The 55,360-nt window shown below is 68.2% G+C and carries 55 protein-coding genes and 6 pseudogenes (1 of these 61 cut by a window edge); 29 read left to right on the top strand and 32 right to left on the bottom strand.

The features are described from left to right. The 4 genes and pseudogenes from ACH4YL_RS37190 to ACH4YL_RS37175 form a co-directional block, all read left to right on the top strand. Nucleotides 1-593: the 3' end of a GDSL-type esterase/lipase family protein gene (locus tag ACH4YL_RS37190; protein WP_398511964.1), read on the top strand. 907 nt of this gene lie to the left of the window's left edge; 593 of the gene's 1,500 nt are visible here — the last part of the coding sequence; the start codon falls outside the window, past its left edge; the stop codon is at nt 591-593. A gap of 1,155 nt (nt 594-1,748) precedes the next feature. Further along, nucleotides 1,749-2,102 (top strand): hypothetical protein, encoded by a 354-nt coding sequence (locus ACH4YL_RS37185; RefSeq protein WP_266486143.1) that lies wholly within the window; start codon nt 1,749-1,751, stop codon nt 2,100-2,102. 298 nt (nt 2,103-2,400) lie between these two features. Next, the gene (locus tag ACH4YL_RS37180; protein WP_398511945.1) at nt 2,401-3,927 is read left to right on the top strand and encodes an NF041680 family putative transposase; all 1,527 of its coding nucleotides are present in this window, start codon (nt 2,401-2,403) and stop codon (nt 3,925-3,927) included. A 160-nt stretch (nt 3,928-4,087) separates the two neighbouring features. Then, a pseudogene (locus ACH4YL_RS37175) lies at nt 4,088-4,958 on the top strand (IS5 family transposase). Between the two features lie 133 nt (nt 4,959-5,091). On the opposite strand, the gene ACH4YL_RS37170 reads toward ACH4YL_RS37175, so the two are convergent. Together ACH4YL_RS37170 and ACH4YL_RS37165 are read right to left on the bottom strand one after the other, a co-directional pair. After that, nucleotides 5,092-5,841, bottom strand: a complete 750-nt coding sequence (locus ACH4YL_RS37170; protein ID WP_398511944.1) for a hypothetical protein — start codon at nt 5,839-5,841, stop codon at nt 5,092-5,094. A gap of 918 nt (nt 5,842-6,759) precedes the next feature. After that, nucleotides 6,760-7,577, bottom strand: a protein-coding gene (locus ACH4YL_RS37165; RefSeq protein ID WP_398511943.1) for an IS5 family transposase whose coding sequence is annotated in 2 segments (ribosomal slippage) — nt 6,760-7,220 and nt 7,220-7,577 — 819 coding nt in all. Because the reading frame shifts where the segments join, the coding sequence is not laid out codon by codon here. A gap of 472 nt (nt 7,578-8,049) precedes the next feature. Here ACH4YL_RS37165 and ACH4YL_RS37160 point away from each other — a divergent pair. Then, on the top strand, nt 8,050-9,129 hold the full coding sequence (locus tag ACH4YL_RS37160) for a hypothetical protein (protein ID WP_398511942.1): 1,080 nt from the start codon (nt 8,050-8,052) through the stop codon (nt 9,127-9,129). Between the two features lie 265 nt (nt 9,130-9,394). On the opposite strand, the gene ACH4YL_RS37155 is transcribed toward ACH4YL_RS37160, so the two are convergent. Together ACH4YL_RS37155 and pstS are read right to left on the bottom strand one after the other, a co-directional pair. After that, complete coding sequence (locus ACH4YL_RS37155; RefSeq protein ID WP_398511941.1) at nt 9,395-9,562, bottom strand: hypothetical protein; 168 nt, start codon at nt 9,560-9,562, stop codon at nt 9,395-9,397. Between the two features lie 316 nt (nt 9,563-9,878). Beyond that, nucleotides 9,879-10,766, bottom strand: a pseudogene (pstS, locus tag ACH4YL_RS37150) (phosphate ABC transporter substrate-binding protein PstS); the annotation flags it as partial. Here pstS and ACH4YL_RS37145 point away from each other — a divergent pair. Further along, nucleotides 10,719-10,838 (top strand): annotated as a pseudogene (locus ACH4YL_RS37145) (WD40 repeat domain-containing protein); the annotation flags it as partial. The pseudogenes pstS and ACH4YL_RS37145 overlap by 48 nt on opposite strands. Nucleotides 10,839-10,847: 9 nt before the next feature. Then, nucleotides 10,848-11,489, top strand: coding sequence for a WD40 repeat domain-containing protein (locus ACH4YL_RS37140; RefSeq protein WP_398511963.1), 642 nt, complete (start codon nt 10,848-10,850; stop codon nt 11,487-11,489). Between the two features lie 412 nt (nt 11,490-11,901). Here ACH4YL_RS37140 and ACH4YL_RS37135 read toward each other — a convergent pair whose 3' ends face one another. Further along, nucleotides 11,902-12,279 carry a VOC family protein gene (locus ACH4YL_RS37135; protein ID WP_398511940.1) on the bottom strand — a complete coding sequence of 126 codons (378 nt, stop codon included), beginning with the start codon at nt 12,277-12,279 and terminating at the stop codon, nt 11,902-11,904. A gap of 313 nt (nt 12,280-12,592) precedes the next feature. Further along, nucleotides 12,593-13,186 (bottom strand): TIGR03086 family metal-binding protein, encoded by a 594-nt coding sequence (locus tag ACH4YL_RS37130; protein WP_398511939.1) that lies wholly within the window; start codon nt 13,184-13,186, stop codon nt 12,593-12,595. 108 nt (nt 13,187-13,294) lie between these two features. Between ACH4YL_RS37130 and ACH4YL_RS37125 the strand changes: the two genes are divergently transcribed. After that, nucleotides 13,295-14,737: a PLP-dependent aminotransferase family protein gene (locus ACH4YL_RS37125; protein ID WP_398511938.1), complete on the top strand. Its 1,443-nt coding sequence runs from the start codon at nt 13,295-13,297 to the stop codon at nt 14,735-14,737. On the opposite strand, the gene ACH4YL_RS37120 is transcribed toward ACH4YL_RS37125, so the two are convergent. From ACH4YL_RS37120 to ACH4YL_RS37095, 6 genes are all read right to left on the bottom strand, one after another. Beyond that, nucleotides 14,734-14,901, bottom strand: coding sequence for a hypothetical protein (locus ACH4YL_RS37120; protein WP_398511937.1), 168 nt, complete (start codon nt 14,899-14,901; stop codon nt 14,734-14,736). The genes ACH4YL_RS37125 and ACH4YL_RS37120 overlap by 4 nt on opposite strands. Nucleotides 14,902-15,048: 147 nt before the next feature. After that, on the bottom strand, nt 15,049-15,192 hold the full coding sequence (locus tag ACH4YL_RS37115; RefSeq protein ID WP_398511936.1) for a hypothetical protein: 144 nt from the start codon (nt 15,190-15,192) through the stop codon (nt 15,049-15,051). Nucleotides 15,193-15,793: 601 nt separating this feature from the next. Beyond that, entirely contained in the window at nt 15,794-15,973 is a 180-nt protein-coding gene (locus ACH4YL_RS37110) for a hypothetical protein (RefSeq protein WP_398511935.1), read from the bottom strand. Nucleotides 15,974-16,118: 145 nt separating this feature from the next. After that, nucleotides 16,119-16,922: a hypothetical protein gene (locus ACH4YL_RS37105; RefSeq protein WP_398511934.1), complete on the bottom strand. Its 804-nt coding sequence runs from the start codon at nt 16,920-16,922 to the stop codon at nt 16,119-16,121. After that, nucleotides 16,909-17,634 carry a sigma-70 family RNA polymerase sigma factor gene (locus tag ACH4YL_RS37100; protein ID WP_398511933.1) on the bottom strand — a complete coding sequence of 242 codons (726 nt, stop codon included), beginning with the start codon at nt 17,632-17,634 and terminating at the stop codon, nt 16,909-16,911. The genes ACH4YL_RS37105 and ACH4YL_RS37100 overlap by 14 nt, the downstream gene beginning before the upstream one ends. 827 nt (nt 17,635-18,461) lie before the next feature. Next, nucleotides 18,462-19,127: a TetR/AcrR family transcriptional regulator gene (locus ACH4YL_RS37095; protein ID WP_398511932.1), complete on the bottom strand. Its 666-nt coding sequence runs from the start codon at nt 19,125-19,127 to the stop codon at nt 18,462-18,464. Nucleotides 19,128-19,211: 84 nt separating this feature from the next. Here ACH4YL_RS37095 and ACH4YL_RS37090 point away from each other — a divergent pair, with 84 nt between their 5' ends. Next, nucleotides 19,212-19,949 carry an SDR family NAD(P)-dependent oxidoreductase gene (locus ACH4YL_RS37090; RefSeq protein ID WP_398511931.1) on the top strand — a complete coding sequence of 246 codons (738 nt, stop codon included), beginning with the start codon at nt 19,212-19,214 and terminating at the stop codon, nt 19,947-19,949. Between the two features lie 386 nt (nt 19,950-20,335). Here ACH4YL_RS37090 and ACH4YL_RS37085 read toward each other — a convergent pair whose 3' ends face one another. From ACH4YL_RS37085 to ACH4YL_RS37075, 3 genes are all read right to left on the bottom strand, one after another. Continuing rightward, a complete protein-coding gene (locus tag ACH4YL_RS37085; RefSeq protein WP_398511930.1) occupies nt 20,336-20,530 on the bottom strand; it encodes a DUF397 domain-containing protein in 195 nt (64 codons plus the stop codon). 29 nt (nt 20,531-20,559) lie between these two features. Beyond that, the gene (locus ACH4YL_RS37080; RefSeq protein WP_398511962.1) at nt 20,560-21,429 is read right to left on the bottom strand and encodes a helix-turn-helix domain-containing protein; all 870 of its coding nucleotides are present in this window, start codon (nt 21,427-21,429) and stop codon (nt 20,560-20,562) included. A gap of 604 nt (nt 21,430-22,033) precedes the next feature. Further along, the gene (locus ACH4YL_RS37075; protein ID WP_398511929.1) at nt 22,034-22,471 is read right to left on the bottom strand and encodes a GNAT family N-acetyltransferase; all 438 of its coding nucleotides are present in this window, start codon (nt 22,469-22,471) and stop codon (nt 22,034-22,036) included. Here ACH4YL_RS37075 and ACH4YL_RS37070 point away from each other — a divergent pair. The 3 genes from ACH4YL_RS37070 (at nt 22,458) to ACH4YL_RS37060 (ending at nt 26,081) form a co-directional block, all read left to right on the top strand. After that, nucleotides 22,458-22,997 (top strand): endonuclease/exonuclease/phosphatase family protein, encoded by a 540-nt coding sequence (locus tag ACH4YL_RS37070; protein WP_398511928.1) that lies wholly within the window; start codon nt 22,458-22,460, stop codon nt 22,995-22,997. The genes ACH4YL_RS37075 and ACH4YL_RS37070 overlap by 14 nt on opposite strands. Nucleotides 22,998-23,265: 268 nt before the next feature. After that, complete coding sequence (locus tag ACH4YL_RS37065; protein ID WP_398511927.1) at nt 23,266-23,850, top strand: hypothetical protein; 585 nt, start codon at nt 23,266-23,268, stop codon at nt 23,848-23,850. Between the two features lie 92 nt (nt 23,851-23,942). Beyond that, a complete protein-coding gene (locus ACH4YL_RS37060) occupies nt 23,943-26,081 on the top strand; it encodes a tetratricopeptide repeat protein (protein ID WP_398511926.1) in 2,139 nt (712 codons plus the stop codon). 11 nt (nt 26,082-26,092) lie between these two features. Here the strand turns inward: ACH4YL_RS37060 and ACH4YL_RS37055 are convergent. After that, nucleotides 26,093-26,401, bottom strand: a pseudogene (locus ACH4YL_RS37055) (IS30 family transposase); the annotation flags it as partial. A gap of 242 nt (nt 26,402-26,643) precedes the next feature. Here ACH4YL_RS37055 and ACH4YL_RS37050 point away from each other — a divergent pair. After that, entirely contained in the window at nt 26,644-26,844 is a 201-nt protein-coding gene (locus ACH4YL_RS37050) for a hypothetical protein (protein ID WP_398511925.1), read from the top strand. Nucleotides 26,845-27,061: 217 nt separating this feature from the next. Next, nucleotides 27,062-28,162: an amidohydrolase family protein gene (locus ACH4YL_RS37045; protein WP_398511924.1), complete on the top strand. Its 1,101-nt coding sequence runs from the start codon at nt 27,062-27,064 to the stop codon at nt 28,160-28,162. 6 nt (nt 28,163-28,168) lie between these two features. On the opposite strand, the gene ACH4YL_RS37040 is transcribed toward ACH4YL_RS37045, so the two are convergent. Further along, nucleotides 28,169-28,959 (bottom strand): IS5 family transposase gene (locus ACH4YL_RS37040; protein ID WP_398511961.1). Its coding sequence is split into 2 segments (ribosomal slippage): nt 28,169-28,629 and nt 28,629-28,959, totalling 792 coding nucleotides; the frame shifts between segments, so codons are not numbered across the junction. An 88-nt stretch (nt 28,960-29,047) separates the two neighbouring features. Next, entirely contained in the window at nt 29,048-29,953 is a 906-nt protein-coding gene (locus ACH4YL_RS37035) for an IS982 family transposase (protein ID WP_398511923.1), read from the bottom strand. A 54-nt stretch (nt 29,954-30,007) separates the two neighbouring features. On the opposite strand from ACH4YL_RS37035, the gene ACH4YL_RS37030 reads away from it, so the two are divergent. Continuing rightward, nucleotides 30,008-30,523, top strand: coding sequence for a putative immunity protein (locus ACH4YL_RS37030; RefSeq protein ID WP_398511960.1), 516 nt, complete (start codon nt 30,008-30,010; stop codon nt 30,521-30,523). A gap of 487 nt (nt 30,524-31,010) precedes the next feature. Here ACH4YL_RS37030 and ACH4YL_RS37025 read toward each other — a convergent pair. The 3 genes from ACH4YL_RS37025 to ACH4YL_RS37015 form a co-directional block, all read right to left on the bottom strand. Continuing rightward, nucleotides 31,011-31,828 (bottom strand): IS5 family transposase gene (locus tag ACH4YL_RS37025; RefSeq protein ID WP_398511922.1). Its coding sequence is split into 2 segments (ribosomal slippage): nt 31,011-31,477 and nt 31,477-31,828, totalling 819 coding nucleotides; the frame shifts between segments, so codons are not numbered across the junction. 51 nt (nt 31,829-31,879) lie between these two features. Next, nucleotides 31,880-32,527, bottom strand: coding sequence for a TIGR03943 family putative permease subunit (locus ACH4YL_RS37020; protein ID WP_398511921.1), 648 nt, complete (start codon nt 32,525-32,527; stop codon nt 31,880-31,882). Continuing rightward, a complete protein-coding gene (locus ACH4YL_RS37015; RefSeq protein WP_398511920.1) occupies nt 32,524-33,525 on the bottom strand; it encodes a permease in 1,002 nt (333 codons plus the stop codon). The genes ACH4YL_RS37020 and ACH4YL_RS37015 overlap by 4 nt, the downstream gene beginning before the upstream one ends. Nucleotides 33,526-33,810: 285 nt before the next feature. Between ACH4YL_RS37015 and ACH4YL_RS37010 the strand changes: the two genes are divergently transcribed. Next, on the top strand, nt 33,811-34,854 hold the full coding sequence (locus ACH4YL_RS37010; RefSeq protein ID WP_398511919.1) for a cation diffusion facilitator family transporter: 1,044 nt from the start codon (nt 33,811-33,813) through the stop codon (nt 34,852-34,854). Between the two features lie 45 nt (nt 34,855-34,899). Here ACH4YL_RS37010 and ACH4YL_RS37005 read toward each other — a convergent pair whose 3' ends face one another. The 4 genes from ACH4YL_RS37005 to ACH4YL_RS36990 form a co-directional block, all read right to left on the bottom strand. After that, complete coding sequence (locus tag ACH4YL_RS37005; protein WP_398511918.1) at nt 34,900-35,541, bottom strand: TetR/AcrR family transcriptional regulator; 642 nt, start codon at nt 35,539-35,541, stop codon at nt 34,900-34,902. Beyond that, nucleotides 35,531-36,268 (bottom strand): ABC transporter permease, encoded by a 738-nt coding sequence (locus ACH4YL_RS37000; protein WP_398511917.1) that lies wholly within the window; start codon nt 36,266-36,268, stop codon nt 35,531-35,533. The genes ACH4YL_RS37005 and ACH4YL_RS37000 overlap by 11 nt, the downstream gene beginning before the upstream one ends. Beyond that, complete coding sequence (locus tag ACH4YL_RS36995; protein WP_398511916.1) at nt 36,265-36,996, bottom strand: ABC transporter ATP-binding protein; 732 nt, start codon at nt 36,994-36,996, stop codon at nt 36,265-36,267. Before ACH4YL_RS36995 ends, ACH4YL_RS37000 begins: the two co-directional genes overlap by 4 nt. A gap of 215 nt (nt 36,997-37,211) precedes the next feature. Further along, the gene (locus ACH4YL_RS36990) at nt 37,212-37,688 is read right to left on the bottom strand and encodes a universal stress protein (protein WP_398511915.1); all 477 of its coding nucleotides are present in this window, start codon (nt 37,686-37,688) and stop codon (nt 37,212-37,214) included. A gap of 268 nt (nt 37,689-37,956) precedes the next feature. Here ACH4YL_RS36990 and ACH4YL_RS36985 point away from each other — a divergent pair, with 268 nt between their 5' ends. The 3 genes from ACH4YL_RS36985 to ACH4YL_RS36975 are packed head-to-tail and all read left to right on the top strand — an operon-like array spanning nt 37,957 to nt 40,435. Beyond that, nucleotides 37,957-38,298, top strand: a complete 342-nt coding sequence (locus tag ACH4YL_RS36985) for an ArsR/SmtB family transcription factor (RefSeq protein WP_398511914.1) — start codon at nt 37,957-37,959, stop codon at nt 38,296-38,298. Nucleotides 38,299-38,300: 2 nt separating this feature from the next. Beyond that, on the top strand, nt 38,301-40,028 hold the full coding sequence (locus ACH4YL_RS36980) for a SulP family inorganic anion transporter (RefSeq protein WP_398511959.1): 1,728 nt from the start codon (nt 38,301-38,303) through the stop codon (nt 40,026-40,028). After that, nucleotides 40,025-40,435 carry a pyridoxamine 5'-phosphate oxidase family protein gene (locus ACH4YL_RS36975; RefSeq protein ID WP_398511913.1) on the top strand — a complete coding sequence of 137 codons (411 nt, stop codon included), beginning with the start codon at nt 40,025-40,027 and terminating at the stop codon, nt 40,433-40,435. The genes ACH4YL_RS36980 and ACH4YL_RS36975 overlap by 4 nt, the downstream gene beginning before the upstream one ends. Before the next feature lie 177 nt (nt 40,436-40,612). Here ACH4YL_RS36975 and ACH4YL_RS36970 read toward each other — a convergent pair whose 3' ends face one another. Beyond that, entirely contained in the window at nt 40,613-40,855 is a 243-nt protein-coding gene (locus ACH4YL_RS36970; RefSeq protein ID WP_398511912.1) for a hypothetical protein, read from the bottom strand. Nucleotides 40,856-41,365: 510 nt separating this feature from the next. Here ACH4YL_RS36970 and ACH4YL_RS36965 point away from each other — a divergent pair. The 3 genes from ACH4YL_RS36965 (at nt 41,366) to ACH4YL_RS36955 (ending at nt 42,402) form a co-directional block, all read left to right on the top strand. Beyond that, nucleotides 41,366-41,716 carry an ArsR/SmtB family transcription factor gene (locus ACH4YL_RS36965; protein ID WP_398511958.1) on the top strand — a complete coding sequence of 117 codons (351 nt, stop codon included), beginning with the start codon at nt 41,366-41,368 and terminating at the stop codon, nt 41,714-41,716. 205 nt (nt 41,717-41,921) lie between these two features. Further along, complete coding sequence (locus tag ACH4YL_RS36960; protein ID WP_398511911.1) at nt 41,922-42,167, top strand: hypothetical protein; 246 nt, start codon at nt 41,922-41,924, stop codon at nt 42,165-42,167. 88 nt (nt 42,168-42,255) lie between these two features. Further along, nucleotides 42,256-42,402: a hypothetical protein gene (locus tag ACH4YL_RS36955; RefSeq protein WP_398511957.1), complete on the top strand. Its 147-nt coding sequence runs from the start codon at nt 42,256-42,258 to the stop codon at nt 42,400-42,402. Here ACH4YL_RS36955 and ACH4YL_RS36950 read toward each other — a convergent pair. Continuing rightward, nucleotides 42,333-42,569, bottom strand: a complete 237-nt coding sequence (locus ACH4YL_RS36950; RefSeq protein ID WP_398511965.1) for a hypothetical protein — start codon at nt 42,567-42,569, stop codon at nt 42,333-42,335. The two genes, ACH4YL_RS36955 and ACH4YL_RS36950, sit on opposite strands and share 70 nt — an antisense overlap. Before the next feature lie 76 nt (nt 42,570-42,645). On the opposite strand from ACH4YL_RS36950, the pseudogene ACH4YL_RS36945 reads away from it, so the two are divergent. The 4 genes and pseudogenes from ACH4YL_RS36945 to ACH4YL_RS36930 form a co-directional block, all read left to right on the top strand. Next, nucleotides 42,646-43,307: pseudogene (locus ACH4YL_RS36945) on the top strand (proton-conducting transporter membrane subunit); the annotation flags it as partial. An 82-nt stretch (nt 43,308-43,389) separates the two neighbouring features. Beyond that, nucleotides 43,390-43,641: a substrate-binding domain-containing protein gene (locus tag ACH4YL_RS36940; RefSeq protein WP_398511956.1), complete on the top strand. Its 252-nt coding sequence runs from the start codon at nt 43,390-43,392 to the stop codon at nt 43,639-43,641. Between the two features lie 1,202 nt (nt 43,642-44,843). Further along, nucleotides 44,844-45,740 carry a PP2C family protein-serine/threonine phosphatase gene (locus ACH4YL_RS36935; protein ID WP_398511910.1) on the top strand — a complete coding sequence of 299 codons (897 nt, stop codon included), beginning with the start codon at nt 44,844-44,846 and terminating at the stop codon, nt 45,738-45,740. Further along, nucleotides 45,737-46,128 (top strand): annotated as a pseudogene (locus ACH4YL_RS36930) (IS21 family transposase); the annotation flags it as partial. The gene ACH4YL_RS36935 and the pseudogene ACH4YL_RS36930, both read left to right, overlap by 4 nt. A 503-nt stretch (nt 46,129-46,631) precedes the next feature. Here the strand turns inward: ACH4YL_RS36930 and ACH4YL_RS36925 are convergent. From ACH4YL_RS36925 to ACH4YL_RS36910, 4 genes are all read right to left on the bottom strand, one after another. Next, nucleotides 46,632-47,549, bottom strand: a complete 918-nt coding sequence (locus ACH4YL_RS36925; RefSeq protein ID WP_398511909.1) for a nuclease — start codon at nt 47,547-47,549, stop codon at nt 46,632-46,634. A gap of 37 nt (nt 47,550-47,586) precedes the next feature. After that, the gene (locus tag ACH4YL_RS36920) at nt 47,587-47,742 is read right to left on the bottom strand and encodes a hypothetical protein (RefSeq protein ID WP_398511908.1); all 156 of its coding nucleotides are present in this window, start codon (nt 47,740-47,742) and stop codon (nt 47,587-47,589) included. Nucleotides 47,743-48,108: 366 nt separating this feature from the next. Beyond that, nucleotides 48,109-49,293 carry a hypothetical protein gene (locus tag ACH4YL_RS36915; protein WP_398511907.1) on the bottom strand — a complete coding sequence of 395 codons (1,185 nt, stop codon included), beginning with the start codon at nt 49,291-49,293 and terminating at the stop codon, nt 48,109-48,111. Continuing rightward, entirely contained in the window at nt 49,290-49,703 is a 414-nt protein-coding gene (locus ACH4YL_RS36910; RefSeq protein ID WP_398511906.1) for a hypothetical protein, read from the bottom strand. Before ACH4YL_RS36910 ends, ACH4YL_RS36915 begins: the two co-directional genes overlap by 4 nt. 594 nt (nt 49,704-50,297) lie before the next feature. On the opposite strand from ACH4YL_RS36910, the gene ACH4YL_RS36905 reads away from it, so the two are divergent. Together ACH4YL_RS36905 and ACH4YL_RS36900 are read left to right on the top strand one after the other, a co-directional pair. Further along, nucleotides 50,298-51,929 (top strand): hypothetical protein, encoded by a 1,632-nt coding sequence (locus ACH4YL_RS36905; RefSeq protein ID WP_398511905.1) that lies wholly within the window; start codon nt 50,298-50,300, stop codon nt 51,927-51,929. After that, nucleotides 51,929-52,327 (top strand): hypothetical protein, encoded by a 399-nt coding sequence (locus ACH4YL_RS36900; protein WP_398511904.1) that lies wholly within the window; start codon nt 51,929-51,931, stop codon nt 52,325-52,327. The genes ACH4YL_RS36905 and ACH4YL_RS36900 overlap by 1 nt, the downstream gene beginning before the upstream one ends. Nucleotides 52,328-52,447: 120 nt before the next feature. On the opposite strand, the gene ACH4YL_RS36895 is transcribed toward ACH4YL_RS36900, so the two are convergent. Continuing rightward, the gene (locus ACH4YL_RS36895) at nt 52,448-53,008 is read right to left on the bottom strand and encodes a hypothetical protein (protein WP_398511903.1); all 561 of its coding nucleotides are present in this window, start codon (nt 53,006-53,008) and stop codon (nt 52,448-52,450) included. A gap of 514 nt (nt 53,009-53,522) precedes the next feature. Here ACH4YL_RS36895 and ACH4YL_RS36890 point away from each other — a divergent pair. Continuing rightward, complete coding sequence (locus tag ACH4YL_RS36890) at nt 53,523-55,247, top strand: hypothetical protein (protein ID WP_398511902.1); 1,725 nt, start codon at nt 53,523-53,525, stop codon at nt 55,245-55,247. The last annotated feature ends 113 nt before the right edge of the window (nt 55,248-55,360 follow it).

Genomic DNA, 55,360 nt, shown 5'->3' with positions numbered 1-55,360 from the left:
ACGTCACCGGTGACGGCCGCGACGAGTACCTGTACGTCAGCCCGGAGGGCGCCGTGACGGCCTGGCTCAACGACGGCCGGCAGGGCGACGACGACCAACTCCCGTACTTCGGGCGCAACCTGGGCGTCATCGCCCCCGGAGTCCGCGGGGCCACCCGCGAGCAGATCCGCTTCGCCGACATCAACGGCGACCGCCGCGCCGACTTCCTGCGCGTCACGGAGACCGGGGCCGTCGACGCCTACGTCAACACCCCCGACAGCGACGGCACCATCCACTGGAAGGAGTGGCTGAACTGGGCCGGGGGCGTCCAGGGCGGTTCCCGCGACAAGCTGCGGCTCGCCGACGTCAACGGCGACCGCAAGGACGACTACCTCATCGTCGGCAGCACCGGGGCCGTCCACGCCTACATCAACAACGGGGGCGGCGGCGCGGGCAGCTTCATCAAGGAGCTGTACTTCGTCAACGAGACCGGCTACCCCGGTGACAAGACGACGTTCCGCGACGTCGACGGCGACGGCAAGGCCGATTACGTCGTCATCTACGACGGCGGGGCGATCCGCGCCTGGCACAACCGCGGCGGCAACACCGGCTGACCGCCGTCAAGGGTCGCTGGTACCCCCGGGCCCGGACGCGCCACCGCGTCCGGGCCCGGGGCCGTCTGAGCTGTCGGGTCGGGTCGGGGCCGTCGCAGCGGTCAGCCCGGCTCACGACATGGCTTTGTAGGGACACATCGGAGCAATCCGGTGGATATTCGCTGCAACCGGTACGGTCCCCCTGATCACAGCAGGCGAAACGCGCAGGTCTTCGCCAACCCCCGCAACGGCACGGCCGGCACGCTGAGGGCGAAGGACCGGCCGTACCGGCTCCGGATGACGTTCTGGGCCTACGGCGCGGTCGAGCTGGACGCGGTCCCGTACCTGCCCGGCGGGGCGACCCATGCGCAGACCCTCGCGGCGGCGGCCGGGTCCCCACGTCGGCTGCCAGTCGGGCGACTGCGTAGTTGCGAGCGGCCGGGCCGAACTTGCGGCAGGTCACCAGCTCCTCGCGCCATCCGGCGAACACCGCCAGCGCACCGGCCCGGCCGGTCCGCGTCGAAGGCTTGGCGCCGCGAAGCATCTTGCCGAAATAGACGTCGGCGTCGGCCGGCTCCATCTCGGAAGTCGGTGAAGTAGGCGGAGGGCCGCCGCTCGATGACGGCGGCCTGCTGGGTCGGGTACAGCTGTGCGAACTTGCTACCCAAGGCAGGGATGCGGGCTCGAACGGCGTCAACCCGGGCCAGGGCAAGCACCGAGGCCATCGCGGGCTCCAGGAACCCGGAGGCGTCGGTGGGGTCGCTATCGGGTCCTTACGGGCTACGGCTCCGGTGTGCCCTTGGATCCGCCGTTCGAGGTAGAGGAAGCGGGCAGGGACGCCTGGCCCGGCACTTTCAACCCCGGGGACCCTCGCTTCTGCATGATCGTCGTTTACGCGGCCGGCCGGCGCTGGGACCTCGCCGTGCCGAAAGTCGATCTCCAACTCGTGCGCGCAGCACTCGCTGCGGCGAACCGGCCCGACATCCCGCCCGAGTAGGTTCCGTATCGCCGTAGGGCGCCACCGCGTCAAGCGGGCGTAGCGCCCAAGTGCTGTTCGGAAACGGGCTTTGAGCTTGTTCTTTATGGTCTGCCTGGTCACAACAGTAGGCTGCCGGGCACCGAGATGTCGGAGGTCGGCAGGAGACCCCGCACCGGCCGGAATGAGTCGAGGAGCCGATGCAGCGACGGCGGGCAGTCTCTCCCGAGAAGCGGTACGAGCAGCTGGTCGCGCAGTTCGCGGAGCTGGACGGGGTGACCATCCCTGGCGATGAGCCGGGACGGGAGGGAAAGTTCGGCGCTGCTGCGCTCAAGGTCGGCGGGAAGATTTTCGCGATGCTCGCGCAGGGCCGTCTGGTGGTGAAGCTCCCGCGGGCCCGGGTCGACCAGCTGGTGGATGCCGGTGAGGGCGAGCGCTTCGACCCGGGGCACGGGCGGCTCATGCGCGAGTGGCTCAGCCTGGACCCCGGCTCGGAGCTCAGCTGGGACGCACTGGCTCGTGAGGCCCTGGACTTCGTCAACCCTACCCACTGAGCCGCACAAGGACGGCTTCCCAACTCAGGCGACCCGCAGGCCGCCGATCTGGCGGCAGCGCGTAGCGATCGTGGGCTCTCAGCTTGTTCTTATCAAGGACGGACCTGCCTACGGCGGTCATTGACGCCGGACGCTCCACACAGCAACCGTGGTCTCTAAGCTTGTTCCTTATGGTCTGACCTCGAACGATGCCTCGAACGCACTCGCTCGTATGAGGATTCTGGGGACGTGAACACGGCCTTCGTCTGATCCTGTGCTCCGACCAGAGGCACTTGATCAGTACAAAGGCCGTGGGGGAATGAGTCTGCTGCAACCTGACGTTCGGCGGGAAGCGTTCGCGGTGGCGTCACACTTCCGGGACGACTTCTTCGACTGCCTGCCCATGCGCGGGGACACGCTGTTCGAGCTGACCGACGCGTTGCTGTGCGCGGACGGCCCGGTGACCACGCCGGTGGACCTCACAATGACGGCCGAGCACCGGCGCGGGCACGGCGCGATGTACGACGCGCTCAACTGCGGGAACGTGGATGTGCCGCAGTTGCGGCAGGTGCTGGCCGGGCTGCCGCAGCCCGAGGCCGCCGACGGGCGTCTGGTCCTGGCGGTGGACGTCACCCACTGGCTTCGGCCGGACGCACCGACCAGCCCGGACCGCTTGTTCTGCCACGTCTACGGCCGCAGCGGCCGGTCCTCGGACCAGTTCGTGCCCGGTTGGCCCTACTCGTTCGTCGCTGTGCTGGAGTCGGGCCGGACCTCGTGGTGCCAGATCCTGGACGCGCTGCGGCTGGGGCCGGCCGACGACGTCGCCGAGGTCACCGCTGCCCAGGTCCGCCGGGTGGTCGAAGACCTCATCGACATGAGCCGTTGGCAAGCGGGTGATCGCGACATCCTGGTCGTCTTCGATGCCGGCTACGACGCTCCGCGCATGGCCCATCTACTGGAAGGACTGCCGGTGGAAGTCCTGGGGCGGATGCGCACGGACCGAGCGATGCGCAAGCCCGTCCCGGTCCCCTGGATCTCGCCGCCGCAAGGCGGGCGCCCGCCGAAGCACGGCAAGGAATTCCGCTTCGCCAAGCCCGACACCTGGGGCGAGCCTGATGCCGCGACGGTGCAGCTCACCGACCGCTACGGCACCGCTCGCGCGATGGCCTGGGATCGCATCCATCCTCGTCTGACCACCCGCTCCGCGTGGATCGACCACACCGGCGAACTCCCCGTCATCGAAGGCACGTTGATCCGTCTGGAGGTCGACCGCCTGCCCGGCGGACACGATCCACTCCCCGTCTGGCTGTGGTCGTCGGCAACCGGTCTGTCGGACGAGGGCGTCGACCTGCGCTGGCAGGCGTTCCTGCGCAGATTCGACCTGGAACACACTTTCCGGATGATCAAGCAGACGCTGGGCTGGACCCGCCCAAAGCTCCGAACCCCCGAGGCGGCGGACCGCTGGACCTGGCTGGTCATCGCGGCCCACACCCAACTTCGCCTCGCCCGGCCGCTGGCCGCTGACCTCCGCCGCCCCTGGGAGAAGCCGGCCGAGCCCGGCCGACTCACCCCCGCCCGTGTCCGCCGGGGGTTCAGGAACCTCCGCCCGAACTTGCCCTGCCCGGCCCGTGCACCGAAACCCAACCGGCCCGGTCCCGGCAGACCGCTCGGCTCGAAGAACCGTCACCCCGCCACCCACTACGACGTGGGTAAAACGGTCAGGCGGCCCGAGACCATCGCCGAACGTGACCAGGTCAGACCATTAAAGAACAAGTTGAGAGGTCGTTTTCATCTTGAGTGCGGTGCTCTAGGTCATTTGTGCAGCGTCGCGGTGTGCTGCTGGTGAGTCTGTGGAGGCGGTTCTTCTTAGTGAGGCTGGTGGTGTGACGGCTGGGGTGGAGGTGTGCTTGCGCCTGTCTCATTCGAGGGCGCCCCGGTCTGTCCCGTGCTTCGACGCGGCAGGAACGCCTGGGCGCACGCCCCCCGGGCGGCGGTATGCCCGGGTCATGACGGAACGTCGCGCGTATCCGAGTGATCTGTCCGACGCCCGCTGGGAGTTGATCGAGCCGGTGCTGTCCGCCTGGCGTTTCGAACGCCGAGGCCGGGCCCTGGACTTTCGGTCGGCCGCCACGGCATGACCTGCGCGAGATCATGAACGCGATCCTGTACGTGGACCGCACCGGATGCCAATGGGCCTATCTCCCGCACGACTTCCCACCGCATCAGATGTGTACGGCTACTTCGCCAGGTGGCAAAAGGGACGGTGTTTTCGCCTAACTCAACGGTCTGCTGAGGGAGTTGGTGCGCCAGCAGGAAGGCCGCGGTGCCGCCCCGTCCGCCTGCGTGATCGACGCGCAGAGCGTCAAGACCTCCACCAGTGTCCCCGCGAGGAGTCAGGGCATCGACGCGGGCAAGAAGATCGTAGGCCGCAAGCGCAGCATCATCACCGACACCCTCGGCTTGCTGCTGGCGGTACTGGTCACCGCGGCCGGCGTCCAGGACTCCACGGCCGGCCGCACCCTGCTGGAACAGGCTGCCGCCGATCACCCTGGCCTGCGCAAGGTCTGGGTCGACGGCGGCTACCGCAAGCACTTCGTCGAGCACGCCGCCACCCTCGGCATCGACCTCGAAATCGTCCAACGCACCCCCGGGACCAGGGGATTCGCCCCGATCCCGAAGCGGTGGGCGGTGGAGCGGACCTACGGCTGGCTGATGCTGCACCGCCGCCTGGCCCGCGACTACGAAACCCACCCACACCGTTCCGAAGCCATGATCCACGTCGCTATGACCGCCCTGATGGCCCGCCGTCTCACCGGAGAGAGCACCATCTCCTGGCGAGACCCGACACCAGCACACCAAAGCCGCATTCAGGGATGAAACAACAGGATGAAACGACCTCTTAGGTGAGCTCCTACAGCACGCCGAGGGGCCTTGTCCTCCCACTGGTCGACGACTTCTGGGCAGCCGATGACCAGGCCCCCACCGTGTTCGACAGCTCCGACCGTCACCCTCACAGTGAAGAGATGCCACGGTCCGCCCCGCCGGCGATCAGGCCCGGCAGCAACGGGCCCGCCAGTTCGCTCCGCGCATCGGTCGTCGGCTCACCCGGGGTGATGGGTGTGGGGCTGCCCGTCGGCGAGGCGCTGGCGTCGGCACTTGTCGTAGGGCTCGGGGCCGGAGTCGGCGGCGGCAAGGGCGCCTGGCTCGGGCGGCCGGAGGACGGGCCGGGGGTCGGCCTGGCCTTGACCGGCGGCGGACTGGCGGGGGCCGGGGACGCCTGTGGGGCGGGTGATTCCCGCTGCGTGGACGTCGTGTCGGGACGCCGAGTGACACCGCCGTTCCGGTTGCGGGCCGTTCCTCTGCCCGGGTGTGTGGCCGGACGTTCCGGTGCAGGCGAGGCAGTCGGCGGTTTCCTGGTGTCGTGGGCCTGGGGCTCGTCCGGGGTTGCCAGCTTCGGGTTCGGTGCCGCTTGTGGGAGCCCTGCGGAGTAGTGAGGCACCAGCGATGCGGAGGCCAGGCCGCCGAGCACGGCGAAAGTGGCCGCGGCAAGAGTCCGAACGCCGTGCTGCTTCCAGCGAGGCGAGCCGTGGCGTCGGTCCTCGGGCACGTCGGCGGCGACTGAGGCGCGCGGGACCGAGGGGGTATGGGAGGAGGGAACACCGCGGGGCTCGGCCGAGTCCCGCCCCTCACCGAAGAGGACCTCCATCGCCGCCGTGTCGACCTCCGGAGCGCCGCTACCCCAGTCGCTGAGCGGTGCCATGCCGTTGTCGTAGGCCCCGCATTCCGGGCACGTCACCGCGCCGTTGAGGGTGCGGCGGCAAGGTACGCAGTAGTCCATGGGATCGACCGCTCAGTGGGACAGTCGCCGGAAGGAAGCCCGGTTCCCCGACCCGGCCGGGCAACCGGCCTGAGTCGCAAGGCGGCGCTGGGCATTGTGCAGCAGGATCCTTGGCATGTGCGAACCTCATTCACTCGCCGGTCTGCAGGTTGGGCACCTGTCGTCGAGGTCTACGGGTCGCGGCGTGTCAGTTGTTCAATCCGCGGCTGAAAAGTGGGACAGGTAACTCCGCGAGGACTTTCGTCGCTCGGCGGATCCCCGACTCTGCTGCCCAATCGCACTCAACGCGCCATGTTGCACAAGAAGCTGAGCGCCAGAGTGGCCAACTGAAGGGGTCTGACTGCGCTTTCATTTGCGCCGTGAGGCGCTGTTGGTTCGAGTGGAGGTGGAAGACCTGCACCAACTCCCTTTCGCAGCAGTGGGGTTGAAGCTGAGGGCAGCCTGATCCGGGTGATGCCGGGGAGGGTGAGAGCGGCCCTGACAACGCCGGGTCGTGTCCAGTACTGCCAGATGGGGCGGGTCCGGCAAGCGTGGTGGAGAGGAGTACGCGAGGAACCGGCGTTTTACGTCTCTCAATCGGACACCGGCTCGAACCTGGTGGATCAGGGCCGGAAGCGGTGCGTATGCAGGTCATCCCTTCGGGTGGTCTGCCAACTTCCGGAGATGCCCCGCCGAATGGCGGAGCTCCGGGTCCTCGGGGCCGGGTACTGGAGATGCAGACCAAGCTTCACCGTTGGACGGTGGCCGATTCCGGCCGCCGGTTCGATGACCTGTTCAACTTCGTGAGATCGCGGTGCACGGTCGAAGTTCTGGAGAGGGTGAAGAGCTCGCTTAGAGGTCCTAACAAAGGCGTTGGACGTGTCGGTGGGTGATGAGGCAGGTGGCGAGGCCGAGGAAGGCTTCATGAATGTCGTCGCGTCGTTCCCAGCGGATCCGCAGTCGGCGGAAGCCGTGCAGCCAGGCGATGGTGCGTTCGACTACCCAACGGAAGACGCCCAGGCCAGAGCCGTGTGGTTGTCCTCGTTCGGCGATCACGGGACGGATGCCGCGCTGCCACAGCAGTCGGCGGTACTTGTCGTGGTCGTAACCGCGGTCCGCGAGGAGTGCGTCGGGTCGGCGTCTGGGCCTGCCGACGGCACCGGCGACAGCAGGGATCTTGTCGAGCAGGGGCAGGAGTTGGGTGACGTCGTTGCGGTTGCCGCCGGTCAGAGACACCGCGAGCGGGATGCCCTGACCGTCGGTGAGGACGTGGTGCTTGCTGCCCGGCCGTGCGCGGTCGACCGGGCTGGGACCGCTTTTGGGCCCCGCCGAGCGGCCCTGACGTGGGAGGAGTCGATCACCGCCCGTGACCAGTCCAGCTTCTTCGCGGCCCGTAGCTTCTTGAGCAGCACCAGGTGCAGTTGGTCCCACACGCCGGCTTCGTTCCACGCGGCCAGGCGCCGCCAGCAGGTCATGCCCGAGCCGAAGCCCAGCTCCTGAGGCAGGTACTCCCACTGGATGCCGGTGTGCAGCACGAACAGGATCCCGGACAAGGCTTGCCGGTCCGGTATCCGCGGCCTGCCCTCGACCAGCTTCGGACCCGGCTCGGGCAACAACGGCTCGATGAGCGACCACAGTTCGTCCGAGACGATCCACGGCCGCGACTCCCTCTTCCCCACGACAAGACCAACGAGCAACCAGACCGACAGTCACACGAACGACAGCTTCTGTTAGGACCTCTTAGAGCCTCAGGCACCTGGACCGCAGCTACACCACCTGGGGCAGGCATGAGGGGCGGGGTGCCTGGCGTCGACCTGGCCCGTCGTCCGGGGCTGGATCGCCGCGCCACCGGACCGAAGACGGCCAGACGCCGGCGTGCCGTGCGACCGCTTCCTCCTGGGCTTCTTAGCGCCAACCACGGTTCCGTTGATCCGACCGCCGCCGGTTGCATCGGATACGCACGCCGACGCAGTTGTCGCAGATGCCGGAGTCGTTCGAACCGCTGGGCATCACCTTGAGCCACCAATCGGGGTGAGTTTCGCGCCGTTGACAACGGCTTCGGCGTTTCACGGGCGTTCGAGATGGCTGGCCGCCTTTAGTGCACTTGTGATGGCACATCTCTATTCCCGACCACGATCTGCGCGTTGCCTCATGGCTGGCGTTCTGGGCGGCGTGGCGCTGGCGCTCGGTATGCTGACGGCCCTAGCGACCGCGGCAGCCGACGGGGGACTCTCGATCACGGGACCGGAGTCGGCGAAGGTCGAGCTGGACGATCACGGCAAACGCGACCACCTCCACGGACCTCTGCCGCTCGTGATCTCCAATTCCGGACCGGCGAGCGTCACACCGGTGATTGCGGCGTATCTCGATGCCACGGGCGGTGAGAACGACCAGGTCTGCACTCGGACCGGTGCCGTCATGGCCTTGCAGACCGGCCAGGCGAAGGCCCTCGGCGTCAACGAGGCCAGAGCCGTGGTCATTGACCTGGTGGTACCCGAGGAATGCGTGGGCCGAGAGGGCACCCTCGTCCTTTCGGCGTCGAACACCCCTCCGGCGACGACGAGGTTCACTCTCACCCGGGGAGCCGAACGCGAGCCGGAGTACACCGCCGCGCTCATGGCTGCCGCCGCTCTCGCTCTCATCGTCTGTTTCCTGATGATCGTGCCGGCCAATTTCTTCGGCAAGCCGCAGAAGGGCTGGGAGGAGAAGCCGCTGGACATCGACTCCCCGTGGTCGGTCAAGGACAGCTGGCTGACGAACATCACCGCGCTGGGAGCGCTTCTTGGCACGGTGCTGAGCACTACCGGCTTCCTGGCGGACTGGCTACCGGGCGTTTCCCTTAGTCAGTTCCTAGGGATGAATCTCCTCTACGGCGGGGTGATCCTCTTCGCCCCCATCGTCTACTCCGCATCGTGCTACTGGGGCTGGCCGGAGCAGGAGGACGAGAAGGGGAACGTTTCCAGGCGCTTCAAGCCCGTCGCCCACGGTTGGGGCCTCGTGGTTGCCGCCTACGCCACGCTGTTCGGTGTCTTCGGCCAGCTCGCGACCATCGTGGTGCTGATCGTCTCGGCAGCCGCGGACCAGGGGACCAAGTGGACCCTGTACGTACTCGTCGCCGTGGCGGCCGCCTTCGTCGGCCTGTACTCACTGCGATTCGTGCGGGGAGTGCTCGCACCACGTCCAGAAGATGGGATCACACCCTCCGCAGGGCAACGGTCCGCAGTGCTCTGACTGCCGACGCCGGGCCTTCCTCGCAAGCCGGGCCACTCCTCCTGGTCGTTCGCCCTCACAGGGCTCGGGGCGCTCCGCCTGGACCAGCGACTGGGCCGGAATCCCAGCTCGGACGCCATGGGACAACTGGTTTCGGCCGTTAGCTGGGGCGAATCGGTCATGACGCCAGGGCTGTCGTGTGCCCGTCCGGGAGAACGACCCCAGAGGGCCGGGCGGCCCCGGGCATCCTAGAAGGCGACGTGATAGTCCAAACGCGCCTTCCCCTTCACGCGGAGGTGAGCTCCGCCCTCGGGGCATCGGGGGCGGGTGCGGGCGCGGTGACGGCGACAGCTGGTGTAGCGACCGCTGCTTCGGGTGCGGGCACGGCGACGGGGGTGGCGATTGCGGCGACGATGGCGAGGACGGCGGTGGCGCGCAGGGTCCACTTCAGCATGGTGAGGCTCCGATCTCGGCGTGTGATGGCATGCGCCTTGATCGTCGCCACCTATCCGGTGTCCGGGCATCGTCCGAAGGTCGCGACCGCATCCGCCCCACGGGGGAGGGGGGTCGCCGCGCGGTGCCTCCCGTCCTCGTGAGCATCGACGCTGGGCAGGTCGGACCGCCTCCCGAACTCGTGAACAACCACTGTCACGAGCTGGTGAACAAAACCAACGGGGCTCAGTCCGCGGGGCGTGGGGGCGATCCTGGATCGCGTGCAGCGCGACTGCTATCTGTCCGCGCCAGTTGGTGTGGGGCATTGGGGCGCGGGGTCAGGCGAGCGTCGCGATGACCGCCCGGACCTTCTCTGCAAGATGGGCGGGGAGCGGGACGTAGCCCTGCTTCAGCGGAGAGGCTTGGCCGCTTTCGCTGACGGTGTAGTGCAAGAAAGCCTTGAGGGTCTTCAGGCTGGTGGGCTTGTTTCCCTTGTCGCAGACGATTGCGTAGGTGACGAGGCTGATTGGGTAGGCGCCCTCGGCTTTGGTGGTGTAGTCCAGGGCCAGGGCCAGGTCCTTGCCGGTGCCCTTGATCTGGGCGGCGGCGATGGCCTTGGAGGCGTTCTCGGACGTGGCCTCGACCGGGGCGGCAGCGCCCGTCGCGATGCTCACGGTCGGGATGGACTGCGAGGTCGCGTAGGAGAGCTCGAAGTAACCGATCGAGCCGGCGACCTGCTTGACCTGCGCGGCGACACCGGAGGAACCGGACGCGGCCTGGCCACCCGGGGCCGGCCACTTCTTCTCGGCCTCGTAGGGCCACTCGGCCCTGGCGGTGGAGCCCAGGTACTTGCCGAGGTTCTGCGTGGTGCCGGAGTCCTCGGAGCGGTGGAAGGCCTGGATCGCCGTGTCGGGCAGCGTGACGCCCTTGTTCAGCGCGGCGATCGCCGGGTCGTTCCACTTCTTGATGTCGCCCTTGAAGATCTTGGCGACGGTCGGAGCGTCCAGCACCAGCTTCTCGACGCCGGGGACGTTGTAACCGATCGCGATCGGGCTCGCGGACATTGGCAGGTTGATGGCACTGCCTCCGTCGCAGACCTCCTTGGACTGCTCGGCCTCTTCCGGCTTCAGGGCAGCGTCGGAGCTGGCGAAGGCCACGTCCTCGCCGCGGAGGAAGTCCTGGATGCCGTTGCCCGAGCCGACGGCGGAGTAGGTGATCGTGGTGCCCGGGACCGGGACGTCGCCTTCAGCCCGGACGGCACGCTACTGGCCACCGCGAGCGAGGACACGACGGTCAAATTGTGGTCCGTGCGCACCGGAAAGCCGGTCGGCGAGCCGCTCACCGGACACGAAGAGGCCGTGAACGGCGTGGCGTTCAGCCGCGACGGCACGCTGCTCGCCGGCGCGGGCACGAACCAGACCGCGGTGATCTGGGACGTGGCCGCGCGAAGGCAGTACGGCACGCCCTTGCGCCGCCACACCGGCGAGGTTCAGGACGTCGTCTTCAGCCCCGACGGCACGCACCTCGCCACCGCCAGCTCGGACCACACCACGCGGCTGTGGGACGTCGCCTCCCGCAAGCAGCGCGGCAGGCCGCTCACCGGAAACGGGGACGCGGTCAACGACGTGGCCTTCAGCCCGGACGGGCGCGAACTCGTCACGGCTGGCGCCGACGGCTCCGTACGCAGGTGGAACGCCGAAACAGGCCGCCAGACCGGCCCCGGCCTGACCGGACATCAGGGGCAGGTCTGCGCAGTCGCCTTCAGCCCTGACGGCCGACTCCTCGCCTCCGCCGGTGCCGACGGCGTGGCGCGTACATGGAGGCCGGACTTCACTCAATGGGCCGACTACGGCTGCCGACTGGTCAACCGGAATCTGACGCGGGCCGAATGGGAGCAGTACGCCTCGGGTGTCGCCTACGAAAGCGTCTGCCGTCACCTGTCACGCTGACTCCGATCTCTTTCGCTTGCCGCGGTACACGTCGGCCCTGAATCCGGCGGAAGGGCGTGTGGTCGAACCTCACTAGGTTTTCAACTACTACCGTGAGGTGCGTTCGGTCAGATGATCTGGGGCATGAGGGTTGGCGCGCGCGGTGACCCGCTGCCGCCGACAATGGCGGGGCGGCGGAATTCTGCTCGGTCGGTGCAGGACAGTGGTGAAGGCGTCAGCGGACCCGGCAACGGTCATCGCGATGCAGCAGGGCGAGCACGCTGAGCGCTCGTCATGCCGAACGCGTGGTAGGAGGATGGCGCACCGCCCGGGCCGTGCGCGACGGTGGGGCCAACCCGCCCGCATGGGGCGCGTCGTGGGATTGTGAACGTGGGACCGGCCGGGGCCTCCCACGGCAGGTCGATCGTACTGATCACTCGGGTGGGGTGGCCTCGCCCTGCCAGAAGTTCCACTGGTATCCCCAGGGATCGGTGATGGTGAAGGTCCGGGGCCCATAGGGCTGGTCCGTCGGGGGCTCCACCTCGGTGTCGGCTGCGGCACGAACCCGCTCAAAGTATGCATCGACGTCGTCGACATGCACGATGAGGATGGCGTTTTTCCCGTCGTCGCTCGTGCCGCCACCGCTGACTCCGATCTTCGTCGGTCCGGCATAGATGTCGGCTTCGAATGTCCGCCCAGAGTCGTCGCGCCAGCGGACCGCGCCGGTGAAGCCCAAGACTCGCTCCATCCACTCCAGCGCGGCGTCCGCGTCGTCGTACCGCAGGTAGGGGGAGACGCCTTCGATCGCCATCTGTTGCTCCTTCGGGTATGGGAACCGGCTGCACCCTATGACTAGCGGCCTTGCAGGCCTGAACATATGCGTGCGTGTGGAGGCGTTGCTTGTACGAATACCAAGCGGGGTGGGTAGGGAAGGCCGTTGCGCTAGTGGTGAGCGCAGGGACCGATGGCGCTTCGGGCAACTCGCGTAGCGGCCGCAGGGGACGTGCCGACGGCGGTGGGGGTCGCATTCGACGGTCCTGCCGCCCTCACCAGCTACGACCAGCTCTGCCGTGCCCCACGGCCGAATGACCCAATCTTGTCATGGAGGCATCAGACACGGCTGCTCAGCATGGCCCCGGCGTCCAGGACGGATCGCGGCCGAGCAGTGCGAGCAGCCGGTGGTCCGGCGACGCGTCGTCGGGGACGGCGATCCGCCGGCGGAACGCGGCACCGGCGCCACGGCCCTCGTCCGGGACCTGGGCGGCGACGCGCAGCGCGGCGGTGGTGAGTTCGGCGGCGGGCTCCCAGGGGGCGCCGATCGCCACCGCAACGTCCCAGGCGTGCACCACGTAGTCGAGCAGATGGAAGCCGATCGCGATCCGGCCGGGGACACCGAAGCCCTTGCCCACCTCCGGCAGCGCGAACCGCCGCTCCGGCACGTCGTCTTCCGCGAACGCCGCGGCCACCTCGTCCGCCGACGCCTCGTACGTTCCGGCCGGATCGTCGCCGAGGTCACCGTCGCGCCATACCGCCCACGGCTCGCCCACGCCGCGGGCGGAGGCAGCGAACCCCTCGTTCTGACTGACCAGATGGCGGAGCAGGCCGTACACGGTCCAGTCCGCGCACGGCGTCGCCAGCCTCAAGTGATCGGCCTTCACCCGGGAGACCACTTCCCCAGTGAGCAGCAGCGCTTGGCGGTCCAGCCGTCGTATGTCCATGGCCGGAGCGTAAGCTCACTCAGAGGCTCAGCTCCAGAGCCAATAACCCGCCAAGTGATTGAGCCAATAGGCAAGCCGAAAGCCAAGAGGCAGCAGCCGAGAGCCACGATGGACGTTCACGTCACGCTCGACGGGCACCGCGACCTGTCCGGCCAGATCTACCGCCAGCTGCGCACCGCGATCCACGACGGGCTGCTGCGGCCCGGCGATCCGCTGCCCCCGACCCGGCAGCTGGCCCACCGCCTCGCGGTGGCCCGCAACACCGTCGGCGTCGCCTACGAACGCTTGGTCGCCGAGGGCTACGCGGACAGTCGGGTCGGCTCCGGGACCTACGTGCAGGCGACAGGTCTGCCCTCCCGCGACGCCGCGACAACCACCGGTACCACCGACTCCGGACTGCGCCCGCGCGCCGTATGGGCGGGCCTGTCCCCGTGGGCGGGCCCAGAGACCTCCGGACCGACCACGGCGGCCCACGACTTCCGGGTGGGCTTGCCGGATGCCCGGCTCTTCCCGTACGACGCTTGGCGTTCCCTGGTCGCCCGGGAACTGCGCCTCTCGGCAGCCGGAGCGGCCGGATACGGCGATCCGGCCGGTCACGCCGGGCTGCGGGCCGCGCTGGCCCGGCACATCGGAGTCTCCCGCGCCGTCCGGACCGGCCCGGACGATGTGCTGGTGACCACCGGCACGCAGCAGGCCCTTGACCTCATCGGGCGGGTGCTGCTCGAACCGGGCGACCGGGTGGCCGTTGAAGACCCCGGCTACCCGCCGGCCCGGCTGCTGTTCCGGTCACAGGGCGCTGAGGTCACAGGCATACCGGTGGACGCCGAGGGCCTGGTGGTGGACGCCATCCCGCCGGACACCCGCGCCGTGTACGTCACCCCCGCCCACCAGTTCCCGCTCGGCATGCCGATGTCCCTGCGGCGCAGAACGGCGCTGCTGTGGTGGGCGCGGCGGCACGGTGCGGCGGTGATCGAGGACGACTACGACAGCGAATTCCGGTTCGGCGGGCGGCCGGTCGAGACGCTTCAGAGCCTCGACCAGGCTGGACACGTCATCTACGTGGGGTCGTTCTCCAAGGTGATGTCACCCTCTCTGCGCATCGGTTTCCTGGTGGCGCCCGCCCCGCTGCGCACGGCGCTCCGCGCCGCCAAGTACACCACCGACTGGCATACGCCGGTCCCGACGCAGGCGGCGCTCGCCCGCTTCGTCGACGACGGGCTGCTCGCCCGGCACATCCGCCGGATGCGGCACACGTACGCGGCCCGGCACGAGATCCTCACCCGGGCGCTCAACAGCCACTTCGCGGACCTGGCCGAGCCGGTGCCGTCCTCCGCGGGCCTGCACGTGACCGCATTCACCCGAGGCGACCTCGCCGACCCCGCCACCCTCGCGGACCGAGCCGGCCGGGCCCGGGCGTCAGGCGTGGCGGTCTACACCCTGGCGGAGGTCGCCAGAAACCGCTCCGCACGCCCGGGTTTCGTCTTCGGCTACGGGTCGATCAACGCCCCGGACATCGAGCCGGGCCTGCACCGCCTGCTGCGGCCCGCCTAGTGTCCTGGTCCGGAGATCCTGTCGCAGTAGCGGCAGATGCGGTCGATGATCTGGTCGGCTGTCTTGGTCCACGTGAACGGCCGGGCGGTGTCGTTCCAGGTCTTGATCCAGTCCTCGAGCGCGGTCTTGAGTTCGTTGAGTGAGCAGAAGACGCCGCGTTCCATACAGCGCCGTTCCAGCTCGGCGAACCAGCGTTCGACCTGGTTGATCCAGGACGAGTGCGTCGGGGGTGAAGTGCAGCTCGAAGCGGGGATGTTCCAGCAACCAGCGATGCACCACCGGTGCCTTGTGGGCGGAGGGGTTGTCGCAGATCACGTGGACCGCCAGGCCAGGCCGGGCTGGGTCTGGCGGTCGATCTCGCCCACGAGGTCACGGAAGTCGACCGCGCGGTGCTGGCCGGGACTTTTCCCGATCACCTTGCCGGTAGCGGTGTTCAGCGCGGCGAACAGGTCCACGGTGCCGTGCCGGATGTAGTCGAAGCTGCGCCGCTCCGGCGTGCCCGGGACCGACGGCGGTGCCGCGGGTGCGCGTGGATCCTCGCCCGGTCCTCGCCGGTTCGGGCCTGCGCAGGTGTGCGCCGCTCGGGGCGCCGGGCGACAGCGCAGATCGCCACCCGCCGGACGGCACTGCAGCCGTGCCGCCGCCGCGGTGGCACCCGGGATGCTGCGGGAGCGGCGGACCCGGGTGCCCGCGGGTCCCGCCGCATGCCCAGCCTCGCCGCCAGACCGAGGCGCCGCCGGTCACCCTCGCAGCCGCCTGAAGATCAGCGCACTGCCATCGCCGTTCGGAACGGCGACCATCGACGCTGAACGGCAAGCAGACTCCACACCCCATGCCATAGCCCTGCCACCTGCGAAAAGAGGTTCAGACACAGCTTCTGAGCCAGCTTGCCCCGGGTGGTGAGAGTCTCGGGGTGGTCCGGGCCCAGCACCCGCCGGTTGGCCAGCAGATAGTCCAACCCCTCCGCGGCGCTGGCCGCAACCCCGGTGTAGCCCCGCCAGTGGCGAGGTTGTTCCGGGTGGTGAGAGTCGTCCTCGCCCGGGGCTTCGGCAGCTGTCACATGCGGCTTTGCAGCCAGTAGGTGGCCACGCTGACCGCGCCGGTGCCCAGGCCGTAGCATGCGCCGCGGAGCAGGAGGCCGATGGCTGCTCGTCTGCGTTTGCGGATCCCTTGCACGAGGCGGTTGGTGGCTGCGCGGGTCCTGCCCGTGGAGTGGTGGTCGGGGTTGTCGTGCATGACGTTCCCTTTCTTCGACGAGCGTCGGTGGAAGCCGCTCTCGCTGGGGCCCGGGGATACGCGGGGCGGCCCGCGCAGCGCCGCATGCCCGGGGGCGGTCCGCTGTGTCTGGACTCGGCCTCCAGGAGTTCCTCGTGCTGTGTTTTCACACGGATGTGCGTCGGCGGGGGTGCGGTAGCCGCAGGGGCAGTTCGGGGGTGGTGGCCGGCTGTGGTGGGGCGGGGTATGAGGAGCTGATGGCGCACGCGGCCAGGATGAGGCTGATGTGGTCGGCGAAATCTCTGCCGGGCGGGGCGAGTTCGACGTCGGGGTTGTCGACGTAGCCGGCGGCTACGGCGCTGGGAACGTACTCCATGACCGCTTCGACGACTTCGGCCCGCGGCCGCTCGGCCCGGTCCGCCAGAAGGCGCAGGACCCGCAGCACGGTCGGGGTGCTGGTGTCGGGGTGGGGGACAAGGTCGGTCTCGCACAAGACCTGTGTGACCGCATCGGGGGTGCGGGCAGTGTCGAGTTGGATCTGCTCGCGCCACCATGCGGCCGCCTCTGTTTCCCCGAGCCCGAGGTGGTGCAGGTAGAGGCAGTAGTAGGCGGTGGTGTCCCCGGCGCCGGCGGCGTATTGCCACCAGAACCGGGCGCTGTCCTCGGCATCGGTGAGGTGGAGGATGCATCCCAGTACTCGGGCGCCGGGCGGCTCGGGCAGCTGCTCGGTGAGCCAGTCCCGCAGCGAAGTGGCCGCCGTGTGCTCCACCACCGTCTCGCACAAGGTCTGCAGATCGTCCGCGGCGCTGTCGCCGGCCGGGCTTTGCCGCAGCCAGTCCGCGGCCGGCCACAACAGATCGGCGTCCAGCAGGGAGAAGACATGGGCGTCCTGGCACGGGACGACGTCATGGGGGACGTCGGGCTCGGCCTGGAGCAGGGCGCGGGCGAGGAGTTCGTCAATCGGAGTCACAGGAATGTCCCTCCCTGGGGCCGTACTGGGGGTGGAGGACGTTGGTCAGATGGCGCCGGGCATGCATGTCGGCTGAGCGCACGGAGGCGATGGGCACGCCCAGGACATCGGCCACGGCGATGTCGTCCATGCCGCGTAGGTACCTGAGGACCATGACATCGAGCTGGAGGGCGGGCAGCCGGCTCAGCACCTTGAACAGCGTCAGGGACTCCTCGATCTGGTCGAACCGTGCCGTGAGCGCACCGGCGCGGTTAAGGGCCACCGTGCTGAAGGCGGCGGGCGCCAGCTCGGGGCAGCCGTCGATGTGAGGGGTGCGGGCCATGACGCCTGCGCGCAGCACGGTCCAGGCGAACTTCTGCACGTCTGCGCTGGCAAGCGCCTCATCCCACCTCAGCCACAGCACGTCGAACGTTTCGGCGACCACGCGGTCGACGCTCTCGCGGCAGCGCAGGAAGACGCGGGCGTAGGAGGTGTAGCCGGGGCGGTTGAGCTCGCTGAACCCGCGGTGGTCCAGCGGAGGGAGGGCGGGCCCGGTGGACAGGACGACCCGCTGGATACACCCGTTGATCCAGTCCGGTTTCTTGTGCGCTTCGACCGCGGCCGCCGTCCACAGTCTGCGCATCGGCCAGGTCGGGATGCCCAGCAGGTGCAGCAGGCTGGAGGTGATCTCCCACCGCGGGTACAGACCGGTGCCGCGCAGCAGCTCGGACACCTTGGACTTCGACCAACCGCCCCGCAGGGCCAGGTCGCTGATGGTCAGTCCACTGGCCAGGAACCTCGTGCGCAGCGGCTCAAGCCAGGCTCGGTGGGCCGCCCCGACGCCGTCGGCGATCGGGCCCAGCTTGCGGCCCGGCTTACTGGGCGGAACCCCCGGCTGTCGGCCCGGCAGGGAACGCGGAGTCGTCCGGTGCGCCTCCCGTCCCGGCCTCCGGCCGACCTGAGGGCGGCGGACCGCCGCAGCGCGGCCCTGCGGACGCTCACCGCATGCGGCGCGCCCGGTTCGAGAGCGGCAACCGTCGCGGCGGCGGGTCCAACGAAGCCTGGCGCAGGCGTGGTTGGAACCCCGCTACGGGGGACGACCGCCCGTAGCGCGGCGGCGGTCGGAGGGTGCTTGCTGAACATCGAGACCTTTCCCACGGCGTTCGTCCGGAAGGGCCCTCTCGGCGGTGCCGACGCGTCAGCGAGGAGCCGGACGACAGCATGGAGGCCAGCCGGGCGAGGCCGCCATCTGATGAGCGGATCGCGGAACAATGGGGGCCGTCGCGAAAGCTCGGGGCCCCGTCTCGATCGCCCGCGCGAACAGATGACGCCCAATCCATGCTTTTGGGGCTGAAGTTCCGGGATTTGCTGCGGCGGGACGGCCCGCACCCCGCCAATGGGGAAGGACAGGCGCCACTGGCGTCAGACCTTCCCGTCCGGAAGGCCACGGCCCCGTGCCGAGATCGAGGGGCCACACCGCTCTCGCCCGGCTTCTACGGCCGGGCGAGAGCAGCCCGTACTAGCGACCAGGTCGGACCGGGCTAGGCCGTGTCCGGCGGATCATGTGGCCGTGATGGCACCAAGTTGGTTTTTGCGGGCCGGACTGCGCCCGGTTGCGAGGCGTTTCTGCCCCTCGGGCGTGGGCAGGACCGCGAGTGCGGTGTCTGCAATGTTCCGCAGCGTCTCCGGGGCCAGGCCGGCTTTGCCTACCGCCTCGATACCGCGGACCACCGTCAGCAGCAGTGCCGCCAACCGCTGCGGATCCGCAGCGGTGTCGATGTCGCCGTGGCGCTGGGCGGCGCTGATCTCCGTCCGCAGCAGGGTCAGCAGTGTCGTCATGGTCTCGGCCGACTGTCCGGCGACCGTCGGATCGTGCTGGGCCAGTTCCGCCGCGCCCTTGGCCAACAGGCACCCGCGGCGCTCGGTGTCGGAGGCGGTGTTCTCCGCCATTAGATGCACGTATCCCGACAGCCGGGCCAATGCCTCTGCGTCCGGGCCGCCTGTCAGCCGCCCTTCGGCCACCTCGACGACTGCGGTGCACCAGTCGCCGAACACGCGGTGGAACAGCTTGCCCTTGTCGCCGAATGCGCCGTACAGGCTGCCCTTGCCCAGGCCGGTCGCCTGGGCGATGTCGTCCATCCGGGTTCCTGCATAGCCGGTCGACCAGAACTGTTCCCGGGCCCGCTCCAGGACTTGGCGTTCGTCGAATGCGCGTGGTCTCGGCATGGTCTCACCCTACTCATTCTTGACTCGATCGTCCATTACTGCCTACGTTATGGACGATCGATTCCACAACTGAAGGAGTTCGACATGCCAGGCGTACTGCAGCAGAAGGTGGCCGTGATCACCGGAGGGACCAGCGGGATCGGTCTTGCCATCGCCCACCGCTTCGTCCGGGAGGGCGCACGGGTCTTCGTGACCGGCCGGGACATCGACCGCCTCGAAGCGGCAGTCAAGGAGATGGGCCCTGCGGCCACCGGCGTACGATCCGACGTCTCGGTCCTGGCCGACCTGGACGCGCTCTACGCGCGAGTTGGCGAGGAGGCCGGACGCATCGACGTGCTGGTGGCCAACGCGGGAATCGTCGCGGACGCCGCGCTCGGCGGCCACACCGAGGCGAATGTCGACCTGACGCTCGCCGTCAACGTCAAGGGCCCACTGTTCACCGTTCAGAAGGCGCTTCCGCTTCTTGCGGAGAACGCCTCCATCCTGGTCGTCGGCTCGAGCAACAGCGTACGGCCCAATGAGCAACTCGAGGTCTACAGCGCCTCGAAGGCGGCGGTGAGCAACCTCGTGCACAACTGGGCCCGGCAGTCGCGGGAGCGCCGATTCCGGGTCAACGTGCTCAGCCCGGGACCCACGCGGACCCCTGGCCTGCTGGGCGCCGCGGGGCCGGACGTCGACCAGTTCGCCGAGGCCGTCGTGCCACTGGGGCGGCTGGCCGACGCCGAGGAAATCGCCGAGGCCGCTCTCTTCCTGGCTTCGGACGCCTCGTCGTTCGTCACGGGCGCCGAACTCTTCGCCGACGGCGGCTACACCCGGGCCTGAACGACGGCCGGTGGTGCGCATCCGGTTCCCGCGCTCGACCAACTCCCGCTACCCGAGCGTGTCGCCGGCATCATCTACGACAAGGAGCTTGCTGAACAGCTCTTCCAGAATGTCGCAGACCGCCCCAAGCACGGTCCCTGGTCGGTACCGCGGCTCGTCTGCCCTTTTCTGTGCCGTGCCTCGCGTCGAGGAGTGGAGCGCGCGGCGGTGGGCTGTCATCGGACACGCCCTCCCCATCGATGCGGTGGTGACGCAGACCTGATGATGCGTACGCTTGCGCGGTGGTCTATTGACTGTCAGCGCCGTGCGTCAAAGTGAGGCAATGACGTGATGTGGCCCTCCCCAATTGCCGTGGGGAGGGCCACATCACGTGGTGTCCAGCAATGTCAGCGGTCGACGACTTCTGATCGGGCCAGCTCGACGAACGAGGACCAGGCCGAGGACGAAACGACGAACGCGGGTCCCTGCTTGTCCTTGGAGTCGCGGACACCGACGTTGCCGGTCACGGCCGCGACTTCAACACAGGAACCTCCCTGACTGTCGCTGTAGGAGGACTTGAACCAGGCGGATTCTTCGGCCACGTCGGGGGCCGTCAGGTGAGTGTTAATGGCTACTCGATCTCTCGTGCTAGTTGGTGGAGGAATTCGGCTGTCGCCGAGGGCCCCAGAGCTTCGTCTCGCATGCTGTTGAACCTCTGGTTGTACTTCCAGACATCGCCGGGTCTGTCAGTGACCGTGATCGTGCCTGGAATGTCAGATTGGGCGATCGAGTCCACCGGGGCCTCGAAGTCGAGCACGGCGAAGTTGATGTCGGCCCGGAATGCGGCCCGCTTCTGCGGGAGGATCTGCACGGTGACGTTGTCGCGAGCTGCCAGGCGTGCGATCTCTTCGTACTGCTCCAGCATCACGTCGACGCCACCCAGATTCCGGCGCAGGGCCGACTCGTCGAGGATGACCCGCAGCGTCATCGGGCTCTCCTCGCGGGTCACGAGCAGCTTGCGCTCCATCCTCAGGCGGACGTTGTTCTCGACGAACGCGGTGGTTGTCTCCTCGACGGGCTTGGCCACCATGAATTGGGCTCGGGCATAGTTCTCCGTCTGGAGCAGCCCGAACACATACATCGGCTGCCAGGCGCGCATCTCTCGGGCGTCCGCTTCCAGCCCGGCGTACATCGGCATGCCCGACGGCATGACGTCCCGGTAGGGAAGCCAGGGATCGCGGCTGAGCGAGTCCCGATGCAGCGTGAGAAGGGCTTCCCGGTCGTCGATGTCGGCCACGCCGTACCGGTCGAGCAGCTTCTCCAAGTCTTCCACCCTCGGGAGGCTGTTGTGCCCCGTCTCGACCCTGCCAAGTTTCGTGTCGCTGAACCCGAGCCCGGAAGCCGCCTCAGTAATTGTCAGCTCGGCCTTCTCGCGCAGGCGTCGGAGTTCCTTGCCGAGTTCCCACCTGCGGAACGTCGGCCCCCTTCGTGCTGCCGCCAGTGTGTCCTTCCTGAAGCTCTGTGGGTCCTTGCTCTGCGCGTGCGCTGAGTCTCCCACCCTCAGTCCCCCCTCCGGCAACCCCCTGCCGGTGCAGCGGCATGTGCCAATGCTCCTGCACTCGCAGATTCGATTGCAGGTTAACTCGAAGATGCGCGAGGCTAGTTGGGCCGGTCCGGACCAACGCTCGAGAGCGCCGCCACGGGATGTCGGAAGTCTCAGCAATCACGACCACGCTCGCAGCCGGTCCCCACCCCGCCGGACCGGCAGGGGCGTTACGGACCGCGCATCACGGTCCCTCCCATAGGAGCGCCGCAGCCTGGGAACGCCACGCGAGGCCGGGAGATGTGTCGTGATCACGACCGCCCCGAGAATCACCGGCACGTACCCGTGTGTGCCGGAGTCCGCCCGGCGTGCCCAGCTTCTCGTGGGCCCCGCGCTGACCGGCTGGGACCTCGAGATCCTGACGGATCCGGTGGGGCTGATCGTGACCGAGCTGGTCGCGAACTCCGCTCAGCACACGAAGCGCTCTACAGTCCAGGTGAGCATCACCCGCATCACCGGTGGCCGCGTGCGCGTCGAGGCCGGCGTCGCAAGCGGCAGTGAGCTAGTGCTCGGTGTCGTGGACTTGCGTCCATTCGGTTTCGAGGATCGAGTGGACGACGGAGTCTCGCCATGCCGTGGCCTTGTAGATGTGCTCGCGGATGCGGCCCTCTTCCACCATGCCGGCCTTGAGCATGGTCCTTGCCGAGGCTTCGTTGAGGGGGGAGCGGGCACCCCAAATCCGGTGGAAGTTCAGTTCCTCGAAGCCGAGACCGAGCAGGAGTTGGACGGTCTCGACTCCGTAGCCCATGCCCCACGTGTCGGGGCGCAGGGCGAAGCCGAAGGTGGCTGCGCGCTGTTGGTGGGGGTCCGTGGCCAGTCTGCCGAACCCGGTCAGGTTGTTGCTGTCCCGTTCGATGACTGCGAGCGCGTATTCGCTGCGAGGAGTTGTCGTGGCCGACGCGATCGACCGAGCGACAATCTGGCGCTTGCTGCACGTCATCACAGTGCATCTGAAATCCAAGATCCCCAGCGACATCCCCGGCCAGGTGATCGACCCCGTGAAGGGCATCTGGCGCACCGCCGACGGCTGGGCCGAAGGCAGCTTCCTGTCGTCCATGAAGCGCATGAGCCAGGCACTGGAGGTCAGGCGCCTGATCGACCAGATCCTCGAAGACGATCCGGACGCACGCATCGTCGTCGCCGGCGACTTCAACGCCGAGCCCGAAGAAGTCCCGGTACTGGCAATCTGCGGCAACGTCGAGGACACCAACAACGGCGCCCTCGCCGCACGGGTCCTGGTCCCCATCGAGCACAGCATCCCCAACGAGGCCCGCTACACCCACTTCCACCACGGCCGCGGCCGGATGATCGACCACATGCTCGTCACCCGCAACCTCCTCGCCCACTACCGCGGCTCAGAGATCCACAACGAGATCCTCCACGACGACTCCCTCGCCTTCGCCACCGACACCAAGTACCCCGAGTCCGACCACGCCCCCGTCGTCGCCACCTTCGACTTCGACTGACCCGGATGTGACTGAGCACGCCATTCGGCCGGTCTGGCCGAATGGCGTGCTCAGTCACACGCGTTCCTGGTAGGTGAACTCGGTGGCGAGCGCGAGGGCCCTGCGGGCCTCTGGCTCCGCCAGAGGCACGCCGATCGTTATCTAGGGTGTCAACCCGATGATGCGGGTCAGCACCGAGCAAGCAGTAGAGGCAAGTTGTTCGCGCACAGCTCGACACCGGTCGCTGTGGGGCCGAGGCGTCGAAGACCGGGCAGACGCCTGATGGTCGTTGCGCGATCTGCCCTCGATTCAAAGTCTGCCGAGGCGGTTCGGTGAGGTGCCCGGCTCGGTACGCTTTACCGGCATAGGGACATGGGGGCTGGCCGCCTTGCGGGGGGATGACATGGTGGATCAGGCGTTGGTTGTTCTGGCTTCGGCGTTCGGGGCGGCGGTGGCTTCGGCGGCCGGCACCGAGGTGTGGTCGGGATTCCGGGACCGGGCGGCCCTGATCTTTGGCCGCCGGGACGCGCGGGAAAGCCAGGTGGTCCTGGAGCGATTGGACCGGTCGGCCCTCGAACTGGACCGCGCCGACCCCGGTGGCGCCGACCAGGTCCGTACCCGGCTGGAAGCATCCTGGCAGGCCCGTTGCGAGGACCTACTGGAGATTCTGGGCGAGGCGGACCGCGAGGAAGCCGCCGGGCAACTGCGCGAACTGGTGGCCCGGCAGGCGGCCGGCGGAGTCACGGCCGGGGACGAAGGCATCGCCATCGGCGGCAACGCCGACATCAAGGCCGACCGCGGGTCGGCGGCCGCCCTGCGCATGGGCGACGTGGCCCTCGGAAACCCTCCGATGCCGGGTCCGGAGCAGCGCTGACCGCACCCGGCGCCAGCCAGACCCCGCACATCTCTGCGCAGACATCGCTCTACGCGCAGTCCGGCGCCCTGGTGGTCGGCCGCGCCGATTCGGTGACGCACCATGCCGCGCCGCGGGCGCCGCTCTCCTGGCCGCGGCTGGTCGGCGTGGTCCCGCGGCAGGCGGACTGTTTCCAGCACCGCGATGCCGTCGATGCCTTGGAGCGAGCGGTGGCCGCGGGTGGGACGGCGGTGCTGTGCCAGGTGCTGTCCGGGACCGGTGGGGTCGGCAAGACTCAGCTCGCCGCCCACCACGCCCGCACCGCGTGGCAGGCCGGGGCGGTGGATCTGCTGGTGTGGGTCACCGCGACCAGCAGGGACGCGGTCCTGAGCGCTTACTCCGAGGCCGCTGTCACGGTGACCGACCCCGACGACCCTCAATGCGCCGGTCTCGACGACCCTGAGCGGGCCGCCGTCCGCTTCCTGGCCTGGGCCCAGTCCACCGACCGGCGATGGCTGATCGTGCTCGACGACGTGAGCGACCCCGCGCACCTGAATAGCACGGACGGACGGGGTGACCTGTGGCCGCCCGCGCGCCCGAACGGCCGCACTGTGGTCACCACCCGCCGCCGCGACGCCGCCCTGCCCGGCCACCTCATCGACGTCGGCCTGTTCACCAAGAGCGAGGCCGTCGGCTACCTGAGGGCCAAACTCGCCGTCCGGCGCCGCCACGAGGACCCCGGGCAGGTCGAGGAGCTCGCCCGCGACCTGGGCCATCTGCCGCTGGCCCTGGCCCAGGCGGTCACCTATCTCCTCGACCTCCAACTGGACTGCGCCACCTACCGCGTACGGCTGGCCGACCGCGCCCGTACGCTGCCCGACCTGGTCCCCGAGGACAGCGGCCTGCCCGACGCCCACCGCGCCACGGTGGCCGCCACCTGGTCCCTGTCCATCGAACACGCCGACCGGCTCCGCCCGACGGGCCTGGCCCGCCCTATGCTCCACCTGGTGGCCCTGCTCGACCCCAACGGCATCCCCGCCACCGTCCTGACCTCGCCCCCAGCCCTCGCCTACCTCACCGAACACCGCACCCCCGACGGTGGCACCGATCCCGACGTATCCCCGCGCGCGGTCGGGGTGGACGATGCGGCCGACGCGCTGCGCTGCCTGCACCGGCTCAGCCTGGCTGACCACACCCCCAACACCCCTCACCAGGAGGTGCGCGTCCACAACCTTGTCCAACGTGCCACCCGCGAAGCCCTGCGCCCCGCCGCACGCGACATGGCGGCCCGTACCTGCGCCGACGCCCTGTATGAGGCATGGCCCGAGGTCGAACGCGACACTGCCCTCGGCCAGGCTCTGCGCGCCAACACCGCCGCCCTGACTGCCCACGCCGCAGACGCCCTGTGGCGGCCCGACGGCCACCCGGTTCTCTTCCACACCGGAAACAGCCTCGGCCACACCGGACTCGTCACCGCCGCCCGCGCCTATTTCCAGGACCTGCACACCGCCGCCCGCCAGAACCTGGGCCCCGACCACCCCGACACTCTGACCGCCCGGCACTACCTCGCCTACTGGCGGGGGGAGGCGGGGGATGCGGCCGGGGCCACCACCGCCGCCGCCGAACTGCTGGCCGACCGGCTGCGGGTGCTGGGCCCCGACCACCCCGACACTCTGGCCGCCCGGCACAACCTCGCTTACTGGAGAGGTGGGGGGGAGGCGGGGGATGTGGCCGGGTCCGCCACTGCGTTCGCCGAACTGCTGGCCGACCGGCTGCGGGTGCTGGGCCCCGACCACCCCGACACCCTGACCACACGGGCCGACCTCACCTTCTGGCGGGGGCGGGTGGGGGATGCGGCCGGGGCCGCCACCGCCACCGCCGAACTGCTGGCCGACCGGCTGCGGGTACTGGGTCCCGACCACCCCGACACCCTGACCACCCGGCACAACCTCGCCTACTGGCGGGGGGAGGCGGGGGATGCGGCCGGGGCCGCCACCGCGTTCGCCGAACTGCTGGCCGACTTCCTGCGGGTACTGGGCCCCGACCACCCCGCCACCCTGCTCGCCCGGCACAACCTCGCCCACTGGCGGGGGGAGGCGGGGGATGCGGCCGGGGCCGCCACCGCGTTCGCCGAACTACTGGCCGACTCCCTGCGGGTACTGGGCCCCGACCACCCCGCCACCCTGACCACCCGGTACTACCTCGCCCACTGGCGGGGGCAGGCTGATGGTGCGAGCGGTGGTGTCCGATAACGATGGTGAGCTCAAGCGGTCAGCGCATCACCGCTGTTCAGGAGATCAGCGTAGACCTCTGTCGGAGTGCGGTAGCCATGGACTTTGCGGGGACGGTGGTTGAGCTCGTGGGCGATGGCGTCGAGGTCGGCCGCCTGGCTGAACGTGCGGAGATCCGCGCCCTTGGGCAGGTACTGCCGCAGCAGGCGGTTGGTGTTCTCGTTGGTGCCTCGCTGCCAGGGGCTGCGTGGTTTGCAGAGGTAGATCGGCATGCCGGTCTCGGCCGTGATGGCCTGGTGCTCGGCCATCTCGCGGCCCCGGTCCCGGGTGAGCGTCCGCCGCACGTGGGGCGGGATGCCGAGGAGGCTTCGGGTGACACCCTGTCTCTGAACCTAAATGGGCTGGTCAGTGATGGGAACCATTGGAGCGTTCGGCCCGGCAATTAGGCGCGTCGAGGTCGCCGCCTGCCACACCGTCCATGCGCGGTCTGCGCCGAATCACCATCTACGGCAAGACGATGGGTAGCGCCTGGTCGCTCCGCGATTTGCGGAAAGCACTCCGCCGTCTCGGCTACCCATGCGACATGGACCTCGACGACCGCTCGCGCGTCAACTGGCGCGGCGGCGACAGCAGCGTCTGGCCCGACGACAGGGGCTGGAGACGGCGTGTGGTCATCGCCCTCATGCTCGTGGGGCTGCTCGGCTCGCTGGCTCTGCACTTCGTCATTGGCTGGGCGGACGCCCTGGGAGCGCTGACTTTCACCGCGACCGCCACCTGCTGCTGATCACCCGGAACGGGGGCCGTCGGACGCGACGGCCCCCGACTTCGTACGTGAGCCGGCCGTGAAGGGATCCTGGCCTGGGATTTCGTGGCAGACGATGGGCTGGACCGCGTCCGTCCGAGGGAACCGAACTCGAACAGGGCACGCCGTGGTGATCGTGGGCCCGCCGACGGGCCATCGTGGTGCGGCAAACCGATGGCGCTACGGATGGGGAACGCGGATGTCCGAATCGACCCGGGCCATGAGCCGGCGCAGTCTGCTCATCGCCGGCGGGGCGTTGGCGACCACCGTCGCTGCCACGGGCGAGTCCAGCGCTCTGGCCAGGGGGGAAGCGGTGCCGCGGGGCTCGGGGAGCGGCGATGACGCCGGCCGGGCAAGGATCGACGTCCACCACCATTTCACCGCTCCGGCATGGGTGGACTGGGCGGAGCGTGAGGGCCTGGTGCGGCGGCAGGAGCTGCTGTGGTGGGCGCGTTGGGATCTGGACTCCACCCTGGCGCTGATGGACCGGGTAGGAATCGCGACCGCGGTCCTCAACCCGACCATGCAGGACCGGTACCGCACCGCGGCGCAGGCCAGGGAAGGTCTCACCGTCGTCTTCGAGGCGATGGCCGACCTGGTGGCCCTACACCCGGGCCGCTTCGCCGTCCTCGCTCCTGCTGTCCTGGACCATCCCGAAGTGACCACGTGGGCTCTCCGCCGCGCCTTCGACGAGCTCGGTGCCGTCGGAGCCAGCGTGAAAGCCAACTACAACGGTGTCTACCTCGGTGATCCCTCGTACGACCGCTTCCTCGCCGAACTCGACGAGCGCGCCGCGGTCCTCTTCACGCATCCGCTCGACCTCCCGGGCGGAACACCCGGCGTGCCCACCGTCCCCGGAATTCCGAACTTCATGTGCGATTTCCTGCTGGACACCACGCGTGCTGCTGTGAACCTGATCCGTACCAGGACACTCGACCGCTACCCGCACCTGTCAGTCATCCTGCCGCACGCCGGAGGATTCCTCCCTCAGATCGCCACCCGCATGGAGGCCTTCGGCGGCTTCTGCACTCCACCCCTCGATGCTGCCCGTGTACGGGACTACCTCCACCGCTTCTACTACGACACGGCGGGCCCGTCGGCCCCCTCGGGCACTCTGGTGGCCACCGCCGGCGCCGACCGGATCCTCTTCGGCACCGACTGGCCGGCCGCCTCCGCAGACATCATCACCGACTTCACGGTGCCGGCCATCGAGACCGACCCCGTCTTCACCGACCGCCAACGACGCGGCATCAACCGCGACAACGCGCTCCGCCTGTTGCCCGCGCTGAGGCGCGCCTAAGAGGTCCTAACAAAGGCGCTGTACATGTCGGTGGGTGATGAGGCAGGTGGCGAGGCCGAGGAAGGCTTCGTGGATGTCGTCCCGTCGCTCCCATCGGATGCGCAGGCGGCGGAAGCCGTGCAGCCGGGCGATCGTTCTCTCGACGACATACCGGAAGATGCCCAGGCCGGAGCCGTGTGGTTGGCCTCGTTCGGCGATGACCGGGCGGATGCCGCGGGCCCAGAGCAGGCGGCGGTATTTGTCGTGGTCGTAGCCGCGGTCGGCGAGGAGCGCGTCGGGTCGGTGTCTGGGGCGGCCGACGACGCCGGCCACGGCGGGAACCTTGTCCAGCAGAGGCAGCAACTGCGTGACGTCGTTGCGGTTTCCGCCGGTCAGCGACACCGCGAGCGGGATGCCCTGTCCGTCGGTGAGGACGTGGTGCTTACTGCCCGGCCGTGCGCGGTCGACCGGGCTGGGGCCGCTTTTGGGCCGCGCCGAGCGGCCCGCACGTGGGAGGAGTCGATCACCGCCCGCGACCAGTCCAGCTTCTTCGCGGCCCGCAGCTTCTTCAGCAGCACCAGGTGCAGTTCGTCCCACACGCCGGCCTCGTTCCACGCGGCCAGGCGCCGCCAGCACGTCATCCCCGAGCCGAAGCCCAGCTCTTGGGGCAGGTACTCCCACTGGATGCCGGTGTGCAGCACGAACAGGATCCCGCACAGCGCCTGCCGGTCCGGTATTCGCGGCCGCCCCTCCACCAACTTCGGACCCAGCTCGGGCAGCAACGGCTCGATCAGCGACCACAGTTCGTCCGAGACAATCCACGGACGCGACTCCCTCTTTCCCACGACCAGACCAACGAGCAACCAGAGCGACAGTCACATGATCAACGGCTTCTGTTAGGACCTCTTAGGCGGTCAATGAGCGCAGGACGGGCTGTCCGGTGTGGTCGTTGTGCCAGATCGCGGCGGTCATCGCGAGGATGCGTTGCATGCCGCGGGCAACGACACCGCCGGGCGTGCGTCCTCGGTGCTGTTCGAGGTCGAGTTGGCCCTTGAAGGTCTCGTTGACCGACTCAATGATCTGTCGCAACGGCTTGAACAGTGGCGCGCCGGGCCGCTCCGGCTCGCCCTTGCGGGCCGGCCGCAACAGCTGGATGTTCTGCTCTGCCAGTTGGTGTTCGAAGTCGCGGCCGAAGTAGTTCTTGTCGCCGATCAGCGTCTGGGCAGGACGTGCGGCAACGAGGCCGGGTTCGGCGGCCAGGAGGTCAAGGAGGGTCTCGCGTTCGTCGGCCTTGGCCCCGGTCAGGGCGAAGGCGACGGGCAGGCCCTGGAGGGTGCACACCAGGTGCAGCCGCAGGCCCCAGAAGAAGCGGCTGTGACTGGCGCAGTACCCGTACTCGGCCCATCCGGCCAGGCCGGAGCGTTTGACGGTCTCGCGTGAGCGGCCGCATTCCACCGGCGTGGAGTCCACAATCCACACGTCGTCGCTCCACACCGAGGTGTCGGTGGCCAGCAGTCGGGTGACGCACCGAAGCAGTCCGGCGCCCTTGCGCAGCCGCTTGTTGTAGCCGGGCTGCTTGGGCAGGTACGGGAAGAGATGCTGCAGGTGGGAGCGGGCGTGGCGGAGCCACCTGGCTTCGGAGGTGAAGCCGAGAATCGCCTGCATCACCGCCAGCGTGACCAGTTCGGCGTCGGTGAGCTGCGGGGCGACCCCCACGGCAGGCCGCCGCGGCGCGAGATGCGGAGACGCCGTCAGTAGATCGTCGGTCTTCACATAGAGTGCGGTCGCGAGGGTGTCCAACTCTGTCTTCACACACCGACGTTGGACGCCCTCGCCTTATGCGCGCAGCCGATCCCTTGGAACACCATGATCCTCCCCAAAGATCGTGACCCCCGCTTCATCACCATCCGCCGTGGGGGGACGCTTACGGACTCCGACCATCAACTCCTGGCTTTGTGGGCTGCCGCGTGCGCGGAGCACGTTCTGCACCTCTTCGAGTCGGTGCAGCCCTCGGACCCGCGCCCCCGCGAGGCGATCGAGCAGATTCGGGCATGGACGTGCGGCGAGATCAGGATGTCTCAGTCCCGAGCGGCGGGTGGCCATGCCATGGCTGCGGCAAGAGAGTTGAGCGGAGCCGCTCGGCACGCCGCATATGCTGCCGGCCAGGCGGCGGTGGTGGCGCATGTCGCCGCACACGAGCTTGGCGCTGCGGCCTACGCGATCAAGGCCGTGCGTGCGGCGGCCCCCGGACGGCAGGGTGAGAGTGCCGGCAGGCTCGAATGCCGTTGGCAGCGCGAACAGCTCCCGGATGTGATTCGTGAACTCGTCCTAGATGATCAGCGGTTGCGAAACGAGATCTGCTGGTCGGTCTTCGACTGTTGACGGGCGTGACGGCTTGTCTGCACTGCCCCCTTGGAATCGATCATCTAGGCGAATCAAGCTCGGCGGAGTCTCAGTGGCTCAAGTCAGGCACCGGGCCGGGCGGTTGCTGGACCATCTCGACCCAGTCGCCCCAGCGTCCGCCGGCGGTCGGCTGAAGGCGTGTCTGCCGTACTCGGTTTCACAGGAGGGCGATCTGACCACCGCTTTAGGAGTTCGATCAGGAGGTCTTGACGATGGAGCCGGTCGGGGTTGGCCGCGGCGATGCAATGGCGCTGGAGCCACCTGAGTCGCCCGACGCAGAGTAGGGCCCCACACGGCAACGGCCGCTCGATGGCGGATGGAGTCACGTACGACAGCGATGGGCTGAACGCAGTGTGAGTCTTACGGCGAAGCCCCTGGCGCCCTCGGTTCGCCGGGGGCTTCGCGACCCACCCCCAGAGACGGCCCTAGGTGACCAGCGACAGAGGAGAGCACCGATTTAGAGGCGCTAACAAAGGCGTTGGACGTGTCGGTGGGTGATGAGGCACGTGGCGAGGCCGAGGAAGGCTTCGTGGATGTCGTCGCGTCGTTCCCATCGGATGCGGAGCCGGCGGAAGCCGTGCAGCCAGGCGATGGTGCGTTCGACCACCCACCTGAATACACCCAGGCCAGAGCCGTGTTCCTGGCCCCGTTCGGCGATGACCGGGCGGATGCCGCGTTGCCACAGCAGGCGCCGGTACTTGTCGTGGTCGTAGCCGCGGTCGGCAAGGACCGCGTCTGGTCGGCGTCTGGGCCGGCCCACAACACCGGCCACGGCCGGGACCTTGTCGAGCAGGGGCAGCAACTGGGTGACGTCGTTGCGGTTCCCGCCGGTCAGCGACACCGCGAGCGGGATGCCGTGCCCGTCGACGAGGACGTGGTGCTTGCTGCCCGGACGTGCGCGGTCGACCGGGCTCGGTCCGCTTTTGGGCCCCGCCGAGCAGCCCTCACATGGCTGGAGTCGATCACCGCCCGAGACCAGTCCAGCTGCTTCGCGGCCCGCAGCTTCTCCAGCAGCACCACGTGCAACTGGTCCCACACTCCGGCCTCGTTCCACGCGGCCAGCCGCCGCCAGCACGTCATGCCGGAACCGAAGCCCAGCTCTTGGGGCAGGTACTCCCACTGGATGCCGGTGTGCAGCACGAACAGGATCCCGCACAGGGCCTGCCGGTCCGGCACCCGCGGACGGCCCTCCACAAGCTTCGGACCCGGCTCGGGCAGCAGCGGCTCGATGAGCGACCACAGTTCATCCGACACGATCCACGGCCGCGACTGTCTCTTCCCCACGACCGGACCAACGAGCAGACGAGCCAACAGTCACATGATCAACGACTTCTGTTAGAGCCTCTTAGTGGTGTAGGTGCCGGTGACTTCGAGCCACGCGTCGGGTTGCATGACCGGGGGAATCTGTCCGGTCAGGCCGATCTTGACGGGCTGGGCGTCGGCAGCACAGCAGTTGAGGGCCATGCGTGTGAGGTAGGGCGCGCCGCTGCGGTCGAGGCTGATGAAGCCAGTGATCTTGATCCGCCGGTCGGCCAGGGAACGTCCGTGGTCATAGCCCGCGCGGCCGGCGTAGTCGACGACGCTCAGCCGGAGGGGGTCACCGGCGGGGAGAGTGGGGAAGCCCAAGGGCTTTTGCAGGGCCGTGCCGGTACGCATCGCGCTGTAGGAGCCCAGTGCGGGTGGGGCGACCAGGATCAGAGCGAACAGCGGCAGGACCAGGAGCCAGGAGATTCGTGGTTCGCGGTGGGCGTGGCCGCCCTGGTCGTCGTGCTCACGCGCGGGCCGGTTCGCCTCTGCCTCGCGCGGCTGTCGCCATTCGTACCAGACAGTGGCGATGCCGGCGACGATCAAGACGATGCCGGCCACGATCAGCAACGGGCGCAACCCGGCCTTGACGTAGCGCAGATAGAGGTCGGTGAAGCTGGCGCGCAGCACCGCCCCGCCGACGAGGAACAGTAGGGCTGCTTGCGCCTGCCGGTTCACAGCAGCACCGCCCCGACCAGGGCCGAGATCAGGATGGCCAGGGTGAAGGTGGCGGGGGCGAACCGCAGCGCGAACCCGCGGCCGAACGTGGCGGCCTGCATGGCGAACAGTTTCAGGTCGATCATCGGTCCGACGACGAGGAATGCCAGCCGGGCGGTGAGCGAGAACTGGGACAGGGACGCGGCCACGAACGCGTCGGCCTCGGAGCAGATCGACAACAGCACCGCGAGGACAGCCAGTGCCAAGACTGACACCACGGGGTTGTTGGCCGCGGTGTGCAGCCAGCCGGCCGGTACCACGGCTTTGAGGGTGGCCGCGGCCATCGCGCCGACGACGAGGAAGCCGCCGGCGTGCATCACGTCGTGCCGTACGGATCCCCAGAACGCCGCCCCCTTGCTGAGGCCGTCGGACGACGGGCGATCCGGTGGGCGCAGCCAGTCGGTGCGGCCCAGCCGCTGCCACAACCAGCCCATCGCGCACGCCACGAGCAGACTCGCCGCGAACCGGGCGAGGACCATCTCGGGGTTGCGGGGAAAAGCCACGGCGGTGGCGGTCAGCACGATCGGGTTGATCGCCGGGGCGGACAGCAGGAACGTCAACGCCGCCGCGGGGGTGATGCCCCGGCGCACAAGCGCCCCGGCCACCGGCACGGAGGCGCACTCGCAGCCGGGCAGGGCCATCCCGGCGACCGGCACCGCCAGGGCGGGCTGTCTCGGCAATGCGCGGGCGAAAAACGAGGGTGGGACGAACACCGCGATGATCGCAGACAGCAGCACGCCGATGACGAGGAAGGGCAGGGCCTGGACGAACACCGCGACGAACACGGTCATCCAGCTCTGCATCACTGGTGCCGACAACGCCCGGCGGATCGGCCCCTGCACCACAAACACCAGAAGCAGCAGCATGGTCAGGACGAGGGACGAGTTGAACTGCCAGCCCTTCCGATCGTCCTCATCGCGGACGTCAAACCGAGGCGAGGCTTCTTTGGTGGTGGTCACGGGTGAGGTACCTCCGGTACGGAAAGGCTTCGTGGGTTGGTTCCCCTCCACCCTCAGTACGCCGGTTCAGCCGCAGCTTCTCATTCTCAAGTGGGCGATTAATTCCACTTTGATCTAATTGAACACTCATTGTTCAGTGGGTAGTTGGGAGCAGAGCCGGGGTTGCCAGCCCAAAGGGCCACACCGTGCGGACGGTACAGGCGAACGCAGCCTGCTCATAGCGCGGGTATGAGCAAGCGAAATGCACGTGCGCTGGACCGGCGAGTGGCTGGGCTCGGGGAGCTTTTGGCGGAGCAGAGACAGTGTGAGCACCAGCACGGCCACGGCCATGGCGAGAGCCGCCTGGCGCAGTGGCGGCACCGGGCTGGGCATCTGCTCAAGCCGCACTCGCACGAGTCCGCCGACAAGGTGGACAGGGCGCTGGAGTCATCCGTCAAGGGCATGCGGGCGCTGTGGACTTCGCTCGCAGTGCTCGGCGTGACCGCCGCGGCGCAGGCCGTGGTGGTTGTGCTCTCCGGCTCGGTGGCGCTGCTCGGCGACACCGTCCACAACGCCGCGGACGCGCTGACCGCGCTGCCGCTCGGCGTGGCCTTTGTCCTGGGCCGGCGGGCCGCCACCCGGCGCTTCACGTACGGCTACGGGCGGGCCGAGGACCTCGCGGGCATCGTCATCGTCCTGACCATCGCCGGCTCCGCCGTGTTCGCCGCCTGGACCGCCGTCGACCGGCTGCTGAACCCCCAGGACATCAGGTACCTGCCCGCGGTCGCCGCAGCGGCGGTCATCGGCTTCATCGGCAATGAATGGGTGGCCCGCTACCGCATCCGCGTCGGCCGCGAGATCGGTTCGGCCGCGCTGGTCGCCGACGGCCTGCACGCCCGTACCGACGGATTCACTTCCCTGGCCGTCCTGTTGGGGGCGGATGGTGCGGCGCTCGGATGGCGGCTCGCCGACCCGATCGTAGGACTGGCCATCACCGCGGCGATCCTGCTGGTGCTCCGGGACGCATTCCGGGAAGTCTTCCGTCGGATCATGGACGCCGTCGACCCGGCCCTGGTGGACAGCGCGGAACGCGCTCTGCACGACGTGCCGGGTGTGCGGCAGGTGAGCGAGTTGCGAATGCGCTGGATCGGGCACCGGCTGCGCGCCGAGGTCGCGATCGTCGTCGACGGAGAACTGAACGTCCGCGACGCGCATCAGGTGGCGGTCGATGCCGAACACGCGCTGCTGCACGCCGTACCCAAGCTGACCGCCGCCCTGGTCCACGCCGATCCGGCACCAGCGCCGGGCGCCCCCGACCCGCATCTGGTGCTGGCCCACCACGGATCCTGAACCGGGAAGAAACGAGACTCAGTTGGGGGCAGGCGCGGTCGCGGGTCAGGACGACCGGGTGGGCGCGATTCCGTGCATGACCGTGGCGACAAGGTCGTCGACGAACCCGCTCGGGACAGTGAAGTCCGTCATGGGCGAACCCTGGAAGACGCGGGGCAGTACGAGTTCGTGGCAGGCGCCGATGATCATTGCAGCGGCGGCATCCGGAATGGCGGTGGGGGCGACGCGGCCGAGTTCCTGCTCGGCGCGCAGATAGTGGGCCAGCGCGCGGGGCAGGGCGTGCTCGTGCATCGGCGGGCCCTCGGTGTGGAAGTGCACGAGCACCTTGGGCTGGGAGATCATCCCGGCGAAGGCGGGCATGATCCGGGTGAGGACGTCCAGGCCACGGGTGATGTACGTATGGAGATTTTCCGCCAGGGTTCCGGTGCCCGGCTGCGGCGGCTCGCCCAGATCGGCCATGACGGCATGGACATGGGCGCGCAGGCCGTGTGCCAGGAGTTCTTCCTTGGCGGAGAAGTGGTTGTAGAGCACGCCGTCGGCGACCTTGGCCTCGCGGGCGATGTCACGGACGGTCAGACCAGCGCCGCCGCGTTCCGCAACGAGACGCGCGGCAGTGGCGATCAGATGCTCGCGCAGTGTCTGATCGCCGCCGCCGTCGCGCAGAACCGCAGGTCGTCTAGGTGACATCACGTCGAAGTGTAGTGAGCGCCGCCGCAACGGCGATCACGGCGGCATAGCCGGTCAGCATGACCGCCCCGCCCCACTGCGGCAGCAGCCCGTCCTGGACGTTGTTGCCGACCGCGAAGGCCGCTCCGGACGGGAGCCAGCGGCCGATGCTGTCGAAGGCGCTGACGACGATGCCTTCGATGACGTACAGCCAGGCGAGCGCACCCACGATCCCGAGGACGGGATTGCGGGTGAAGACTCCCACGGCGACACCGATGACGGCGTATGCCGTGCACCAGATCACCGCGCCGAGCAGGGTCAGCCATACATAGCCCTGGTCCAGCGGCAGGCCATCTCCTCTGGCCGACAGCCACGGTGCACTGAGCGCCAGGGTGGTGACCGCCGAGGCGAGGCCCGCGAGCGCGCCAACGAGGAGACCAGCACCCAGTTTCGCAACCATTACCCGGCCGCGCCGGGGCGTGGTCAGGTACGTGTCGGTGATGGTGCCGTGCCGGAACTCTCCGGCGCTGATGAGCACTCCGAGCACGATCGCCAGGAGCGACCCCATGCCTGCACTGAACAGCACCCGCTGCTTGCCGAGATCGGTTCCCAGATCGCCGGCGGGGTCGCCGATGATCAGCCCTGCGGCATGCAGGCCCGCGATCACGGCCGTGCCGGCAAGCAGAATCCATGTACTGCGTACCGACATCAGCTTGCCGAGCTCTGCCGCGAACAGGCGTCGCATCATCGGCCCAACACCTCCTCGGTCTGGCCCTGATCGGAGACCAGGGAGAAGAACGCGTCCTCAAGACTCCGCCCGTTCTCGGTGAGTCCGCTCAACGGACCCTGATAGCGCAGCCGTCCGCCCGCAATGATCACCGCGCGGTCGGCGTACTGGGTGACCTCCGCCAGCAGATGGCTGGAGACCAGCACGGTGCGTCCCTCGGCGGCGAGCTCACGCAGCAGATCCCGCAGCCAGCGCACGCCCACCGGGTCGAGACCGTTCGTGGGCTCGTCAAGGATCAGCACCTCCGGGTCGCCGAGCAGCGCGCCCGCGATGGCGAGTCGCTGGCACATCCCGAGCGAGTAGGTACCGGCCCGCCGCTCGGCGGCGTCTGCGAGGTCCACGATCCGAAGGACCTCGTCGACCCGCTGATGGGGCAGCCCCGCGGCGCGGGCCAACAGACGCAGATGGGTACGCGCCCTGCGGCCCGGATGCACGCCGGATGCCTCCAGTACGGCGCCGACCGTGCGGCGCGGGCTGGGCAGGTCGCGGTAGGCGCGCCCCCCGATCACAGCGCTCCCCTGGTTCGGCTGTTCCAGCCCCAGCAGCACTCTCAGCGTCGTCGTCTTCCCGGCCCCGTTGGGGCCGAGGAAACCGGTGACCTGCCCGGACGGGGCATCGAACGTCACGTCCTCAACGGCGTGGACTTCGCCGAATCTTTTCGTCAGTCCCCGCACTGAAACGTCGGACATCCGCTCCTCCTTTCCCTCATCATGAACGTACGTTCATGAACACTCGTTCATCGTACGACGGCGGAGGCGGAGTGCCCATGCGGGGAGCCAGAGGAGCAGGTGTGGGGCGAGGTCCGCGAGTCAGCAGGTGACCGCCGGTGGTTCGCCTACCGCTCAGCCCGGCGAGGTCAGTGATGATCGCCACCGGCGCCCCTGGCGGCCGCCCTCGCCGTGAGTCAGCACGTGGCGGCTTGCGGTGTGTCCTTGCCGTATTTGGTCCGGGAGCACACGGTCTTGAAGGAGATCTTCCAGGTGTCGCCCTGGAGTACCGACACGCCCGGACCTTCGGGACCAACCTTCTTCCCATCGGAGAAGAGGATGTAGCGGATGGTTGCCTGGAGGTCGGAGGTGAAGCTGACGTCGTCGATGCGCACCCGCAGCAGGCGGGACCTCGGGTCGTTGGCCAGGGCCTCGATCATCAGCTGGTACTGGTCCCCGTTCTCCGCCACGTCTGCCCTGTCCTCGACCGACGTCTCCTGGACGAAGCAGTCGGGCAGTGGCACGGGCCGGTACGGCCACCTGTCCGCGACCTCTTCCGGGGCGTGGCACGACACGTGAACCACCCAGAGTGGCAGCCCGCGTCGCGCTGCCTCGAGGGCCGCCCAGTCGGCTGCCGCGCAACTGCGCGCCGAACCGTCGATTCCCGCGACCATGGTCTGTCGCGTGGCGGCTTACTTCTCTTCGCGGGCCGGGGCTGCGTTGTCCCGCGGCCACACTCGGTGCTGTGCCGACCGGCGGGCAGGGGCTGTAGGTCCCCGTCGCGGGGCGTGGTGGCCCACACCTCCCGACGGCTGTCACGATGAGACGAAATTGCAAAATTCTGCAATTCACTACATGCTGTGTTTGCTGTGTGCGTAGGTAGCCGCGGGCACAGCACCAAGCGACGCCCCGCATGGGGTGCGATGAGGAGATTCGAGGGTCGTGCCGGTTCCGCTGTATCAGGCCAAGGCCGAGTTCTTCCGGATGCTGGGTCATCCGGTCCGCATCCGCGTGCTGGAGCTGCTGCAGGGTGGGCCGATGCCGGTCCGGGACCTGCTGGCGGAGATCGAGGTCGAGCCCGCCGCCCTGTCGCAGCAGCTGGCCGTGTTGCGCCGGTCGGGGATCGTGACCGCGACCCGTGAGGGCTCGACCGTGGTCTATGAGCTGGCGGGCGGCGATGTCGCGGATCTGATGCGGGCAGCGCGCCGGATTCTGACCGAGATGCTGAACGGGCAGAACGAGCTGCTGGCGGAGCTGCGGGAAGCCGAGGTTGCCGGGCGGTGAGTATGTTGCCTGCCCGGCCTTGGGGCCGGGTGTGTTCCCTGTTGCCTGCCCGCGCCGATTTCGCGGTCATGTGCCGCGATCCGCGCCGCGATCTGCTCGCCGGGCTCACCGTGGCGATCGTGGCGCTGCCGCTCGCGCTCGGCTTCGGCGTGTCCTCAGGGCTCGGTGCGGAGGCGGGGCTGGCGACCGCGGTGGTGGCTGGCGCGCTCGCGGCGCTGTTCGGCGGTTCGAACCTTCAGGTGTCCGGCCCGACTGGGGCGATGACGGTCGTCCTGGTGCCGATCGTGGCTCAGTACGGTCCGGGCGGTGTGCTCACCGTCGGGCTGATGGCCGGGCTGATACTGATCGCGCTGGCGCTGCTGAAGGCCGGGCGGTACATGCAGTACATCCCGGCCCCGGTGGTGGAGGGCTTCACCCTGGGCATCGCCTGCGTGATCGGCCTGCAGCAGGTCCCGAATGCGCTGGGTGTGGCCAAGCCCGAGGGCGAGCAGGTTCTGGTGGTGACCTGGCGGGCGGTCGAGGCGTTTGTACGCACCCCGAACTGGACCGCAGTCGCTCTCGCGATGGGTGTGGCGGCCGTGATGATGGCTGGCGCGCGGTGGCGGCCGACGATCCCGTTCTCGATCGTCGCGGTGATCGCCGCGACCGTTGTCGCGCAGGTCTTCCATCTGGATGCGGCGGCCCCGATCGGTGATCTGCCGTCCGGGTTGCCCGTCCCGTCCCTGGGCTTCCTCGAGGTGTCCGCGCTCGGCTCGCTGCTGGCGCCGGCGGTCGCGGTGGCCGCGCTCGCGGCGCTGGAGTCGCTGTTGTCGGCGACCGTCGCGGACGGCATGACGGTCGGTCAGAAGCATGATCCGGACAAGGAGTTGTTCGGACAGGGCATCGCGAACCTGGCTGCCCCGCTGTTCGGCGGGGTTCCGGCGACGGCCGCCATCGCCCGTACCGCGGTCAACGTCCGCACCGGCGCAAGCTCCCGTCTCGCGGCGCTCACCCATGCCGCCGTCCTTGCCGTCATCGTCTTCGCCGCCGCGCCGCTGGTCTCCAAGATTCCGCTGGCCGCGCTCGCGGGGGTGCTGCTGGCCACCGCGATCCGCATGGTCGAAGTCGGTTCGCTGCGCGCCATGGCGAAGGCCACCCGCTCCGACGCTCTTGTACTGGTCCTGACCGCCGTGGCCACGCTCGCCCTCGACCTTGTCTACGCGGTGATCATCGGCCTGGTCGTGGCCGGCGCGCTTGCGCTGCGGGCGGTGGCCCAGCAGGCGCGGATGGACCAGGTCGACTTCCGGCCTGATCTCCCGGGCGAGCACAGCGACGAGGAACATGCGTTGCTGGCCGAGCACATCGTCGCGTACCGCATCGACGGCCCGCTGTTCTTCGCAGGCGCGCACCGCTTCCTGCTGGAGCTGAGTGAGGTGGCCGACGTCCGCGTGGTCATCCTGCGCATGTCACGCGTCACGACCATGGACGCCACCGGCGCGCTGGTCCTCAAGGACGCCATCCAGAAACTCAACCGGCGCGGCATCGCCGTCATGACCTCGGGGATACGGCCTGGCCAGCGTCAGGCCCTCGACTCGGTCGGCGCGCTGGATCTGCTGCGGCTTGAGGGCAGGGAGTACGCCACCACCCCGGAGGCAATCCAGGGTGCCCGCGCCCATCTGCAGGGCGCCGGGGTCCTGCCCGTCATTCCTGTCCAGATGGCCGCCCCCGTCGCTGAGGAAGCTGCTCGATGACCACCCCTGTCTCCCGTCGCATGGTCGAGGTCTCCGGAACGGAGGCCCTCTGGCTGCTCGAAGGCGCCGCCCAGGGACGGCTGGTGTTCATCCAGCGCGACAGCGCCGTGATCCGTCCGGCCGTTCATGTCCTTCAGCACGGCCATCTGATCGTCCGCACCCCGGCCCAGGCCACTGCCCTGTCCGGCAGGGCCACGCTCACGTATCACGCGGATGAGATCCGCATGGCCGGCGGCACCGGCTGGACCGTGACCGCCACCGGCCCGGCGGAGGTCATCACCGACCCGGACGAGGCCGGCCATTACCGCCGTGCACTGCCCGGCTGGGCGCACGGCCCGCACGACACCCTCGTACGGATCCGCCCGCAGACGTTGACCGGCTTCCGCCTCGCCCACGAGCAAGCCTGATGAGCCCTCGGCTCGAGACCCTGCCATTGCGGCATGTGCTGGGCCTGGTCCTGAAGACCGAGTTCCTGAAGAGCGTGACTTTCTGACCTGTGGCACACCGCCCCTGGCCGGTCGCGACGGTCAGGGCGCTTCGGCTTTCTCGGTCGCGTGGGGGAGCGGCGTTGGCGGCAGGGGCCATCAGCCGGAGGACGGGGCCTCGGTGCTGAGGGCGGTGTCCAGATCCGTGTACACGGTCATCGAGCGAACCTGATCGTTCCATAGGCGGGTTGCCTCGAGATGGTCCGGGCCGCACACGGCGAGGGAGCGCCCCTTTTCCTTGAGGGCGGCGGCTGCCTGAAGTACTGCCGCCTCGCCCTCGGCGCTCCATCCCAGCAGTTCGGCCATGTCCAGGAGCACGGCGCCGCTGCTGCGTGCAGCCACCCAGCCGAACCCTTCCGAGAAGCGGTCGACCGCGTTCTGCCGAGGTATCCGGCCACACGCATGACCGCCACGCCGCGCGGCTCCTCGAAACTCCAGCTGATGCTCACGGGCGGCGCCGTTTCAGTGCTTGCCGTCGGACGGCTTCGGGCCGTTGGCCCGAGGGGCGGTGTGCCGGATCCAGCCACGGTCGATGTCCATGCTCAGCAGGCGCTGATGCCCGCATCGGGGGCACGAGCCGTCCTGGGCGACGGCCGCCGGCAGGCACATGAGGCGGCATGCAGGGCACTTGTGCAGAGCGCTACCGCCACGCAGTCGTGGGATTCTCACCCGAACCTGCCTCTCTCGACCTTCGGAATTGCTAATCTTAGCAATTCCCGAGGTCGTCATGTTGGTGTGAGGGCGCGAGGATGGCCCGATGGCGAAGAGTTCTGGGTGGATGCGATGCACGGTGCAGGCACGGCCACGATCATCCGGCCGTACGGCGGCATGGGCGGGCGCGGGGCAGGTTCGGTGAGCGCGCCGCTGTACCAATTGAAGGCGGAGTTCTTCAAGACTCTGGGGCATCCGGTGCGTATTCGCGTACTGGAACTGCTGAGCGAGCGTGAGCACGCGGTCTCCGAGATGCTGCCCGAGGTGGGCGTGGAACCCGCCCATCTCTCGCAGCAGCTGGCGGTCTTGCGCAGGGCCAATCTGGTGATAACCCGCAGGGAAGGATCCGCTGTCTACTACTCGCTGACCAGTCCCCAGGTGGCCGAACTGCTGCGCGTGGCGCGGTCGATCCTGTCCGGAGTGCTGGCGGGCCAGGCAGCACTGCTCGCCGACCTGCGCGCGGCGGCGCCGGAGCGTAAACCGCCGACCTAGCCCACCCCAGAGCGGCGGCCGCCCATCGGCGTACATGGACAGCCCTCTGCGCGGCGAAGGGCGGCCGCCTTCATCTTCATCGGCGAGTACGGCAATCACAAAGAAACAAAACAAGCAAAGCCGAGAAAGGGTCGAAACTCCGGCTGCGGAGGAGTCCGTTAGCCGCCTGCGGAAGAGTCCTCACCAGCATCCGGGAGGGGCGTTCATGGGCCTGCTGCGCAAGATCCGAGACACCGGGCAGGTGGCCGAACCTGCCCCGCCGCCCCCGGCAGCAGAACCGCTGCCGGCGGCGGGGGAGCTGGGCGGGTCGGTGCAGGTGCGCTGTGTGGATGCGGGCTCGTGCAACGGGTGCGAGATCGAGATCGCGGCGGCCTTCGGCCCCGTGTACGACGCGGAACGGTACGGAGCAAGGGTGGTGGCCTCGCCGCGGCATGCGGATGTGCCCTGGTGACCGGCCCGGTGACGCGGAACATGGCCACCCCGCTGCGGCGCACGGTGGCGGCCATGCCCGAGCCGCGGCTGGTGGTCGCGGTCGGAGACTGCGCGATCAACGCGGTGAGTTCGGGGGAGGGTACGGGGTCGAGGGCGCGGTCGCCGACGTCATACCGGTCGATCTTCAGGTGCCGGGGTGCCCGCCGACGCCGGACGACATCGTGGCGGCGCTGCGGCGGGTGACCGGCCGGTGAACCTGGTCGCGGCCGCCCTCGGCGTTGCCGTCGCCGCGGGTGGGGCAGGGGCGGCTGCGGGGGCCGGTCTGCCGCTCCGGTGGCGCATCGTGACGGCCGGAGTGTGCACGGCTGGAGTGGGGGTGGCCGGTGGTACGGCGGGTGTGGCAGTACTCGGCGGAAGGCAATGGTCGGCCGAGCTCCCCGGGGCTCCTTCCGCTGGCCGGGGTGCGTGTGGAAACGGATGCGCTGTCGGGCCTGTTCATGGCAATGGCCGGGGCCGTGGTGGCGGCGGTCGCGGTGTACGGCATCGGCTACGCATCCGGGCACGGCCCGCACGGGCTGGGCTCGCGCACGGCGCAGGCGGTGCTGCCGCTGTTCGCCCTGTCGCTGGTGCTGGTGCCTGCGGCGGGATCGGTGTCCACGTTCCTGGTGCTGTGGGAACTGATGGCGCTCGCGTCGCTGCTGCTGGTCCTGGCCGAGCACCGGGAGCGGCCCGCGGTACGGGTGGCGGGCGTCTGGTACGCGGTGATGACCCATCTCGGATTCGTCCTGCTGCTCGTGGGTTTTGCGTTGTTCGCGGCGCAGGCCGGCGGTGAGTCCTTCGCGGCACTGCGGGCGGGTGCGAGCGGCATGTGGCCGACCGTGAAGAGGCTGATCTTCGTGCTGACCGCGGCGGCGTTCGGCTCCAAGGCCGGAGCGTGCCGCTTCACGCCTGGCTGCCCAGGGCCCACCCCGAAGCGCCCAGCCCCGTCTCGGCGTTGATGAGCGCGGCCATGGTCAACCTAGGCGTCTACGGCCTCGTGCGCACCGGGTTCGACCTGCTGGGCGGCGGGCCGTCCTGGTGGTGGCTGGGGCTGATCGCGGTGGGCGGTCTGTCGGCCGTGTACGGGATCCTGCAGGCCGCGATGGCCTCGGACCTGAAACGCCTGCTGGCGTACTCGACGTCGGAGAACATGGGTTTGGTGTTGATCGGGTCCGGGGCCGACCACGATGCCGATCGCGGTCGTGTTCCATCTGAACGGTGTCGACGCGCTCGTCCTCAACGCCCCGACCATCGCCGGCATTTTCGACGGCAAGATCACCAGGTGGAACGATCCGGCGATCGCGAACCTCAACCGAGACGTACCCCTGCCCGACCGGGAGATCAAGCCGGTCCACCACACGGGAGTGTCGTCCACCACGCTCTTCCTCTCGCACTATCTCGCCAGCGCCGCGCAGACGCCTGGCCGTACCGGCCGTCGGGGGCCATGCCCGTGAAGGCGGGGGAGGGGGTTGACGTCCCGTAGGACGCAGCCGAGCAGGTCGCCGGCACCGACGCCACGATCTCCTATCTGTCCATGTCCTGTGTGGGCCGATGAACTCGGCGCTTGCCCATCTGGACACCGGCGGCGCCGAGCCCGTCTTCCCCGACGCCGGGACCGTGGCCAGGGGTGCCGAGAGGGCACAGCGGGCACACCCGGACGGGACCAACCTGCGCATGGAGATCGATCACGGCATGCGCACCCAGGGTGCCTATCCCATCCCCCGGTTCGGCTACGCCGTCCTGTGCGCCCCGGGCGCGGTTCCGCTGCGGCACCGGACCTGCGCCCCTTCTTCTCTCAGGTGGTCAGCGAGAAGAGCCAGAGTGCGGCGGTGGAACTCGGCTACGGCATCCTCTCGCCGAAGCTGGCCCGGGAGGTCGAGGAGGCGCTGAAGCAGCAAGGCTGAGCCCTCCGGGGCGCGGATGCCGAACGGCCGACACGGCCGCAGCCGCCTCTCGCAGATACGCCAGGCTCGTGGCGCCTGTCGTACCCGCCTTCGCAAGCTCGGCCAACGCCGCAGGGCGCCTGGAGTGAGGCACTCCAGCCAACGCAGCCCCGGCCTCCTGCTCGCCGGTGTGGCCGGGGCCGTCCGCCCCCCGTCTGTCTCGACCTCGGTGTGCGGGTGCACCTCGCCGGGCCAGCCCTTGGCTGGCACGACCGACTTGGGCAAGCTGTGGCAGAAGGCCTCGTACTCGGTTCGGGCCCGATGGAAGCGGAGCTGGGTGTCGAGGAGATCGGGAGGATAGGGACCGTCCGGAAGCACCCGAGTGTGGCTGAGTGCTTCAGGTGGCGGATGATTGCTTGAGTCGGCGGGGGTGAGCGTCTGAGTTGGCGGGCGTAGCAATGCGAGGTCGTTGGCCACGGGTTCTTCGGGAGGCCGTAAGGGCTTCCGCCAGGCACGCTGTTGCCATGCGGCTGAATCCTCGCTCGCCTGTTCGCCCAGGTGCGTCTTCTCGACCAGGAGCGGGCGGTCACAGCGGGGCCCTGTTCGCTCTCGCGCAGTGTCTGCCCTTCGCGATCGCCCTGGGCGTCCTGGGTATCGAGCTCTCGCCCGCGCACGATTTGGTCACCGGCCCCGTGTTGACCACAACCCCTGCGCTGGCCGCGCTGACGCTGGGCCCAGCGGGGACGCTCTCTGCGGCAGCCCTCGCTCTGGCCGTGAGCGTGACTACCGCCACCTACAACCAGGCATGGGGTACGCCGCAGGTCACCGGTAACTTCCTGGGGCTCCTTGTTGTGTCCCTGGCCGGTGTCTTGCTCAGTAGGGCGGCGCATGCGCGCAGGCAGAGCGAGCTCGATCAGATCCGCAGAGTCGCCATCGCGGCACAGGAGGTGGTCCTGCGGCCCTTCCCCGAGCGCCTGGGCTCGGTGTGGGGGGCCAGCATGTGCCTCACGGCTGAGGCAGAGACACAGGTCGGCGGGGACCTGTACGACGCCATGCAGACGCAGTACGGCGTCCGGCTGATCGTCGGCGACGTCCGGGGCAAGGGACTGACTGCCGTGCGTGCGGTCGCGGCGGTGCTGGGCGCGTTCCGCGAGACCGTGCATTACGAGCCCCAACTGGCGGGGGTCATGCACCGCTGCGAGGCGGCACTTGAACGAGAGGCCGCTATCCCCGGTGCGTTCCCTCGAGAAGCCCTGATAGAGGGGTTCACAACCGCGCTCATGGCACAGGTGCCGGACGAACACGTGGTCCACCTGGTCAACCGTGGCCATCCCCCGCCACTCGTGTTGCACCAGGGCAGGGCTCAGGCGCTGATACCCACCTCGCCACAGCCGCCGCTCGGCCTGGAAGATTTGTTCACCGGCCCTCCCGTCGAGCCAGAGAGCTACCCGTTCCTACCCGGCGACCGCCTGCTCCTCTACACCGACGGCGTAATCGAAGCCCGCAACCGCGACAACCACTTCTTCCCCTTGCCGGAGACCATGGAGCAGATACCCACCGGCACCTCCCCACAGGAGTTCCTGAACGAACTCCACCAGGCGCTGATCCGCCACACAGAGGACCGCCTGACGGACGATGTGGCGATGATCCTCATCGACAGACTCCGATGAAGGTGCGGATGAGCTTGTCGGAGATCGCTCGGGAGACGGGGCTGGACCGCAAGACGGTCCGCAAGTACCTCGCGGGTCCGGCGACTCCGCCGCGTCGCTCGGCCAGTGGCCAAGTGGTGCCCAGGAAGATCGACGAGTTCGCGCCGCTGGTCGATTCGATGTTGCGGGCGGAGATCCTGATGAAGGCGTCGGTGATCCACGAGCGACGGCCGCGGAGTACGGGTTCACCGGCAACTATCAGCGGGTCAAGCTCTACGTTCAGCAGGCCCGGCCGAGGATCGCCGAGGAACTCGGCATCACGCCCAAGGAGTTGGCGGGCCTGCACCGCCGCTTCGAGGTCATCCCGGGAGCTCAGGCCCAGGTCGACTGGGGCGACGAGGGCAAGATCCACCGTGCTCACCGGTGGGCAACCCGCGTCAACTTCCCCGCCGGGCATCGGCCTTCACTGCGGCAACCGCCCTCACTCACCAGCTCAGAACGGCCGCTTCATACGGTCTACAAAAGGGTTACCGGGGTCCTCGGTCCACGCGTGGTTCGCCTCGCGGCCGATCGGGATCAAGGGGCCGTGCGTTTTCCGCGGGTGGGCGGGGGGTTTGGGGATGGACGAGTGGGTGAGCGGTTGGTCGGGCTTGGTCGGGCGGGTGGTGGCCGTTTGGATGGCGAGTTCTTCGTGGTCGGGGCTGAGCTGGCGGGGGGGCTCCTGCCCGTTGAGGGGTCAGGCGGGCCGGGCCGTTCTCCTTGAACTGGTGGATCGCATCCCGGACGGTGTTGTGAAGGCCCGCGGGGCGGCGTTGGACGCTGGTGCGCGTGTTCGTCCGGGAGAGGTGTGCCGAGGTGCCGAGTCGGGTGGGCGCCGGCCTGCCGGGGCCGCGAGTCCCGGCGGGTTCCGGCTTACTTCTCCTTGAAGACGATCTCCCTGGCCGGGCGGGTCATCTTCACGGTGTTGTCGGCGGTGACCTCGACGATGTGGTGCAGACCTCTGTGGAGGGTCCCGGAGTCCGGGAGGAGGCGGTACTCGTCCGTGGCCCCGGCCAGGAAGGCGCGGAAGCAGGCCAGTGACGTGTCGGTGCCCATGAAGTCCAGGTAGTCCTTCAGGCGGCGGAACAGCTTCGGCAGGATCACCGCGCCGGTCGTGTCGTCCGTGAGCGAGGTCATTGCGGTGACCTTCGCCCCGTCGAGGGTCTTGTCGGCCTTCCACACGCCCTTCGCGGACGCCCTCGCCTTTTCCGAGGCGTCGGCGAGGAGCTCGCGCAGGTGCGCGGGCAGGCCCGAGTAGAGGGTCGGGTAGGCCAGGCCGAGCAGGAGCAGGCGGTGGTTGGCGGTCCGCTTCAGCAGGTCGTCGTCGACGCCGGTCCAGTAGCCGCTGTACACGGGCGGGGTGCCCTTGCCGACGAAGGCCACGCAGCGGCCGAAGGCGTCGGCGCCCCGGGTGAGGATCCAGCCGGGCACGCTGTCCGGCGTGGTGGCGACGGTCTCGTCGTCGTCCCGGAGGACGGTGTCGAAGCCGAGGAACTTCAGCAGCTCGTCCGCGGCCTCGTGGGCGAGGCCCCGCGGCTGGTGCTCCACGTGCTGCTTCTCGCCGTAGTGGGTCTCCAGGGCGTCGATTCCTTCGAGCCGGATGCTCGCGCGGCCGTCGGCCTTGGGAACGACCTGCCCGTCCCCGGGCACGAGCTTCCAGTCGGCCACGTTGTCCGGGATGAACGGGAGGGTGTCGCCATCCGGTTTGGCGCCCCCCTCCACCTTGAACTTTCCTCTGATCAGCAGCATGGACATGGCGACTCCGATCCCGGCATCACTGTGGGTGCTCACTGGCTACGCACAGTACACATTCGGGCGGTCGTCGAGGTCATTCCACGCCCGTCGGGCCGCGGAGGTCGACGCCGACCGGGACGAGAGTCCGGTGATCGAGCTGCCCGTCGCCGTGCTGAGTCGCCTGCTCGCCGGTGCGGAGGGCGACCTGGTCGACTTCCTGAAGGTAGCTGCGGATTGGGCTGCCCGGCATCTGCCCGACCAGGCCAGATCGGTCACCGCCGCTGTCGCCTGTCGGTCTTCTGTGTAGTTACGACGGCAGTACGGCACTGATCTGCTGTGCTTAGAGTTCAGAGATGACTCAGCGTCGTCGATTGGTATGGCTTCTGAACTGCAGTGGTTTATCTCATTCCCTGCCACCTTATGGAGCTACCACGCACTGGGCCTGCGATGCTGTAGATGGACAGAGAATGTCGTAACTAGACAGATAAATCTTTGGCTCGGATGTGCGAGTTCACGCTGTGATTGATCTTGCGGTGGAGGGTGAGGCAGTGCTCTGCCGCGTGGGCCTGCGGACGGTTTGGACGGGTTGACCTGAGCGTCTCCCTGAGGCGTTTTCTCAGCCCTCGTCGTCGAGCGCCTCGTCCTGGGCGGCTGCTGACATGTGGTGGGCATCGATACCGGCTCTACAGCGGGTGGGGCCGATCGTGTCGCGTAGGCGAGTGAACAGGTCGGGGCGGATAAGCAGGTCCGCTCCTGCGACTGCGGGCAGGAGGGGTTCGTAGTTTCCGTCGTGGACGAGGTGGCCTCGCCACTGACGGCAGATGAGTGCTTCACCGGTGGCGTCGCTGAGGCTGAACCCGCAGATGCCGTCTGTGGGTTCAAGGCTGAGTGTTGCGACAACGCTGGCGGCGGGTGCGAGCACGTACGGGGGCATGCCAAGGCCGCGCCGGGGGCGGGGCGCGTCGACCAGGGGAGCTGTGCCAGCGTCGGTGAGGGCCACAAGGGCCTGGTCCGTGGTGCTGATGTGTTCGGCTGCCGCCTCGGCCCGCATCAGGCCAGGCGCCAAGCGGCGCCACGGCCGGGTCCACAGCTGCCAGGGAGCTTGGGAGACCGGCAGTGTACCGGACGGCGGGCCGTTGTCAGAGGCCTCCAGCCCGACGATGAGCAGTACTTGGCGGGCGGGCTGATCCGGGTATCGGCGTGCAGGAGTACGCTGCCGCTCGATCAGGCCGATCTGGACCCAGTCCGTGTGAGGGCCGTCGTCCACGCGGGGGAAGGCCAAGGCGCCTCCTGGCAGGGACTGCAAACCCGCGACTGGAGCGAAGCCCAGAGGCGGCCAAGGATTGTCTTCTCGTTGGCTGTCACTAAACCAGGGCGCAGGATCGAGCGACCATCCCAGGGCCTCGGGACGAGTCAGGGGGCGGGGAATGCGGGCGAGTTCGGCACGCAGGGCTGCCCCGGGGTCGTCGCGCAACCTTGCGGTCGCGCCGCGTTCGAAGTTTTGGGCATTGCCGAGGTGCCCCGCTTGGGCGAGCGCGGCGCGTAGGCCCGCCGCGGCTCGCTGCAGGGCGTCTTCGGCGGCCGCCTGGTCGGCGAGGTAGGCGTCGGGAAGCTGGCTACGGTGTGCATTGGTCAGCAGGTCCAGCTGTGCGCTCATCAACGTCTCGACGTGCTCGGGGAGCGCATCGGCCACGAGGTCGATGACTGCCTCACGAAGTCCGGCAGGGTTGCCAGCGGCATCGAGACGAGCGCCCAGGTAGTGGTCGACGAGGTGGGCCGCGTATTGCCGAGGGTCGTTCATGCGCTGTCCTCGGTCATGGCGCGCGCGAGGGTCGGATGGGCCACGGTTGCCGGAGGGGGCGGCGGCTGGCGGCCAGCGCGCGTGAGGATGGCGGAGGCTTCCGCCCGGACAGACAGCATGTCGCTGCGGCACAGGGCAATGAGTTGCTCGACGAGAGCGCCATCGATTGGTCCGTCCGGAAGGTGACTGTTCAGGACGGTCAGAAGCCAGGTCAGAGGGCCGGCGCCGAGATCGAAGGATAGGACGTGTGCCAGCGCCGCCTGTGCCTGGCTAGGGCGGCCGGCCAGGAGAACCGTCGCTGCGATCAAGGCGCGGCGTTTGTCCGCGAGGTCGTATGCGGTGGCGCGCAGGGTGAGGGCGTCACCCGATGCCGTCGCCACGCGCGGGGTGCCCGTGCCGATCGCGAGCACGGTCTTGAAGTCGGCGGCCGTGCCGATCCGGAAGATCTTGAACGCGTTCTTGTCCGCAGACAGTTCGGCTCCCTCCGGGCTCTGGATCCAGCACTTGAGCTGGCTGTCACTCTTCTTGAACCGGAGGAAGGCGCCGGCGGCGGGGGCGGCAGCGACTTCCTCCTGCCCGACGGTTTCGACCGCCTCCTCTCGACCACGTTCGCGGCAGCATTGCGGTACGGACCGGCGCCGTCGTCAGGCGCATCGCCTTTCATGAAGTACCGGATCGGGTCGAGAGACTCGGTTCTGAATACCCCTGCGGCACCAGGGGCCCGTCTTGCATGCTGGCCAGACTGGAGGCAGTTTCGGCCAATCCTTAGCTATCCAGGGAGGTTGCGCGCATTGTCGCGTTTGCGGTCTGGCGGTTCTTGCTGTCCGCCATGAAGATGCCCGCCTGTCGATGAACGGGGGAGCGGGATGGCGGTTGGGTGGGGCGTGCGTGCTCGGGGGAGGGCGCGGGCGGAGGAGGCCGAGTGGCCTGCTGTACCGGTTCAGGCGAACCCTGTTGCCTCTGGGGCCAACCGCCCCGCGGAGGTGGACCCCACATCGTCCGAAGTGACGCGATTGCTGTGCCAGGCGGTCTATGCGCGTCCTGATCGGGTTAAGGCCGTGAAGGCGTGGTGGCGCAGGATACGGGGCAAAGCGGGGAAGACCAAGAAGCCTCGGCGCAGTACCAGGCGGCCGATCTATCTGGAGGGCAGCGACGACTGTCCGCCCCTAGGCGAACCGACTGCGCAGTGGGTTGTCGACCATGTGCTGCACGGCCCGCCTCTGCCTGTGCCGTCGTACGGCTTCGACCTTGTTCCGATGCTGGCGCACAGCCTTCGTGCGCGGCGCCGTCGATGGGCACGGCGCGCACAAGTCCATGTCTTGTGTGGGCTGGTCGCCTATGCAGTGCCGTGGGCTTTCGCGATCTGGGCTGCTGCCGTCGTCGCCGCTTTGTTTCTGCGGTGGGCTGCCTTTCGCGCGATCCGCAGGGTCGGCCCGACGCGGTGGGCGCCTTCGCGGCGTCTGGCGTACGCCGTGCTGCTCACGCCGTGGCTGCTCGCGCTCGTGCCCTACGGACCCGTTGGCGGCGCGGTGTTTGAGCTGCGACTCGAACTGGCCCTACTCCCCTTCGGGCTGGCGGCTGTCGTCGCACTGGCGTATGCGGCCGACCGGCTTGTGGCACGGGCTGCGGTGGGTGCCCTGGTGCGGGAGGGCGTGTCGTCCGATGATCTGCCATGGGTCGCTGCGAAGGCCAGCCGCAGGATGGCGGACATCATTAAGGACCAGACGCAGTTGGCGTTGCCCTACGACGCCTCGGAGCAGTTTGTCGGTGCCGGACGCGATGTTTGGGGACCTGCACGCATCAGCATCCCCTTGAAGCCTAAGGATGCAGAGGAGTCGGTCAGACCGTTCGGGGAGGCGGAACTTCTCCGACGCGTGGGCACCGCCCTCAACGAACTGGGCCGCGGCGCTCGGGAGATCACGGATCCACTCCCGGGGTTCTCGATAGAGCGCATACTCGGCCTTCCGGCGGCCCGATGGCTGCAGCGCACCCGTGAGACGAAGGTGGAGCTGCCCGACCTGAGCGGTCTGGGACGCAGGTCTCCTTCCGGTGTGCCGGACCGACTGTATCTGCGGGCCCAGTGCATCAGCTGGGACGGACAGATCGTGGTGAGCGTGTTCGTGCATGCCGCACTGGAGGCCGGGGAGCTGCGGTTGACGATTCGGCCGCACGTGATGACACCGCTTTACAACGAACTGCGGGTGACCGCCACGCCGGCCCGGACACGCGGAGCGCGTCTGCTCAGGTGGCTTGCTGCGCAGTCGCTCCTGGACACGGCCATGGGTCCCTTGGCTGTATGGCGACTGGTCGCCCGCCTCGGTGAGAAGGCCGAGGGACGTGCGGAGGAGGAAGACCCGGTGAGCCTGCGCGACCGGTATTCCACGGAGGAAGTCACCGATATGCACCAGAGCGACGATGCCAAGCGTCACGTCGTTCTGATGCAGTCCTGCGTCTTCCGGACCGTCGCCGAGTATCTCGACGAGCAGGGCATCGATCTGGCTGCGTACGAACGGCAGGTCGCCACGGTCACCAACAACATCCTCGTCTACGGGGACAACAACGCTCCCATCCAGAACGTCGCCGGCAGCGGTATCAGTGGCGTCGGCCAGGACAACAAGAATCAGGGAGGCAAGTAATGGTTATGGGACGGCGTCGCCCCGATCCTGACCCGGTCCACGGCTCGGGCATCAGCATCGGCGGTAACAACAACGCACCGTTGCAGAATGTGGTGGGACAGAACATCTCCGACATCCATCAGTCTGCCTCGGTGCAGGGCACGGGCGACATCGACGCTGTGCGCGGCCTCCTCGCCGCTTTCCGCGGGGACGTCGACCGCAACGCGGCGGACTTACAGAACGCGACGGTCCTGCGCGCGATGGCGGACACCGTCGACACCTCGCTCGCGACCCCCGATGCGCCGCAGGTCGGCACGCTGCGCGGGATCGCGCAGGCGCTGCCCGCGCTTGTTGTGGGTACCGCAGTCGAGCAAGGAGGCGAGGCTCTCGCCAACGCCATTGGCGGGCTGCTGAGTTGAGTTGTCAAATCCCTGGGTTGGCCGGGGATGCGGGGTAAACTGCTCCGGCAGCGTCATCGTGGGCTTCTTCTGTCGCCTCGGCCGCGGTGAAGAGCGAACGTGCTTCGCCGATGAGTCGGCTCACCTCGGCCAGATCGGTCGAGGACAAGGCGGTCCGCAGACGGTCACAGCCGAGTCGAACATTGCGTCGACGTCAGCGGTCTGATCGAAGGACAGGTGCTGCAGCAGCTCCCGCACAGCGGCTGACACGCGGGTCTCCTGCTGCGCCCAGCAGTCCAGCGCGACCCCTAGGACGCGGGGGAGAGACTCAAGGAAGTCCTCGGGGCCGTCGGCTGGCAGATCTTCGAGGATGTCCCAAACCCGGTAGGGGGACTGCTTTGGAGGCGGCGAGTCTGACTGCGCCTTCGAGGGGGCGGCGGCGAGGAGCGGGCCTCGATCGACCTGTTCGGTGAGCCCGTCGAGGAGAGCTCCGTTCAAGGTCTTGGCGAGCGCTTGGGTGGTGGCAGCGCTTCCCAGGAGTGTTTCCAGCGACGAGGTGAGGTTCAGGACGCTGCTTTGCTGGGTGATTCCCGCGGGGAATGCGGCTGCCGCCTGGTTCCGTGCAGCATCCGCAGCGTCGTAGGCGTGAACGATCGCCTCGGCCAGGAGGGGGGCGAGTGGGCCGGCCACGACTTCCGGCATTTGGTCGCGCACTGTGTCCGCGGGCAGGTCGATGTCCTGGAAGGTGATTGCTTGGATTCCGGTGGTGGCTAGGTCGCTGAGGCGGTCGGCGAGCTGCGTGGCGCGGGAAATCGTGCAGGTCCTTCCCGCAAGAATTCAGACACAAGATGCGATCTTGTGACGCTAGGGGTGCACTAGGTCTTAAGAGCTCTACTCGGGCAGCATCGCCACACTCGGGGACTCGAGGAAAGACGCATAGACGGTGAACTTCCGACGGCGAGACTAAGTGTGCGGAATCATGTATTCGTCTATCCCTATTCTTCTTTGCCTTGTTGTGGGTTCGCTAGCGGTCCTTCCTCCGGTGGCTCGCCGCGTAGGCCGCTGGACCAATCGAGGCTTCCTGGCATTGGTAATTCTGTCTTGGTTGTGGGCGGCCTATCAAGTCGGTGAAGACGTAGCGGCTGAGACACATAAAGCCCCATCATCGCTAGATGATGAAGTCGGCAGGGGTGCTAACGCGGCGGTTATGTGTCTTATGGAGCATCAGTTCGGGTGCTTCGACCTTGTCGACGGGGTCAGCGTTAAGTACAGCCCGCTGCCCGGGATTGCCATATGGGTCGTCTTCTTCGTCTTCCTTGTTGCATTCGTGCGCTGGCTTGAGGTCCGGAACGGTCGACACGGGCCAGTGTCCATCCAGCTCGAAACGTTCACCGATGCCGACGCGTCGCCATCGCGGGAGTCCGACGCCGATTCCATGCCTTCCGCCCGTGCTGAAGCAAGCGCTGCCATGATACGTAGGGTCCTGGCGAGTTACGTTCAGGCTCCACCGTCCGTTCCGGGTGGGGAATCGATCCTTAGCGTACCGACAGTACTCAACGAAATTAGTCCTAGCGACGGCAACGCCATCACGAAGTTCTTGGCTCTGGCATGGCAGACGGCTTTTCCTGCTCGGGGATGGAAACTTTCGGGGACAATTGAACCTGGCCCGAAGATCGAAGATATCCTTGAGGTTAGATCGAGGCATATCGCTCAGCAGACGAGAGTGCAGTTGGGAGCCGTAGGAATTACCGTCCAGGTCAGCGAGCTGGCTGGAAACAGGAGTATTGAGCAGCACACCTACTGGAGGGACAACTTTGAGGAAGCAAGCTATGCAGCCGCGTACGGACTGGCCCAGCTTGCACTGGGGAATTCGGACAGGCTGCCGGAGTGGGCGAAGTGGAAATCCAGTACGGGCAGGGGGCTTCGATTCTATAGAGACGGAATTGAATACGCCCGACTTGGGAAGCCTGACGAGGCGGCCAGTCAACTCCGTCAGGCGATAACAGCTGACCCAGGTAATGCGTTGGCGAAGGCCGAGTATGCATTGGCGCTCGAAGGATCGAGAACGGAGAAAGGGTATCTAGATGCCCTCGCGATTTACCTGGATCTGTGCGATGACTACGAGGAAATGCTTCAACCGCTTTATCGTGCCGTAATTGTGATGGATCAAGTTAGTGAATGGCTGGTGGAATGGAAGAAGACTGAAAATGCTGACATCCGTAAGCGCATAGAAACAGCGCTCACTGAAGGCTGCCCACCCACCCAGACCGACAAACAGGTGAGAGCCTTCTTCCTCGCACAGTCGGATAAGCTGCTGCAGCGACTTCGCTCGGAAATGAGCTACATGTCACTGCTGAAGAGATGGTTGCCTTTGCGCGGAAGGACCCTCTACGGAGAATTTGTGAAGCCTAGGAGCGCTGTGCGCAAATTTGCCAAAACAGCCATCGAGGTTTCGATATGCGCACGAGGACTCAATGAATTTCTCAACGACAACGACTTCCTGGACGAGGAGCCCCTTCCGTCCCTGAAGGTATTGCGCAAGAATCCAAAATTCCTTCGAATCGAGACTAACTTGGACGATATTCTGAAAAGACGATTCATGCAAAGAGTGTATCGTCGCGGCCCGCAGCGTAGCCGATCGATCCAAGTGGGAGACGTGGACGCAATGGGTAATTCGGCTATCTCCGGTTTGCCCGCTTACAATGCCGCCTGCTTCTACGCGCGACTCGTAGGTGGTCAGAATATCGGCACGGATTGGGAGGCCGAAAGTGAGGAAGCTGCCTCCCGTGCAGTTGGACATCTGGAACAGTCAGTGCAGATTTCGGAACTGCGAGAGGGGTGGTTGGAGGTACTAGAGCGAGATCCGGACTTCAAGAATCTTAAAGAGCACTCGACCTTCAAGGATTGGCTCCTGAAGCGCCTTGAGTCCGCAACTCCTTGACCGTGAAACCCCCACTGCCGTGGGCCAGCTCACGGGTGGTGTGCGGGCCGCGGGCCAGGGTGCGCAGCAGCCGCAGCCGTACCGGATGTGCGAGTGCCTCCAGCCGTAGTGTG

The organism is Streptomyces sp. NPDC020681 (assembly GCF_044334895.1).
Classification (GTDB): domain Bacteria; phylum Actinomycetota; class Actinomycetes; order Streptomycetales; family Streptomycetaceae; genus Streptomyces.
The sequence above is the reverse complement of the archived record's forward strand: the minus strand, read 5'-3'. Positions and strand labels throughout refer to the sequence as shown.

Coding starts and splice junctions, on each gene's coding strand:
- ACH4YL_RS37185 (WP_266486143.1), top strand. CDS start 1,749: ATGCAGCGACGGCGGGCAGTCTCTCCCGAGAAGCGGTACGAGCAGCTG.
- ACH4YL_RS37180 (WP_398511945.1), top strand. CDS start 2,401: ATGAGTCTGCTGCAACCTGACGTTCGGCGGGAAGCGTTCGCGGTGGCG.
- ACH4YL_RS37170 (WP_398511944.1), bottom strand. CDS start 5,841: ATGGCACCGCTCAGCGACTGGGGTAGCGGCGCTCCGGAGGTCGACACG.
- ACH4YL_RS37160 (WP_398511942.1), top strand. CDS start 8,050: ATGGCTGGCGTTCTGGGCGGCGTGGCGCTGGCGCTCGGTATGCTGACG.
- ACH4YL_RS37155 (WP_398511941.1), bottom strand. CDS start 9,562: ATGCTGAAGTGGACCCTGCGCGCCACCGCCGTCCTCGCCATCGTCGCC.
- ACH4YL_RS37135 (WP_398511940.1), bottom strand. CDS start 12,279: ATGGCGATCGAAGGCGTCTCCCCCTACCTGCGGTACGACGACGCGGAC.
- ACH4YL_RS37130 (WP_398511939.1), bottom strand. CDS start 13,186: ATGGACATACGACGGCTGGACCGCCAAGCGCTGCTGCTCACTGGGGAA.
- ACH4YL_RS37125 (WP_398511938.1), top strand. CDS start 13,295: ATGGACGTTCACGTCACGCTCGACGGGCACCGCGACCTGTCCGGCCAG.
- ACH4YL_RS37120 (WP_398511937.1), bottom strand. CDS start 14,901: ATGGAACGCGGCGTCTTCTGCTCACTCAACGAACTCAAGACCGCGCTC.
- ACH4YL_RS37110 (WP_398511935.1), bottom strand. CDS start 15,973: ATGCACGACAACCCCGACCACCACTCCACGGGCAGGACCCGCGCAGCC.
- ACH4YL_RS37095 (WP_398511932.1), bottom strand. CDS start 19,127: ATGCCGAGACCACGCGCATTCGACGAACGCCAAGTCCTGGAGCGGGCC.
- ACH4YL_RS37090 (WP_398511931.1), top strand. CDS start 19,212: ATGCCAGGCGTACTGCAGCAGAAGGTGGCCGTGATCACCGGAGGGACC.
- ACH4YL_RS37075 (WP_398511929.1), bottom strand. CDS start 22,471: ATGACGTGCAGCAAGCGCCAGATTGTCGCTCGGTCGATCGCGTCGGCC.
- ACH4YL_RS37050 (WP_398511925.1), top strand. CDS start 26,644: ATGGACCTCGACGACCGCTCGCGCGTCAACTGGCGCGGCGGCGACAGC.
- ACH4YL_RS37045 (WP_398511924.1), top strand. CDS start 27,062: ATGTCCGAATCGACCCGGGCCATGAGCCGGCGCAGTCTGCTCATCGCC.
- ACH4YL_RS37030 (WP_398511960.1), top strand. CDS start 30,008: ATGATCCTCCCCAAAGATCGTGACCCCCGCTTCATCACCATCCGCCGT.
- ACH4YL_RS37005 (WP_398511918.1), bottom strand. CDS start 35,541: ATGTCACCTAGACGACCTGCGGTTCTGCGCGACGGCGGCGGCGATCAG.
- ACH4YL_RS37000 (WP_398511917.1), bottom strand. CDS start 36,268: ATGATGCGACGCCTGTTCGCGGCAGAGCTCGGCAAGCTGATGTCGGTA.
- ACH4YL_RS36995 (WP_398511916.1), bottom strand. CDS start 36,996: ATGTCCGACGTTTCAGTGCGGGGACTGACGAAAAGATTCGGCGAAGTC.
- ACH4YL_RS36990 (WP_398511915.1), bottom strand. CDS start 37,688: ATGGTCGCGGGAATCGACGGTTCGGCGCGCAGTTGCGCGGCAGCCGAC.
- ACH4YL_RS36980 (WP_398511959.1), top strand. CDS start 38,301: ATGTTGCCTGCCCGGCCTTGGGGCCGGGTGTGTTCCCTGTTGCCTGCC.
- ACH4YL_RS36975 (WP_398511913.1), top strand. CDS start 40,025: ATGACCACCCCTGTCTCCCGTCGCATGGTCGAGGTCTCCGGAACGGAG.
- ACH4YL_RS36960 (WP_398511911.1), top strand. CDS start 41,922: ATGGGCCTGCTGCGCAAGATCCGAGACACCGGGCAGGTGGCCGAACCT.
- ACH4YL_RS36920 (WP_398511908.1), bottom strand. CDS start 47,742: ATGCCGGGCAGCCCAATCCGCAGCTACCTTCAGGAAGTCGACCAGGTC.
- ACH4YL_RS36915 (WP_398511907.1), bottom strand. CDS start 49,293: ATGAACGACCCTCGGCAATACGCGGCCCACCTCGTCGACCACTACCTG.
- ACH4YL_RS36900 (WP_398511904.1), top strand. CDS start 51,929: ATGGTTATGGGACGGCGTCGCCCCGATCCTGACCCGGTCCACGGCTCG.
- ACH4YL_RS36895 (WP_398511903.1), bottom strand. CDS start 53,008: ATGCCGGAAGTCGTGGCCGGCCCACTCGCCCCCCTCCTGGCCGAGGCG.
- ACH4YL_RS36890 (WP_398511902.1), top strand. CDS start 53,523: ATGGAGCATCAGTTCGGGTGCTTCGACCTTGTCGACGGGGTCAGCGTT.